Raw genomic sequence first — 55,473 nt, 5'->3', positions numbered from 1 at the left:
AGGAGGAGCTCTACGGCATCGCCCAGGAAGCGATCGACATTGGCGCCAAGGTGCTGTGGGGCCAGATCGGCGTCTATGACGACGACGCCGCCAAGCTCGCCGAGGACGCCGGCCTCAGGGTGGTCATGGACCGATGCCCCAAGATCGAACTCTTCAGACCCTTCTGGAGACCAAGACTCGACCTCACGATTTGATCGATCCGGCGGGCGATGGAGGCCTTATGTGACTGGTAACGCTATGGAATCCCTGAAAGAACGCTGCCGCGGCATCAGCCTCGGCATATTTGCGGGCGATCCCGGCAATCTGCGCGCCGATGCCGAGGCAGCCGCTTCGTGGGGCTGCGACATCCTGCATTTCGACGTCATGGACGGTGTTTTCGTGCCGCAGATCAGCGGCGGACCCGGCTTCGTCAAGGCGTTGACGGGCAACATGATCCGCGACGTTCATCTCATGGTGCAAAGGCCGGCGGACCATGTCGCGGACTTTGTCGCGGCAGGCTCTGACATCGTGACTGTGCAAGCCGAATCCGAAGCGCCGACCGATGCGCTGCGCGCGATCCGCGCGGCCTCGGAAAGCGCGCGCCGTCCCGTCCTGGCCGGTCTGTGCCTGATGCCCGATACGACGCTCGACGATGCCGGTGAACTGCTTGCGATGGATCCCGACCTGGTGCTTGTCGCCGCGCTCGATCCGCGCCGCAAGCAGCCGGCCGACATAGACCGGGCCTGCGGTCGCGTCGCCGAGCTGCGCCGGCGCTACGGGCCGGACGGGCCGCTCATCCAGCTCGACGGCGGCGTCACCGCCGACACGATCGGCGAGATTGCAGGCGTGGCCCCAGACCTCGTCGTCAGCGGCAGTGCCGTGATGCGGACCGCGGATCCGGCCGCGGCGTTCCGCGGCATGAAAGACGCGCTTGATTAGGAGTTTCTCCGGCCCTTCACGAGGCGTGACGGGCACCTGGAGACACGTTTACAGACAGTTCAAAGGAAGGACGCGACATGGCTGACATGGACGGCATCAAGGACGGCAAGGATTTCGGGCTCGACCGGCCGCAGGATAAGGAAGGCTTCATCATCAAGGGCAATGCCCATTATGACTGGGGCCTGAAGAACAGGCTCAGCCGGTTGTTCAATCCCAAGACAGGCCGCACGGTCATGCTCGCTTTCGACCATGGCTACCTGCAGGGGCCGACAAGCGGCTTGGAGCGCATCGACCTGTCGATCGTTCCGCTGATCGAATATGCCGACGTGCTGATGTGCACGCGCGGCATACTGCGCTCGGTCATTCCGCCGACGATGAACGTGCCGGTGGCCCTGCGCGCGACGGCCGGCAGTTCGGTGCTGACCGAGCTTTCCAACGAGGCCGTCTCCGTCGATATCGACGACGCGATCCGCCTTGGCGCCTGTGCCATGGCTTCGCAGATCTATATCGGCGCCGAGTATGAGCACAAATCCATCATGAACGTGTCCAGGCTGATCAACGAGGGGCAGCGCTACGGCATTCCGACACTGGCCGTGACGGGCGTCGGCAAGGACATGGCACGGGACGAGCGCTACTTCAGCCTGGCGACCCGCATCGCCGCCGAAATCGGGGCGCATTACGTCAAGAGCTATTTCGTCGAGGAGGGTTTCGAGCGGATCTGCGCCGGGTGCTCGGTCCCGATCGTGATTGCCGGCGGCAAGAAACTGCCGGAGCTCGATGCGCTGGAGATGGCCTACCGGGCGATCGACCAGGGCGCCGCAGGCGTCGATATGGGCCGCAACATCTTCCAGGCGGACGATCCGGTGGCCATGATCCAGGCCGTTTCCCGCGTCGTTCACGAGCTTGAAAAGCCGGAACAGGCGTTGCAGATGTATAACGATCTGAAAAGTCGAAACGGGTAGTCGGGATTGCGGCACCGGTCGCCCCCGCGCGGCCGCCGATGCGACGGGAGACAGCATTTGCCGATGCGTTATACCGCGGCCCACTGGGGCACCTATCGGGCGGTGGGTGAGGGCGAGACGCTCCGCCTGGAGGGGATTGAACAGGATCCCGCACCTTCAAGGATTGCCGATGGCTGGATCGACGCCGTCAGGGATGCCGGTCTGCGGGTGAAAAAACCCGCCATTCGCAGGGGCTGGCTGGAAAACCGGAGCACGTCAGACCGCTGCAATGACAGCTACGTCGAAACCGACTGGGATACAGCGCTCGACCTGGTTGCGGCCGAACTTGACAGGATTCGGATGACCCATGGCAACGAGGCGATCTTCGCGGGCTCCTATGGATGGTCGAGCGCCGGGCGGTTTCATCACGCGCAATCGCAACTGCGCCGTTTCCTCAATACGATCGGTGGCTTCACCTATTCCCGAAACACCTATTCGCACGCCGCGGCCGAGGTGTTGCTGCCCTATATCGTCGGCATGCCTCAACGGGCCTTTCAGGACAATATGACCAGCCTGGCGCTGGTGGCCGAGCATTGCGAACTGCTGGTGGCCTTTGGCGGCATATCGGCCAACACCGCCCAGGTGACATCGAGCGGCACCTCCACCCATGAGGTGGAGTACTGGATGGACCGGGCGGGCAAGAACGGCATGGCCGCCGTCAATATCTCGCCGCGGCGGCCGGATTTTTGCGGCACAGGTCCGACCGAGTGGCTGCCGATCCGGCCCAACACCGACACCGCGCTGATGCTGGGTCTGGCGCACGAGCTTTACCGTAACAACCGGCACGACAGGGCGTTTCTGACCCGATATTGCCACGGGTGGGAGACGTTCGAGTCCTACCTGACCGGGGCCAGCGACGGCATTGAAAAGACTGCGGAATGGGCATCCGGGATCTGTGACATTGAGGCCGAAACCATCGCAGGGCTGGCTGCCCGGATGGCCCAAAGCAAGACCATGGTTTCGGTGGCCTGGAGCCTGCAGCGCGGCGATCATGGCGAACAGCCGATCTGGATGGGATTGACCCTGGCGGCCATGCTCGGCCAGATCGGCCGGCCCGGTACGGGCTTCGGCTTTGGCTACGCTTCGACAACGCCCGTAGGCCGGCCGAAGAAACTGATGAACTGGCCATCCTTTCCGCAGGGGCAAAACCCTGTTTCGCAAGCCATTCCCGTCGCCCGCATCAGCGACATGCTGCTTCACCCCGCTGCCGAGTACCGCTATGACGGCGAGCATCAGACCTATCCGGATATCCGGCTGGTTTACTGGGTGGGCGGCAATCCGTTCCATCATCATCAGGATCTCTACAGGCTGGAGAAGGCCTGGACCCGCCCCGAGACGGTGATCGTCAACGAGCAATGGTGGACGGCAACCGCCCGCAGGGCCGACATCGTCCTGCCTGCCACGTCGCCGCTCGAGCGCACCGATATCATGATGAACAGGCGCGATCCGTGTCTCGTGTGGATGGACAAGCTCGTGGAGCCGCTCGGCGAGGCCCGCGACGATCACGATATTTTCCGCGCGCTGGCTGAAAGGCTCGGCACGCTCGCGGAATTTTCCCAAGGCAAGTCCAAAGACGACTGGATCCGTCAGTTGTGGCAGGAAGCCGGCGACGTGGCGCGCCAAAACGGCTTTGAACTGCCGGATTTCGATGCGTTTCGCGAGACCGGCATTTTTGAGTGCCCGGATACTGACGAGGACAGGATCCAGCTCGAGTCTTTCATCAAGGACCCGGCCGGCGCGCCGCTTCAGACGGAGAGCGGCAAGATCGAGATTGTCTCCGACCGGATCGGCAGTTTCGGCCTGCCGGACTGTCCCGCACATCCGCAATGGATAGAACCGGTGGAATGGTTGGGCCACAGCGCGGCCGCGAAAGACGACCTGCACCTCATTTCCGGCCAACCGGCGACACGCCTCCATGGTCAGCTGGACAATGGAAGTTTTTCCCGGAGCAAGAAGGTGAGGGGCTGCGAGGCGCTCTACATCCATCCCGAGGCGGCAAAGGCGCGGGGGATCGCGGACAGCGATCTTGTCTGTCTTTTCAATGCGCGTGGGCGTTGCCTGGCCGGAGCCGTCCTGACGGACGGAATAAGGCCCGACACGGTGGCGCTCGCGGCCGGCGCCTGGTTCGATCCGCAAACGATCGATGGAGAACCGGTGGAGGTCAGCGGCAATCCGAATGTTCTGACAATCGACAAGGGCTGTTCCGAACTGAGCCAGGGCAATATAGCCCACACATCGCTCGTCAAAGTGATGAGGTGGGACGGACCGAAACCGCCGGCGGGGGGCGTGCCGCGAAAACGCTGACGCTCCCGCCCGGAGCGGCGGCACGGCGCCGGTAGATCGGTTCGTGGGCCTCCTTCTGTACCGGCCGGATCAGTCAAGATCCGCGTGCCGGGCGAGGAAATCGACGCCCTGCTGCTTCCAGAAATGCAAAAGGTCGATGAACACCCAGTTTTCCGCCAGCTTCTCGCCTGCCCGGCGGTAGATGTCGATGACACGGAATTCGCCCGGTTTTCCGGTCGCCGGCATGCCCATGAAGCCGCCGACCGGCTCGGCGGTGAAGTTCGGCCAGCCGAAGAACCCGCCATAGTGGCCCTCGGCCAGGCGTGCGATGTGCCTGGTCTCCGAACGGTTCGCGAACGAGGCGCGGAACGGGCCGGCATGTTGGCGGGCATAGCGATCGATCGTGAAGGCCGAGCCGATGCCTGCGGGTCCCCACCAGGCCATGTCGTCGTGCCAATCCAGCGCAAGTTCTTCCCGTAGCGGCAAGCCGGATTGCCACCGGCCGAGATTGCGGATCATGGAATTGATGACGGCCAGCGTAGCCGTGCTTTCCGCCTCGGGCTGCGGTGAAAACAACAGCCCGTCCTGGGTCGCTGGCCCCGGTTGGTTTAGGGCCGCCCCGGTCTGCGGTGGGAACGGGTTCTGCCCCGACTGCGCCATGAGATCCGGGATGTCCACATGCATGACGGATTCGGCGATACTGCCTTGCTCGACCCGGTGAAAGGCGCAGTAACGCACCAGCGCGGTTTTTCGGGTCGGACGGATGCCGAGCCAGTGCGCGTCGAACAGTCCCACAAGGTGGCCCATGGACACCACCCAGACGGTCCCGCCGTGATCGATCTCATTGGCGCCGGCAAAGAAGACCACGTCCCTGATCTTCAGGTGAGGCATGGCCGCTTTGAGTGGCATCCAGAACGTTTCGGCGATGGGCTGAACGCCCTCGAGTTCTCCGAACGGATGGACGCCGCGCCAGATGCAGTTTTGTGAAACATGTGCGGAAAGGACATCGGAAATTTGGTTCGAATCGGCGGATTCGAGCTCGGAATGGAACTGGCGAACCACTTTCTTTGCGGTCTGTAGGGCATTCATTTTGTTTGATTTTCTCTCGCAGAAATTTGGTAATTCACATCATCCTGAAAAAACAGCTTGCCTAAACCGGAGTGCTGAGTCTACATTTTTTGCATGCGTATGCAAAAATAAGAACTGCAACCGTTGGGAGGCGGGTGCATGGCAGAAATCCAGATCCGCAATGTCACCAAGAGGTGGGGGAACTTTATCGGGGTCGATAATTTCGACCTGACGATTCCCGACCGTGAATTCCTGGTACTGCTCGGGCCATCCGGCTGCGGCAAGACCACAACCATGCGGATGATCGCGGGGTTGGAAGACCCCACCGACGGCGAGATCCTCATCGGCGGCAAGGTGGTGAACAACCTGGAGCCGAAGGACCGCGACGTCGCCATGGTGTTCCAGAGCTACGCGCTCTACCCGAACATGAATGTCTACGAGAACATCCGCTTTCCCTTGAAGGTGCGGGGTGTGGACCCGTCGACGCATGACGAGAAGGTGCGCCGCGCCTCGGCGATGGTCGAACTCGACGAGTTCATGCAGCGCAAGCCGGCTGAGCTTTCCGGCGGCCAGCGGCAGCGGGTGGCGCTGGCCCGCGCCATCGTGCGCGAACCGAACGTGTTCCTGATGGACGAGCCGCTGTCGAACCTCGACGCGAAGCTGCGCGTGTCGACCCGGGCGCAGATCAAGAATCTCAGCCATGAGCTGTCGGTGACAACCATTTATGTGACGCACGACCAGATCGAGGCCATGACCCTGGCCGATCGCGTCGTCGTCATGGAGCGCGGTATCGTTCAGCAGGTGGGCACGCCGACGGAGATATACGACAAGCCGGCCAATTCCTTCGTCGCCAGCTTCATCGGCAACCCGGCGATGAACCTGATTGATGGCGAGATGAAGGGTGGCACATTTACCGCACCGAACACCGAGATATCGGGTCTGAAGGCGCCGGACGGGCCGATCACGCTGGGCTTTCGCGCCGAGGATGCCGTGGTCGGCGATGCGCAGGGCCAGATCAATGCCCCGATATACACGCTGGAACTGCTCGGCGAAGCGACAATGGTCAGCGTCCGCATCGGTGGTGTCCTGATCAGCGGCAAGGCCGACAAGGCGTTCCGTGCGGAAATCGACGACCCGATTGCGATCCGTGTGCCATCCGAACACTGCCATCTGTTCGATGCGCAAAGCGGCGCGCGGATCGGAGAATAAAACTGAGGGATACCAGGCGAACAATCGCCCGGTTGGATGATGCGGCCCTGCAGGACGCATCGCAAACAAAGAACTGGGAGCGAAACATGTTTCTGAAGAAGATAACCCTGGCCGCGGCAATCACCGCATTGACGTCGACCACGGCGCTGGCCTGCGAAATCAACGGACGTGTCTCGATCGTCGGCAACGAATTTCCGGCGATCCAGACGGTCGGTGCAGGCGCGAAGGAATGCCAGGGCGGCGAGGTCAATACCAACCTGACTGCCGACCATCAGAAGATCAACCTGGCCGGCATGCAGGGCGATCCGGCGGAGTACACTTCCGCGATCATCGCCAACTCCTCCATCGTCGCATTGATGAACGATGACGTCATCCGCCCGCTCGACGACCTTGTCGCTAAACACGGCGGAAACCTGAAAAAGAACCAGCTGATCACCATCGACGGCAAGATCATGGCTGTCGCCTTCATGGCCAATGCCCAGCACCTCGTCTACCGCAAGGATATCCTTGAAGAGATCGGCGTGGAGCCGCCGAAGACCTACGAGGAGATGCTCGAAGCAGCCAAGATGATCCGCGACAAGGGCATACTGGAAAACCCGGTTGGAGGAGCCTACAAATCCGGCTGGAACCTGGCACAGGAATTCAACAACATGTTCCTCGGCTTCGGCGGCCAGCATTTCAAGCCGGGCACGGCGGAGCCGAACATCAACAGTGAAGCCGGTATCAAGGCGCTGGAAATGATGAAGGCGCTCTCGGAGTACATGAATCCGGATTTCCTGACCCATGATTCAAACGCCACAAACGCCGAATACCGGGCCGGCAATGTCGCGCTGATGAACATGTGGGGCAGCCGCGCCGCCACGCTGACCACCGCTGAGGGCGTGCCGCAGGAAGTTATCGACGGCTTCGCGATCGCCGGTCCGATGACGGTCGGCGGCGGCGAAACGCCGGCTTCAACGCTGTGGTGGGACGGCTGGACCGTCGCGAAGAACATTCCCGACGAAGAAGCCGAAGCGACCTTCATCGCCATGAACCACGCGATCCGCCCGGACATTCTTTCCGATGACAATGTGGCGATACAGGCGGTCTGGCTGATCGACGGCTATGAGCCGACGGAAAAGGCAATCGGTGTGTTCGAGGCTGCGAATGCCGGCACGATTCCCTATCCGATGCTTCCCTATATGGGCCTGATGCACACGGCGCTCGGCAATGAGCTTGCCGACTTCATGCAGGGCAAGGAAAGCGCTGAACAGGCGCTTGCCGATGTCGAGGCTGCCTATACCGCAGCGGCCAAGGAGAAAGGCTTCCTGCAATAGAACTGAGCGGGGAGGGGGCAACCCCTCTCCATCAGCCTGCGAGCCGACAGCCATGAAACACCGTACCTTCTTCTGGTTCTTCCTGCCGACAGGCCTTGCGATGCTGCTGTTCATCGCCGCGCCGATCGTGTCGGTGGTCATCCAGTCCTTCTACACGCCGCACGAAGCCGTGCTGGTCACCGTGGAAAACTGCGGCCCCTTCGGCTGCAAGGAAGAGACGACGATCGACCAGGAAGCAACCCGGGAACTACGTGAAGCCGAGCCACTCGGCCGATTTGCGGGTTTCAGTATCTATCTCGACCGCGGACACCTGGCCGTCACGGAGGTCGGACAGGCCTGGCAGTCTTCACAGTCTGTCGGTGAATTCTTCGGCAAGCTGGGCAATCTGCCCTTCTACCGGGCATTGGCCTTTACACTGACCTACACCTTTGCTGTCACGCCGACACTGATCGTCCTCGGCCTGATGATTGCCCTGGCGGTCAATTCGCTTCACCGGCATCTCAAGGGCCTGATTATCTTCTTTTCGCTGCTGCCCATGATTGTGCCGCCGCTACTCGGATCGCTGGTGCTGTTTTGGATGCTCGACAGCCGCGGTATTCTCGGGTCCGCCATCCAGTGGCTCGCCAATGATCCGGGCCTGTCGCTGAAAGCCTCGACACCGCTGACATGGATCATGCTGATTGTTTACGGTGTCTGGTCTTCAGCGCCCTTTGCCTTCGTTGTCTTTTATGCCGGGCTGCAGACGCTGCCGAGCGACCAGATCGAGGCGTCGCAAATCGACGGCGCCACGCGCTGGCAGCAGGTCCGCTTTGTGGTGGTGCCGCATCTCATGCCGCTGGTTACCTTTGTGGCGCTGATCCAGCTGATGGATAACTTCAAGGTCCTCGAACCGATTGTCGGCTTCAATGCAGAGGCCCATGCCCAGTCGCTGAGCTTTTTCATCCTCAATGATCTGAGCGGTGAAACCTGGTTACTGTCGTCGGCTTCGGCAACGTCGGTGATGACCCTTGTTGGCGTTGCGATCCTTCTTTCGCCGGTCCTGTTGCGCACCTGGCGCGATTTCAAAGGAAAGCAGTGATGGCCTCACGCGCACGAAGAACACCGGCATCGGTCTTACTCTTTTCGAACGGGTTTATCATCCTGTGGCTGATCATCGCCGCCTTTCCTTTCTTCTGGATCCTGTGGGGCTCCTTCAAGGTGGAACTGGACTTCTTTTCCATCGCCGACTGGACGAACGCACTGACGGGCAAGAACACCGAGACCACATATGGCCGACCGTTCACCGGCGCCGGCTACTACGGGGCTTTCGTTACGGAGGATTTCTGGCGCAACGGCCTTAATACGCTCATTGTCTGCTTTTTCGTCGTGTGCACCTCGCTGACCATCGGCACCCTCGGCGGTTACGCCCTGTCCCGGTCCGGATTCCGTTACACGTTCTGGCTGCTGATCATTGCACTGATATTCCGCGCCATGCCGCCGGCCACCCTGGTTGCCGGTTACTTGCTGCCGTTTTTTGAATGGAACCTGTGGGGCATCCTGCCGACCACCATTGTCGTGCTCGTTGCGATCAACCAGCCCTTTACCCTGTGGATGCTGCATTCCTTTTTCCAGAGCATTCCCAAGGAATTGGACGAAAGCGCCAAGGTCGACGGTTGCACACAGTTCCAGGCCTTCCGGCATGTCATCATTCCCGTCATGTGGCCCGGCGTGATTACCACGGGCCTGTTCAGCTTCCTGCTTGCCTACAACGACTACGTCGTCACGACGGTGCTTTTGTCGGAAAACAACCGCACCATGGTGCCGCAAATCGCGGCCTTCCTGGGCACGACCTATACAGAGGGCAATGTCATGTTTGCCGTGGCCGCAGTGGTCTCGGCAACAGCGCCGCTCTTTATCCTGGTCCTGTTCTTCCAGCGCCAGATCGTCTCGGGCCTGACGGCGGGGGCCGTGAAGGGATGAGCAATGCCGCTCAGATTTCCGCTGCCAAGGCCGCCTTCCGGGCCTATCTGGGCACCGCCAGGCATCCGGCGGCGACGAATCTCGGCTTTTTCGCCGGGGACGCACGCGTCAACGTCGTCCATCCCTTCAACGAGATGACGCGGGAGGGTTTCGCAGAGACCTTTCTCGGCGGGCTCGGGACATCGTTCAAGCACCTGACACGCACAGACTACATCGCTTTCGGCGGAACCTACGAAGGGCACACCTGGGTGACGTCGACCGGCTACTATTCCGGGCATTTCGACAGGCCCTGGCTAGGCCTGCGCCCGACCGGCACGCTTGCGCATCTGCGCTTCGGCGAGATTCACCGGGTCGAAGGCAACGAAGCGGTCGAGAGCTACATCTATCTCGACATTCCCGAACTGATGATCGCCGCCGGACAGTGGCCGATCAGCGACAGCCCCGGGCGCGAGCGCGGCTTTACAGGCTATCTGCCGGGCCCGATCACCCAGGACGGCCTGCAGTGGCACGACAATGACCCGCAACGCAGCGCATCGTCCTACGAGATGGTGACCGCGATGCTGCGCAGCCTGGCCACGGAGGACGAGGCCTGGCGGCCCTATTGGCACGCGGACATGCTGTGGTACGGGCCGGCGGCCTTCGGCAGCTTTGCCGGCATTGACAATTTCGCCGGCTTCCAGGTGCCCTTCGAACAGGCCTTCAGCGAGTGGGTCGGCGGTGCTGCGCCGGGCAGCCGGACGCGCCATTTCACCCGCTTCGCCGATGGGGACTATGTCTGTTCAGGCGGCTGGCCGTCGCTCAACGCGGTTCAGGCCAAGCCGTTCCTCGGCCAGCCATCGGAGGGCAAACGCCTTTACATGCGGGTCTGCGACTGGTGGCGGCGCGAGGGAGATCTGCTCGCCGAGAACTGGGTCTTTGTCGACATACCCCATGTGCTGCTGCAGATGGGTTTTGACGTTTTTGCCACGCTGGAAGAAGCGGCGTAACGGTATTTGTAAGGAATTTGGTATGGCAATCGAACACCTCAAGAAAAGCAAGCCGGAGGCGGAAAGGGCCGAGGAGGACGCCCGGGTCCGCGCGACGGTCGAGGCAACGCTCGCCGATATCGAAACCCGCGGCGATGCCGCGATACGCGGGCTTTCCGAGAAATTCGACAATTACAGCCCCCGGACATTTCGCCTTTCGGCGTCAGAGATCGAGGCGGCGATGCAAGAGGTATCGACCCGTGCCATGGAGGACATCCGCTTCGCCCAGGCACAGATCCGCCGCTTTGCGGAGGCGCAGCGTGCCTCCATGACCGATGTCGAGACGGAGACCTTGCCCGGCGTGATCCTCGGGCACAAGAACATTCCCGTGCAGTCGGTCGGCTGCTACGTGCCGGGCGGCAAGTTTCCGATGGTCGCCTCGGCGCACATGTCTGTCCTGACCGCCTCGGTGGCGGGCGTGCCGCGCATCATCGCCTCGGCACCCCCGGTTGACGGCAAGCCGCATCCAGCGATCGTCGCGGCCATGCATATGGGCGGTGCGCACGAAATCTATGTGCTCGGCGGCATCCAGGCGGTCGGCGCCATGGCGATCGGCACGGAAACCATCGAGCCCGTGCATATGCTGGTCGGGCCGGGCAACGCCTTCGTCGCGGAGGCAAAGCGCCAGCTCTTCGGCCGTGTCGGCATCGATCTCTTCGCCGGGCCGACCGAGACCATGGTGATTGCCGACCACACGGTCGACGCTGAACTGTGCGCGACCGACCTGCTCGGACAGGCCGAGCACGGCTTCAATTCGCCGGCCTGCCTGATCACCAATTCCCGTCGGCTCGCCGAAGACACCATGGCCGAGATCGACCGGCTGCTTGCCATCCTGCCGACCCGGGAGACGGCGTCAGCAAGCTGGCGCGACTATGGCGACGTCATCATTTGCGAATCATACGAGGAGATGCTCGATGTCGCCAACGACATGGCCTATGAACATGTGCAGGTCATGACGGACCGTGACGACTGGTTCCTCGAAAACATGAACGCCTACGGCGCGCTGTTCCTCGGTGCGCGCACGAACGTCGCCAATGGCGACAAGGTGATCGGCACCAACCACACGCTTCCGACCAAGAAGGCCGGCCGCTATACGGGCGGGCTCTGGGTGGGCAAGTTCCTGAAAACCCACTCCTACCAAAAGGTGGTTACGGACGAGGCCGCCGCGATGGTCGGCGAATACGGATCGCGCCTTTGCATGCTGGAGGGTTTTGTCGGCCATGCCGAACAGTGCAATATACGCGTGCGGCGATACGGCGGCCGCAATGTCCCTTACGGCAGCGCCGCCGAACCCCTGCACGCGGCCGAGTGACACCTGTTGATGCGTTCCGATCCGTTAAAATCACTGTTGCTTTCATTCAGGTCGGCGGCGGCGACCTTCACGGAGGCCGGCGTGCGCGCCGCCCTCGCGGATCTGCTGGCGCCTGACGCGGCCATTCACATGGCGCATCCGTTCGGGGATTTGACCGGCCCGGACGCATTCTATCGGCATTGCTGCGCTCCGTTGCTCGGTGCCATGCCGGATCTCGAGCGCCGTGACATGATCGTGCTGGCCGGACAAACGCCGGAAGGACGTGACTGGATCGCCTGCATGGGCAACTACATGGGCACCTTCGTCGCGCCGTTTCTCGACATCCCGCCGACCGGGCACCTGGCCCATATGCGCTATCACGAGTTCTTCGAGGTCGAAGACGGGCGGGTCTCGCAGATCCAGGCGATCTGGGACCTGCCTGAACTGATGATGCAGGCAAAAGCCTGGCCCATGGCGCCGCAGCTCGGCGCCTATCTGTGCACGCCGGGCCCGATGCCGTCGGACGGGCTCGCCGTTTCCGGCGACGGGCGCGAGGCGCTGGCGCATGTGACCGCCATGTTGAGCGACCTTTGCCGGCATCCGGCCGAGGGCGGCCCGGAAGTGATGCGGCTCGAGGAATACTGGCATCAGCGGTTCAACTGGTACGGTCCGGCAGGCATCGGTACCGGGCGCGGGATCGCAGGATTTCGCAACTGGCACCAGGCGCCTTTCCTGCGCGCCATGCCGGACCGCAAGCTGGACGCGATGGGCGACCTGATGTCCCATTGGTTCGCCGAGGGCCGGTATGTGTGCGAGACTGGCTGGCCCAACATGCGCCTGACGCTGACCGGGGACGGCTGGATGGGCATCGCGCCGGCCGGCAGGGAGGTGCTGCTTCGGAGCCTAGATTTCTGGCGCCTGGAGGACGGGCTGATCCGCGAGAACTGGGTGCTGGTGGACCTGCTCGACCTCTACAGCCAGATCGGCGTTGACGTTCTTGCCCGGCTGCGCGAATTCAACCGGGCCAGGGTGACGGGGCAGGTTTCATTCCCGATGGAGACGGCATGATGGAATTTCCGCGAACGCCAACCTTCCGGCTGGACGGAAAACGCGCGCTCGTTGCCGGTGCATCGTCGGGCATCGGGCTTGCCTGTGCCGCAGCATTGGCCGAACACGGCGCGCATGTCACGCTTAGCGCACGCCGGCAGGACGTTCTTGAAGAAATTTCCGAGGAAATGACGGCAAAGGGTTGGCAGGTATCAACAATGCCGCTCGACATAGCCGATATCGAGGCCACGGCGACGGCAATCTCGGCTGCGGAGCCTTTCGACATTCTGCTCAATGCCGCGGGTCTTGCGCGGCATACGCCGGCCAGGAAGACCAGCGCGGCGGATTTCGACGCGGTCATGGGCGTCAACCTGCGCGGGGCCTACTTCCTCGCCCAGGCGGTTGCAGGCCGGATGATCGAAGCGGGCCGCAACGGCTCGATCATCACCATCTCGTCACAGATGGGCCATGTCGGCGGCCAGGATCGCGCCGTCTATTGCGCCTCCAAGCACGCGGTGGAAGGTTTCACCAAGGCGATGGCGATCGAGTGGGGGCCGCACGGTGTCCGCGTCAACACGATCTGCCCGACCTTCATACTCACCGATCTGACACGGCCCACATTCGAGAACCCGGAACGGCGGGCGTGGATCGAGGACAAGATCAAGCTCGGCCGGGCAGGCGAGGTTGAGGATATCATGGGCGCGGCGGTCTATCTCGCCTCCGACGCTGCCAGCCTTGTAACCGGAACGGCACTGATGATCGACGGAGGCTGGACGGCGGACTGATGGCGGTTTCCAAGGTGACATCGATCGAGGTTGCCAAACGGGCTGGCGTCAGCCAGTCGGCGGTCAGCCGCGTATTCACGCCGGGCGCTTCGGCATCGGCCAAGACGGTTGAGAAGGTGCGCAGGGCCGCGGAGGAACTCGGTTACCGGCCGAACGTGCTGGCACGGGCGATGGTGTCCGGCAAAAGCCGTATCATCGGTCTCGTCGTCGCCTATCTGGAAAACCAGTTTTATCCGGTCGCATTGGAACTCCTGTCGAACGCCCTGCAGGCACGCGGCTATCATATACTGATCTTCACCGCGCCAAACTCGGAAGACGGCGTGGAAGGCGTCATGCAGGACCTGATGGACTACCAGGTCGACGGCATCATCGCCGCATCCGTCTCGCTCAGTTCCGATCTCGCCCGCCGCGCCCAGAACTCGGGTATTCCGGTCGTTCTTTTCAACCGCGGACAGGACGGCGCCGATTTCACCATCGTGACCTCGGACAACCTCAGGGGCGGTGCCAAGGTGGCCGAGTTTCTCGTTGCCGGCGGCCACCGCAGGATCGCGCACATTGCCGGCTGGCAGGGAAGCACGACCGGCCGCGACCGCAAGGACGGGTTTCTGTCCGTGTTGGACAGTGCCGGGATCGAACCGCTGGCGGTTGTCGACGGCATGTACAATCGCGAAACCGCTTCCCTGCGCACCCGGCAATTGCTCGAAGCCGGCGAACGCCCGGACGCGATCTTCGTCGGCAACGATCACATGGCATTCGCCGTCATCGATGAGCTGCGCGCTTTCGGCATCCGGCCGGGGTCGGACATCTCGGTCGTCGGTTATGACGATGTGCCGCTTGCGGGATGGGGCGCCTACGACCTGACGACCGTCCGCCAGCCCGTGAACCGGATGGTTCAGGAAACCGTCGACAGGCTTCTTGCACGCGTCGAGCGACCTGAGACCCCCACCGGAACGGTGCTGATCGACGGCGACCTTATCCTGCGCGGCTCCGCCCGCATACCGGAGAACTGGACTCATGAAGGGGTTTGATCCCAGGTTCGCGGACTTTCCAGATTACATCCTGGGCATCACCAGGGAAATCTGGGAAGACCGCGGCATTGCCACCCTGCACGATTATTATGCGCCGGACATCATCGTCCGCTCGCCGGGGTCGGTTGTCGCCGGCAATGAGGGCGTCATCGCCGCCACCATGGCGACGCTCGCCGAATTCCCGGACCGGCAACTGCTCGGTGAAGACGTCATCTGGTCCGGCACGCCGGAAGAGGGGATGTTGTCGTCGCACCGCATCCTGTCGACGGCCACCCACGCCGGTGACGGGGTCTACGGCAAGGCGAGCGGGACGAAGCTTACCTACCGGATCCTTGCCGACTGTCATGCCATCGAAAACAGGATCGACGATGAATGGCTGATCCGCGACCAGGGCGCAATCGTGCGCCAACTGGGGTGGAAGCCGGAGGACTACGCTCGCGACCTGATCGTGCGCGAAGGCGGTCCCGAGGCCTGCGTGAAGCCTTGCACACCGCAGACCGACCGGCCCGGCCCGTACAAGGGACGCGGCAACGACAATGAATGGGGCGAGCGGCTTGCCGATTTGCTGAACCGCGTGATGAACGCCGACATGGCGGCGATTTCCGGCGCGTATGACCGAGCGGTGTCTCTCGCCTATCCGGGCCACGTCACGGCCCATGGCCTGGCGGCCGCGGACGGTTTCTGGATGGGTCTGCGCGCGGCGTTCCCGTCGGCCGCCTTCGAGATACATCACCGGATCGGGCGCGATGATCCGCTCATGCCGCCGCGGGCCGCCATCCGCTGGAGCCTGACCGGCAGGCATGACGGCTGGGGCGCCTTCGGTAAACCGTCGGGTGCCGATGTCCATGTCATGGGCATCACCCATGCCGAGTTCGGCGCGCTTGGGGCCGCCACGCCGGCCCTTCGCCGGGAATACACGCTTTTCGATGAAACAGCGATCTGGAAGCAGATCCTAATGCACACAGGAGAAGGCCTATGACCCCGCAGGATATGGAAACCCGCATCGTGCGATATGGCGACCTGCGGCCCTGCAGGACGGCGTTTATCGACGCCCATACGCCGGGGTCCGACCAGAAGGAGAACTTCACCATCATCGGCGGGGGTGTATCGGAGAGTGCTGACCAGCATGTCCACATCACGACGCCGCACGGCTTCAACATCGGCGCGGCCGGTCAGCCGCCCATGTGCCGCAATTCGTTGCATTTGCACCGTACTGCCGAGGTGTTCTTCGTGCTGAAGGGACGCTGGCGGTTCTTCTGGGGTCGCTGGGGCGATGCCGGCGAAGCGGTGCTTGAAGAGGGCGACATATTCAATATCCCGACCGGCATTTTCCGGGGCTTCGAGAATATCGGCAACGACTATGGGATGATCATGGCGATCCTTGGCGGCGATGATGCCGGCGGCGGTGTGATCTGGGCGCCCCAGGTCATTGAAGACGCAAAGGATCACGGCCTGGTGCTCTCCGAAAAGGGACGGTTGTACGATACGAAGAAGGGCGAGGCGCTTCCCGACGGCGAGAGTCCCATGCCGCAGCTGACCGATGAGGAACTGAAGCAGTTTCCAGAACCAACATCGATGCAGGTGGTGGGCGGACATATCCGCCGATATTGGGACATGATGGCGATTTCGGACAAGGAGCCGGCGATCGTGATTGGCGAAAACGGAATCATCCGCGACAAGCCGGGTTTCCAGGTCAATTTCGTCAGCAGGAAAAGTGCTTCCGAACGACCGCAAAGTCACGACCGGGTCTCTGTCCTGATGCCGGTCAAGGGACACTGGCGCGTAGACTGGGATGGTGGTTCGGCAACGCTTGCGCCAGGCGACACGATGAGTGTGCCCAAAGAGCTGCAGCATTCCTTCGTTCCTTCCATGACGGGAGAGGCATCCATTTATCAGGTGATCGGCACGGATGATCCGGCCGGCGCCACCTGGAAACCGAACTGAGGAGGCGGCCATGGCGCATATCAATGTCACCCATGTCGGGTCGCTTCCCCGCACGCAGAAAGTCGTCGATTTCATTTTCGCGCGCGAGCGCGAGGAGCCCTATGACGAGGCGGCGTTCGACGCGGCGATGGCCGCGGCCGTTGACGAAACCGTGCGCAGGCAGGCCGAGGCGGGAGTCGATATCGTCTCCGACGGCGAGACGTCGAAAATCTCCTACGCCACCTATGTAAAGGACCGTTATACGGGCTTTTCCGGCGACAGCCCGCGCAACGCGCCGGCCGACCTGAAGCTGTTCCCGAGCTTTCTCGAGCGCCTCGCAAACGAGGGCGGAACGCCCCAATACGCCCGCCCCATGTGCACCGGCGAGGTGAAGTCGAAGGGCCAGGGGGAACTGCAGAAGGACATCGCCAACCTGAAGGCGGCGATGGAAAAGAACGGCGTTGCACGGGGCTTCATGAACGCCGCATCGCCGGGCGTCATTTCCCTGTTCCTGCAGAACGCGCACTACCCGACGCGGGAGGCCTATCTGGCGGCATTGGCCGACGCGATGCGTGATGAATACGAAACCATCGTTGCCGCAGGGCTGGACCTGCAGCTCGATTGTCCCGATCTCGCCCTGTCGCGCCACATGCTGTTTACCGATCTGTCGGACGAGGAGTTCGTGAAGGTCGCGGCGGGCCATGTCGAGGCCTTCAATCATGCCGTCGCCAACATTCCCGAGGAACGGATCCGTATTCATATCTGCTGGGGCAACTACGAGGGTCCGCATGTCTGCGACATTGCCATGACGACGATGTTCGACACGCTGATGAGCGCCCGGGCGGGCTATGTCCTGTTCGAGACGTCCAATCCGCGCCACGGCCACGAATGGACTGTCTTCAGGGACCGGAAAGCCGATATCCCCGACCACAAGACCCTCGTGCCCGGTGTCGTCGACACGACGACCAATTTCGTCGAACATCCGGAACTCGTTGCGGAACGCATCGGCCGTTTCGTGGATATCGTCGGAGCCGACCGCGTGATCGCCGGTTCCGATTGCGGTTTCGGCACCTTTGCCGGCTTTGGCGCGGTCGATCCGGACATTGCCTTCGCCAAGCTGAAGGCCTTGCGCGAAGGCGCCGATATCGCCGCCGGCCGGGTATGAACCGTGGCCCGCGAGACGTTGATATTGCTGCCGGGCATGATGTGCGACGCGCGCTTGTTCGCGCCGCAGATCAACGCTTTCGAAGCGGCGATTGATGTCGTCGTGCCAGAGCTGGATGAACCGTCGATCGAAGGGATGGCGCGGGCCGTGCTGGCCGGCGCGCCGAGCGGGCGTTTCAACGTCGCCGGCCTGTCCATGGGCGGCATCGTTGCCATGGCAATGGCCAAGTTGGCTCCGGACAGGATTGCGCGGCTTGCCCTCTTGGACACCAACCATCACGCCGATTTGCCGGAGCGGTACGACATCCGCAACCGCCAGATCGAGGATGTGCGGGCGGGCAAATTGCGCAGCGTCATCATCGACGAGATGAAGCCGGTCTATCTGGCCGAGGCGAACCGCGGCGACCGGGAACTGCTCGACCTGCTGGTCGACATGGCCATGGATGTCGGTGCCGACACATTCGTTGCGCAATCGCTTGCCCTGCGCGACCGTCCGGACCACGGCGAGGCCCTGCGCGCCTTTGCCGGTCCGGCGCTCGTCCTTTGCGGCGAAGAGGACAATCTGTGTCTGCCCGACCGCCATCGCGAAATGGCCGGACTGCTGCCGGACCCGGAACTGGTGTTCGTTCCCGACGCCGGCCATATCTCGACGCTGGAAAATTCTGCCGCGGTGAATGCCGCCATCGGCCGCTGGCTGTCACGGAGTCCTGCCCATGCCGCATGAAATCACACCGGATATCTCGAACCTACTGCGCAGCGTCGACACGCCGACCGTGTGCAACGCGATCGAGGTCGCCCAGGGAATGCGTGGGTTCGACCGTTTTACCCGAAGGACGGTGCTGGCCGCCGATCCCGGACTGCCGGCCATGTTCGGCTATGCCAGGACCGCGCGCATTCGCGCCTCGCATCCGTCGGACGACCCGCCGGAGGCTGTCCGCGCCAGGCGCATGGCCTATTACCGCTACATGGCGGAGCCGCCCATGCCGCGCATTGCCGTGATCGAAGACCTGGACGGCGCGGACGCGGTCGGCGCCTATTGGGGCGAGGTCAACACGACGGTGCACAAGGGTCTTGGTGTCGCCGGTGCGCTGACCAACGGCCTGATGCGAGACCTGGCGGACCTCGCGCCGGATTTCCAGGTCCTGGCCGGCGGCGTGGGACCGAGCCACGCCTTCGTTCACGTCGTCGAATTCGACACAAAGGTCACCGTCTTCGGCTTGACCGTGGAACCCGGCGATTTCATCCACGCCGACCGGCACGGCGCCGTTGTGGTTCCGCCGGAGATCATTCCTCTATTGCCCGCCGCGATCGCCAAGATGCAGGCAAGCGAGCGGCTGATCCTCGACCCCGCCCGCAAGCCCGGGTTCGATTTTGCGGCCTTCGAGGAGGCATGGGCGGCATTTGAGAAAGCGCGCGTCTAGCTGTTCAGTCCCAGGGAGCGAACATTGTCCTAGGTCATGCGTAAGAGCAGCTCATTCCAAGACCTGACGAACGGTGGTTGCATGCTCGTTTGACCCGCAATACCGTATTTGCGTGCAACCGTGAGTGACGTTCGGGAATAACCCATGCAGAGAATGATCTGGCTTTTTTCTTCGTTCTTCTTGGCGCTTGCAGTTTGCAGCGCTTCCGCGGACGAAGCCTGGAAAGTCGAGCTTCTCTCCCAGCCCGAAGGGCTGTATCCGGGCGAAGAGTTGCTCGCGACGAACGGTATTGAAACGCTCACTTACTTCAAGGCCGGAGATCCTGAGAAGCCCCTTGTCATTTTTGTGCCCGGCGGATTTCACCTTGCGCGCGTGGCTTATGGTTATCCCGGCGGCGATGAGAAGGACTTTCTGGCGTATTGGCTTGGCCAAGAGGATTACTCCTTCCTGGGCGCCTCATATCCCACCGGCAATAAAGTCTATTCAAAAGCATACCCTGCCTATTCAATCCGCGATTGGGGCAAACAGGTTGCGGCGACAGCAAAATTCTACATCGACGAAAACGGACTTTCCCGGGAAATTATTGTCCTCGGTTGGAGCGCTGGCGGACAAATCGCCCAGTCTGTCTACGAGGCATCACAAAAGGCCGGTCTTGACATGAGCCTTTTCGTATCGCTCGCGGCAACCCCGCCAGCGCCGCTTTTGGCCGAGGAGCCCGGCTCAATCACCATGGCACCCGACGGATTGTCTTCGGCACCGCAATTCTACGAGATTTTCAAGGCCTACGTGGCTGCTCAGAACGAACTCAACGGCCACGTCATTATGCCGTGGGACAAATTTGAAACCGACATTCTTGGTGACATTCCGGTCGCACTAAATGGCATCATCACAGCCTCGCGCTATGAAAACGGTAAATTTGTGAAAGACTTCGATTGGGCCGTTGCAGATACCGGAGCGCTGAAGAAGGCGGATTTTCCTTATATCGTTACCATCTCCGGGGATAAGGTCCTGGACAACGATCATGCGCTGACAGATCGCGGCAATTGGGGCATGTTTCAGATCCAGCATCTCTATCGCGGGATCATTCTTCCTGCGCTGTCAAAATCCGAAAAGATCGCGCCGGCCGATTGGCAGCACCTAATGGATCTTATGACTTATGCGACGTCGGGCGTGCTCAATGCGAGAGTGACCGGAAATCACTTCTTTTGGTATGGCCAGGTCGGCGCGCGCGAGACCGTCCAGAACATCCGTATGCTGCGGTTGCGGGCCGCGAACCTCAAAGCGACGATCGCAGCCGCCGTGGCAACGATCGGCACCGATTAGAGGCTTGGTCCAGTAGCTGAAATTCCGTCAAGCGGCGGATTGCGGTTCGGTGAATGAGCGAATGGTCTGCAACGCGCCGTCCAGCGCCTTGCCCTGCTCATCCTGCAGCGCGGCTTCGCGCAGGCGCCGGACCCAGTCGGCGGCATCGGGTCTGCCGGCGACGATCGATGCGCCGTCCATCACCTTGTCGAATTTCGACAGGCCGCGGGCATGGGTATCGGAATAGCCCTTGATCAGCCGCCGGTTGCGGATGACCTCGACGGCCAGATCGTAATCGGCCGCGACATATCCTAGCGCGGTATCGAGCCATGTCTCGAGGTGGTCGCGCTCGATCGCATGGCGGTATGTGCCGCGCCGCCAGCGGCGAAGGCCGCCCACCACATAAAGCTGCAGGAAAGGCAGAACCCTGTCGGACCGCAGCCGGCGACCGCGGTTGAACAGCCTGTCGATCACTTTCATCGTTCCCGGGCGCCCGCTCAGACTGCGGCCCAGCCTTGCCGGCAGCATGCCGACGATCTCCTCGGCGCGCGGGTGCATGAATTCCGTGAGCTTCATGCGGGTTCCGTCCTGCGGATTCATTTCCTGTCTGATCCGCTCGAAACGGCTGAGCCTGGTCTTCAGGTCGGCGACGCGGATGACGTCGTCATAGGCCATCGCGCGCGCGATATATTTGGCGGCCTCGCGGGAAAGCGCGTGTTCCCCTTTGGCATTGTCGAGCGCCAGCACCCGCTCCAGGCGGTCGAGATATTCCCGGCCGTAATCGAAATCCTGAAAGTCGATCACCGACCGCAGGCCGCGCACGGCCATTTCGGCGACCGGGCCGGGGAGGCTCTCCGCCCGGCTCTCCAACGCGCGATATCGAGCCAGCAGGCTTTCGGAGCCGGATGGCTGGGCGGCGCGATCGGCGCCGGGCTCATCCTGTTTTTCGTCCGTCGGTTCGGCTCCGACCGCCTCATACGCCGCGTTGAAGGCCGCGAGACTGTTTTCAACGCCGCGCCCGGAAGCCCTGATCGCCGTTTCGAACGCCTCGCGTGAAAACGGCAATGTCTCCGATCCCGCCAGCGCGCCGAGCAGGCTCGCCGATATGACGGTGCCGTTGTCGACGGCGATTTTGTTCATGTCGAACAGGACCAGCCTTTGCGCGGCGATTTTCGCCGCCGCCACCACTTCGTCGGCATTGGCCATGCCGTCTCCGGGAACCGTTTTTTCGGAAACCGCGAGCGCCCGGTGCGAGGAGGCGACAAGCGTCGTTCGGTCCGGCGTGACGAACCCGCGCAAGATGGCGCGGCCGGCCTCCATCATTTCGGCCGCGATCAGGATATCGACGTCGCCCGCGGCAGGCATCAGCGAGAACACCGGCTGCTTCTTGGCGGCCGGCGCCATCTCTATGTAATAGATCGTCGCGCCGGTTCGCTGCGCGACGCCCGCGACCGAAGTGGCCTGCACCGCATAGCCGCTGGCACGCGCGCAATCTTCAATCCAGTTGGTCAGGACGCTGCCGCCCTGGCCGCCGACGGCCATGATCGCCAGCTTGATGATGCTGCCAAGGCGCGGGTCGGCGGTTTTCCTGGCCAGCTCGTTCATGAAAACTCCAGCCTCTTTTGCGAGCGCCTTGCCTGCAGCCAGCCGATAACCGCCTGCGAAACGTCCGACATCAGCCGCTCGAAGCGTCCCGGATTATGGACGATATCGGCCCGGTAGAACGACGGGCACAGCACCGCCGCATCCGCAACCTCACCGCAATTGCCGCAGCCGACGCAGCTCTCGTCGATGCTGGCGACCGGATCGTCGCGCAGCGGGTCGTCCAGCTTTTTCAGTGAAAGGGAAGGGCAGCCCGACAGGCGGATGCAGGCGTGGTCGCCCGTGCACACGTCCTCGTCGACGCCGAAGCGGGGTTTTTCGACCCGCCGCCCGTCCTTGATGGCCTTCGCGGCCAGCGGCCGCTCGCGACGCTGGCGGTTGAGCATGCACTCCGACGATGCGACGATCACCTTGGGGCCGACGTGGTCGGTGCTCAGTGCATCGTCGAGGATCTTGCGCATCTTGGGCACATCGTAGGTCCGGTCGATCTGGCGCACCCATTTGACGCCGACGCCCTTGACGGCCTCGGCAATCGGGTGGCCGGTCGATTTTGTCGCGCTGTCAGCGCGCGACGACAGGATGTCCTGACCGCCGGTTGCGGCGCTGTAGTAATTGTCGACCACGACGATGATGCCGTCGGACTTGTTGTAGACCGCATTGCCGATCGACGACGACAGGCCGTTGTGCCAGAAACCGCCGTCGCCGATGATCGAGATCGGCCGGCGCTCGCCGCCGCCGTCGAAAGCGGCGTTGGATGCCGGACCCAGCCCGTAGCCCATCGTCGAGCCGCCGATTTCGAAGGGCGGCAGGCAGGCAAACAGGTGGCAGCCGATATCGCCGGTGATCTGGTGCTTGCCGTGCTGCTTTTCGGTCAGTTTCAGCGCCGCGAAGATCGGCCGTTCCGGGCAGCCGGTGCAAAATCCGGGCGGCCGGATCGGCACCGTCTTCGACAGGTCCGGAATGTCGGTCTCGGCGTCGCGGTTGGGTGCCCGCCGCTGTGCCGGCAGGAGATCGGGCGCTTCCGCCCGCAGGAACGATTCCACACCGTCGAGCATGACCTGGCCGGTATATTCTCCGGCCATTGGCAGCATGTCCTTGCCGTGCAGCGTGAGGTCGGAGCCGGCCTTGTAAAGCGCCGCGCCAAGTGCCTGCTCGATAAACTCTGGCTGTCCTTCCTCGACCACCAGGACGGACGATTTTCCCGCGCAGAAAGCCTGAAATTCCTCCGGGACAATGGGATAGGTGACGTTCAGGACGTAAAGCGGCACGTCGGTCGCGCCGTAGATGTCGGCCAGCCCCAGGCGCTGCAGCGCGCGGATGACGCTGTTGTACATGCCGCCCTGCAAGACGATGCCGATCTTGCCGTCCGCAGGGCCGAAGGTTTCGTTGAGCTTGTTGTCGACGATGTATTTTTGCGCCGCGGGCCAGCGGTTGTCGATCTTGTCCTGTTCCTGGACAAACGACATCGGCGGCAACACGACCCGCGAATAGTTGCTCTGCGGGTTCGACAGTGCCTCTCGGACGCTCAACGCCGGCCGCCTGTTGTCCCGGGCGACGAAACTGCCGGTCACGTGGCAGGAACGGATCCTGACCATCAGCATGACCGGGGTGTTCGACGCCTCGGACAGTTCGAAGCCCTGCTCAACGGCCTTGACGATGGATGGAAGGTTGGGGCGGGGGTCGAGCAGCCAGACCTGCGACTTCATCGCAAAGGCGTGGCTGCGCTCCTGCATGATGGACGAGCCCTCGCCATAGTCCTCGCCGACGATGATGAGGGCGCCGCCGGTGACGCCGCCCGAGGCGAGGTTCGCCAGCGCATCGGAGGCGACATTGACCCCGACCGCGCCCTTGAACGTGACCGCGCCGCGGATCGGGTAGTGCACCGATGCGGCCAGCATGGCCGTGGCGGCCGCCTCCGAGGCGTTGGCCTCGAAACGGACGCCCAGTTCGCCCAGGATTTCCTGCGCATCGGACAGGACGTCCATCAGGTGGCTGATCGGTGCGCCCTGGTAGCCGCCGACGTAGCCGACGCCGTTTTCAAGCAGTGCCTTGGTGATCGCCAGAATGCCCTCACTGGTGAAGGTTTCGCCTTCTCCCAGCTTCAGTTTCTGGACCTCTTTAGCAAATGACCGTTCCGCCATTGGAATATTCCGTTCCTGGCCCGTTCGCCTCGTCGATGCGACAGGTCCGCTCCGCGCGTAAGACCGGTTTCACCGGTCAGAGATTGTGCTTTCTCACATTGTTCAGCATCTTTTGCAGCGTTCCGACGAATTGCGCGTGTTCCTCGTCGGAGATGTTGTCGAACATCCGGGAATAGATGGCCGACATCGAGGGCCACAGCCTTTCGAACGAGGCCCTTCCGGCCTCGGTGATGAAGATGCGCGTCGCCCGGCTGTCATCGGCATCGGGTGTCTTGCGAATGAGCCCGTCCGCCAAGAGCTGGTCGAGCGCGCGGCTGAGCGTCGACTGTTCGACGACCGCGTAGACCGCCAGGTCCCGGATCAGCAGGCCGTCGATCACCGAGAGCACGGCCAGCGAGCGCATTTTCGGAGTCGTCAGGCCCATCGATGCCAGTTCGTCGCGCAGGTCCGCATTATAGCGGCCCATGATGCGATTCATCAGATAGGGCGCAAAATTCGCAAGTCCGATTTCCCCCAGCCTCAAAAGGGCCGCGCTGTCGGACCCCGGCGATTTCGGCATCATCTGGTTCATGCACCAAGTTCCTTTGCAACGAGATAGCCCGATCCGCCACCCAGCCCGGGCCCGGGATGTGTCGAGGCGCCGATGTGGTACAGGTTCTTGATTCCGGTGCCGTGATTGACGGAGCCCGCAAACGGTCGCCAGATGAAAAACTGATCCACCGCGCAGGATCCGCCATAGGGATCGCCGCCGACCAGATTGACATTGAGTTCCTCAAGGTCCGCGGGCGAAAAGGCCCGCCGTGCGACGACCGATTCCCGGAACCCGGTGATGTGTTCGGCGACGATGGCCTCGATACGGTCGGCAAAGGCTTCGCGCGTCGCCTCGTCCCATGAACCCGATGTGGGGATGTTTCCGGCCGCGTCGCCCTTCACGACGCGCGGGGCATCGGGAATCTGGATCCACAGGACGGCCTTGCCGTCGGGGCAGCGGCCCGGATCGAACCGGTGCGGCTGCCCCACGCAAATGGTCGGCGTCTCGGGCAGCATGCCGCGTTCGGCTTCGTTGGACGATTTGGAGACCGAGTCGATGCCGTCGGCAAAATGGATGAGCGCCACATCGTCCAGCCCTTCCGATTTCCAGCGGACCGGCCCATCCAGCGCATAGTGAAGCTGGAAATTGCCGCGGCCGTGGCGGAACGTCCGCAGGCTCTCCCGTTCGGGCGTCGCCCCACCGGCCAGCAGTCTTTCGTACAATTGCTGCGGTGCGACGGAGCAGATCACGCTGTCAGCGGTGATCTTTTCGTCGCCGGCGGTCATCACGCCGCTCGCCCGCCCGTTCTCGATCAGGATGCGGTCCACGTCGACACCGGTGCGCACCACACCGCCGCGTTCCTCGATCAGGCGGGCAAAGGCTGCCGCCGCCTGGCCCGCGCCGCCCTTGATCACGGGCGCGCCAGCCGCTTCCAGCGCGAAGGCGATCACCTTGCCCATCTGCCCGCCATAGGCGGCTTCCGTCGTCAGGCCGGTGTGGAGCACCCAGGGCGCCCAAAGGGCCTGCACGTCCGGCGATGCATAACTGGCCTCGAGCCAGGCGCGCGCCGGCGTCAGCGCGTCGCCGAACCAGGCGGCGAGCCCGCGCGCGCCCCGCTGCCATGACTGCCGCAGGAGCAGCCGTGCCGTCGTCCAGCTCCACAATTTGCCGCCCAAAAGCGCGAACAGGAACGGCGCATCGGCCTCGATGGCGCCGACGTCCTTGGCATGCCGGTCGCCGTCGCCGGCTGCGCGCGCATTGAACGCGGCGACATTGGCGGCACGGTCCGTGGTCAGCACCAACGCCGATCCATCCGGGCGCAGCACGGCCGTCGGGTGAGCCGTGTGGCAGAACTCAAGCCCGTGGCGGGCGAGATCCGCCCCGAGCTCCTCGTGGGCGGGCGAGGTCAGGAACAGCACGAAGGTTGCCGCCATCACGTCGTGATGGAAGCCCGGTGCGGTGATTTCGTCTGTGCGCATGCACCCGCCGGGGCGGTCGGACCGTTCAAGCACGGCGACACGCTTGCCCTTGCCGGCCAGCATGGCCGCGCAGACGAGACCGTTGATACCGCTACCGACGACGATGTGGTCGAAATCGGCCATTCAGCTGCACCGGCCGGTCAGCGTGCGACCAGCGCCATGGCCCGTATCGGGCTCCCGGTACCGTTGACCAGCTTAAGTGGTGCGGCAATGAGTATGGCGCCCTTCGGCGGCAGCTTGTCGAGATTGGCCAGCGATGCCAGCCCGTACTTGTTGGCGGCATGAAGCAGGTTGTGTGCCGGGAACGGGGGTTCCATCCCGCCGGCCTGTCCCGCATCGGTGCCGATGCACTGGGTGCCCCAGCCGACGGCGCCCTTCGAGAGTATGTACTTGATGCAGTCGACGGTCGGACCGGGCGAATGGGGGCCGGTCTCGTCGGCATTAAGATACAGCGCCTCGCTGTGCGCCCGGCTGTCCCAGTCGCTGCGCATCAGGACCCATTCGCCTTCGCCGATTTCGCCGTGCTCGGCTTCCCAGGCCTTGACGCCCGCCTCATCGAGCAGGAAGTCGGGATTTTCCGCAACCTGGGCCGAGCAATCGATCACGTTCACCGGCGCGACAAAATTCTGCGGTGCAATGGTGTCCGTATAGCCATCGGCGTAGTCCTTGCCCGTGATCCAGTGATGCGGCGCGTCGAAATGCGTGCCCGAATGCTCGCCGATCTTCAGCCAGTTCCAGGCCCAGAACGGGCCGTCGTCATCATATTCCGAGATCTTGTGCACTTCGATCTTCGGCGTGTCCTTGGCCAGTTCCGGCGGCAATTTCAACAGCGGCGTATCCGGACCGAGAGGCCCCGAAAGGTCGACCACTTCAACTTTGCCGGAGAGCAGAAGCTGGGCGACGTCTCCCAATGTTTCGGCGGCATTCATCATTCGTCCTCCCTTGGTATCGCCTGGGGTTCGGATCACCCCGGTCAAATTCATGCTAGACAATTAAATATGCATTTGCAATTATCTTTGCGGTAGAAGGACGCAAATATTGCTCGAAGAGTTTGACGCCGCCATCATTGGTTCCGGGCACAACAGTCTGGTATGCGCCGCACACCTGCAGCAAAAGGGCTGGCGCACAATCGTTCTCGAGCAGGCCTCCGAGCCAGGCGGCGCGGTCAAGACCCTCGAACTCACCGAACCCGGCTTTCGCCATGACTGGGCGGCAATGAACCTCAGCTTGTTTGCCGGCTCGGCATTCAACCGTGAATATGCAGAAAAACTGGGGGCTTGCGGGCTGGAATTCGTCCCCGCTGACAAGTGCTTTGCGAGTGTGTTTCCCGATGGCAAGTGGCTGGGCGTCGGCACCGACCTTGCGGCCACTCGGGAACGCATCGCCGCGTTCTCAGAGGCCGATGCCGAGACCTGGGGCGAATTGGTCGAGGAGTTCCCCGGAAAGGCTGAGTACATTTTCGCGCTTCTGGGCAGTCCTATGAAAACGCATATACAGGGGCGGCTCCTGGCGAAGGCACTGTGGAAGAAGGGCGGGGCGTGGACAACAGCGCTCGCCCGGCTTCTCATCGCCTCGCCGCGCACCTGGCTCAGCGAGACATTTGAATCCGATCACGTGCGCGCGACCTTGGCGGCATGGGGGATGCACCTCGACTTCGCCCCCGATATCGCCGGCGGAGCCATCTTTCCCTATCTGGAATCGATGGCCAATCAGAGCTTCGGCATGGTGATCGGCAAGGGAGGCGCCGACACGCTGACCCGGGCACTGCTCGCACTCGTCGAGGAGGGCGGCGGAACGGTCCGTTGCGGATCGGCGGTGACCCGCATCGTCACCGACGGGCCGCGGGCGACCGGGGTCGAACTCGGCGACGGAACGCGGATCGCGGCCAAACGGGCGGTCGTTGCCAATATTTCACCGAGGAACCTGGCGGAACTGACCGGCGGCGGAACCGGCGATGCCGATTTCGACCGCGCGATGGCGGGCTATGCGCACGCGCCCGGAACGATGATGATGCATCTCGCGCTGTCGGAACTGCCGGACTGGAAGGCCTCGCCGAAACTGCGGGAATTCGCCTATGTGCACATCGCACCGTCGCTCGATCAGATGGCGCGAACCTACCAGCAGGCGGTCGCCGGCCTTTTGCCCGACGAGCCGGTGATCGTTGTCGGCCAGCCGACGGCGATCGATCCGTCACGTGCGCCCGAGGGCAAGCACGTGCTGTGGGTGCAGGTCCGCATGGTGCCGGCCGAGATCGCCGGCGATGCCAAGGGCGAAATCGGGGGCGGCGACTGGGATCAGGTCAAGGAGGCCTATGCGGAACGGGTCATGGACCTCATCGAGGCCCATGCGCCGGGCCTGCGCAAAAACATCATTGCGCGCCACATCGTCTCGCCGCTCGACCTGCAGGCGGACAATCCGAACCTCGTCGGCGGCGACCAGATCTGCGGCAGCCACCATCTGACGCAGCATTTCCTGTTCCGCCCGCGGCGCGGATTCGCCTCGGGCAACACGCCGGTCAAGGACCTGCACCTGACGGGTGCCGCCGTTTGGCCGGGAGCCGGGACAGGAGCAGGGCCGGGCTATCTTCTGGCCCGCAAGCTGGCCGGAACTTGAGTTCATGCAAGAGACTGCAAAAGAGAAAATGTCATCACAGGGAGGAAAACATGAGTGAACTTTCCAGACGCACGGTATTGAAGGGATCAACGGCGCTGGCCGTGGCCGGCATGATCGGCACCAGGGCCTACGCGCAGGACATTGACGAGCTTGTCATCGCCTATAACGTCAACCTGCCTTCGTGGGACCCGACGGTGGGCCTCTCGGCGGTCAACCCGACACTGCAGGCCATCTACCAGTCGGTGTTCGATCAGTTCATCCTGCAGCAGCCGGATCTGTCGCCGGCGCCCGGCCTTGTCACGGAGTGGGGCTGGAACGATGACAAGAGCCAGATCTGGATGAAGGTCCGCGAAGGCGTGACCTGGCATGACGGATCGCCTTTCACCGCTGAAGACGTCGCCTGGTCCCTGACCCGGGCGGGTGATGAAGCGACCGGAAATCCGATCCAGTTCATCTGGTCGACAATTGGCAACGTCAAGGCGGAAGGCAACATGGTCACCGCCGATGTGGTGCGGTTCGAGCCGACCATATTCAAATGGATGTACTTCCTGACCGGCTACGTCTTGCCGAAGGCCTACTACGAGAAGGTCGGGCCGGAAGGATTCGAGGCCGCGCCCATCGGTACGGGCCCCTACATGGTCGACAAGTTCGAGCGCAATGCGTTCGTCCGGCTGAAGGCGAACCCGAATTACTGGGGCGGCAAGCCCGAGTTCGAAACCGTCACCATCAAGTTCGTGACCGACGCGGCCTCGCGGGTCGCGGAGATCGAATCCGGCAATGCCCATGTCACCATCGAGATGCCCTACGAGGAGTATGACCGCCTCAAGGGCAATGCCAACATTGAGGGAACGTCCGCGCCGATCTCGGATATCGGCATGATCTTCCTGAACGATGTCGAGCCGATGCTGGACGAGAATGTCCGTAAGGCGGCCGCCCTGGCGATCGACAAGAAGCTGATCATCGATCGGCTGTTGTCCGGCTACGGCGTTGCCATCGACACGCTCCAGACGCCCGATTACATCGCCTACGATCCGTCGATAACGGTCGGCTACGATCCGGAAAAGGCCAAGGAACTCCTGGCCGCCTCCGGCTTCTCGCCGGACAACCCGGTCAAGTTCAAGATCCAGACCACCCGGGGCTTCAAGCCGAAGGACTACGAGATCATCCAGGCGATCGTCGGCCTGTGGCGCAAGGTCGGCATCGAGGCGGAAATCGAGGTCTACGAGATCGCCAAGCACTTCGAGCTCCGGGCCGCCGATACGCTGGCTCCGGCGGCCTTCTACAACTGGGGCAACTCGGTTGGCGATCCGACGACGTCCACCGGCTTTGCCATGTTCGGACCTTCGCCGCACTCCGTGTGGGACGGCGAGGACCTTGTCGACATGATCGGACCCCTTTGGGGCGAAGCGGATGAGGAAAAGCGTATCCAGGGCTGGAAGGACGTGGATCGTTACATTGCGGAGAACGCGCTCGTCATCCCCTTGCTGCAATATGTTCAGCCGATCCTGCATTCGTCCGCGGTCAAGGTGACGCCGCATGCGTCCGGCGCGTTGCTGCCGCACTTGATGAAACGCTCGTAACGGACGAGACTTGCACCGGAGCCGCCGCCTGCGCGGCGGCTCTCGCGCGCCGGGGGGTCGAATTTGAGGCTGCTGCAATTACTGTTGATGCGACTGGCCATGATGGCGATCACCCTGTTCGGCGCGGCGGTGATCGTGTTCGTGGTCATACGCATCGTGCCCGGCAACCCGATCGCGATGATGCTGCCGCCGGGAGCGACGGACGAGGACATCGCCCGGCTGACCGCCCATTACGGGCTCGACAAATCGATACCCGAACAATTCGTCGTCTGGCTCACCGGCGTGCTGCAGGGCGATTTCGGCACGTCCATCTCGCTGCGGCAGCCGGTCATGCCGCTTGTCCTCGGACGCCTGCCGGCAACCCTGGAACTGTCGATATTCGCGCTGGTTCTGGCGGTCATCATCGGCGGCGCCATGGCGTTGACGGGCACCCGCTTTCGCGGCGGGCGGACCGAAGCCGTCATCGATGTCGCCAACGGTGCGGGCCTTTCCATCCCGGATTTCCTGTGGGCGCTGGTGCTGATCCTGACGCTCGGCGTGCTTTATCCCGTATTTCACATCTCGGGCCGCATTTCGCCGTCGCTGGATCTGCCGTTCACCACCCAGTTCTACGCCTTTGAAAGCATCCTGCGACTGCGCTTCGACCTGTGGTGGGACCTCTTGAAGCACATGTTCATGCCGGCGCTGGCGCTGGCGATCCCGCTCGCCGCCATCATCGGGCAATTGCTGAAACAGTCGCTGAAGGAAACCATGCATCTCGACTATGTCGTGCTCGCCCGGACCAAGGGCTACGGCGAGAACCACGTCATCCTGTTCGAGGCGCTGCGGAACGCCGTATTGCCGACGCTGACGCTGATCGGCGTGCAGTTCACCTTTCTCATCGGCGGAACGGTGATCATCGAGCGGCTGTTTTCCTATGAGGGGCTGGGGAACATGGCGATCGACGCGGTGATCAACCGGGATCTGCCGCTGATCCAGGGCATTGTCCTCGTCTTCGCCTTGCTCTTCACGGTGGTCAATCTCGTCGTCGACCTGACCTATGCCCTCCTCAATCCGAGATTGCGCCATGCGTGACGGGCGCGGCACGGTGAAGCGGAAAGCAGGACTGAGGCTGTGGCTCTCCGGGGGGTGGCTGGCGATCGTCGCCCTTTTGACACTGCTTGCCGGATGGATCAGCCCGCACGACCCGCTGGCCCAGGATCTCTTTGCCGCGCGGCTGCCGCCGTTCTGGGTCGATGGCGCGGAACCCGGTTTCCTGCTCGGCACCGACAGCCTGGGGCGGGACGTTCTTTCGCGCATTATCTATGGCGGGCGGATCGCGCTCACCGTCGCCGTGATCGCGGGTCTGGCGACGGCGGTGATCGGTTCGGTGCTGGGCCTGATCGCTGGCTACTACCGAGGCTGGGCCGATGCGGTGATATCGCGGCTGGTCGACATCTGGATGGCATTTCCGCCGGTGCTGTTCGCCATCTTGCTGATTGCGGTGCTGGGCACCGGTCTCTGGTCGATCGTCATTGCCATCATCGTCATCGACTGGACCCGCTTCTGCCGGGTGGTGCGAGCCGAGGCGATGAACCAGTCGCAGATGGACTACGTCTCCAGCGCCGTCGTCGCCGGTCATGTGCGAGCGGCCATCCTGTGGCGGGAAATCGGCCCCAACGTGCTGCCGACAATCGTTGCCCTGTTGACCCTGGAGATGGGGATCGCGGTGATCGTCGAGGCGATCCTTTCGTTCGTCAATCTGTCGATTTCCACCGATGCGCCGACCTGGGGCGGGATGATCGCCGAAGGCCGCATTTCAATTCATCAGGCCTGGTGGGTGCTGGTCTGCCCTCTGATCGTGCTGTTCCTGACTGTCCTCGCCTTCAGCCAGTTCGGCGAAGGCTTGAAAGACCGTTTCGATCCGGTGCTGCGATGACCCCGTTTCTGCAGATCGAAAATCTCAGCGCCGTGATCAGGGGCACATCCGACAGGCTCCTGCGCTCGGTCTCGCTCGAGGTGAACAGCGGCGAGGTCTGCGGTCTGGTCGGGGAAAGCGGCGCCGGCAAGAGCATGATCGGCAAGGCCGTTCTGGGCATTCTTCCGGCGGCCGTGGAGATTGCCGAGGGGCAGGTACAGCTCGACGACGAGGACTTGCTGGCGATGCCGCAGGCCGACCGCCGCCGGCTGATCGGCGCCAAGGCGGCCCTCATCCCGCAGGATCCGCTGACCGCGCTCAACCCCTCGCGCCGGATCGGCCCGCAGATCACCGACCGGCTGATCGATATACTGGGCTGGACCCGGCGCGATGCGGCCAACCGCGCCGCGGAGCTCCTGGACGAGGTCCATATCGACAACCCGCAGCGCGTGCTGGCCAGCTACCCGCACGAACTGTCGGGCGGAATGCGGCAGCGTGTCCTGATCGCCTCCGCCTTTGCCGCCAATCCGAAGCTGGTCATCGCCGATGAGCCGACGACGGCGCTCGATGTGACGGTGCAGAAGCAGATCCTGCGCCTGATCCGGGAGATGCAGGAGCGCCACGGGACGGCCATGCTGTTTGTCACCCACGATCTGGGCGTGGTCTCGAAGGTCTGCCAGCGCCTGACCGTGCTGTTTGCCGGCAAGGTCATCGAGCAGGCCGATGTCGCCGACTTCTACGCCGGGCCGCGCCACGGCTATTCGAAGGCGCTTTTGGCGGCGACACCCAAATTCACCGAACCCTTTACCTCGCTCATGCCGGTGGATCGTGCCGTGATCACTGCGGTGACGGCGGAGATCGAGGCGGCCGACGGAGCCTGGCACCATGGGTAGCGGCACGCCGATGTTCCGGGTTCGCGGACTTGAATTGTCGCTTCCCGATTTCGCTAACAAGCCGCCCCTCGGCCGCGCGCCGATGGTCGACATACTAAAGGGGCTGGACTTCGATATCGAAGCCGGATCCGTGCTCGGCATCGTCGGCGGTTCGGGATCCGGCAAGTCGACCCTCGGGCGAACGCTCATCCGCCTGCTGGAACCGACGGCCGGATCCATCGCGTTCGAGGGCAGGGACATCGGCCATCTCGACGAGGCAACCCTGCGGCCGCTGCGGCGGCGGCTGCAGATGATCTTCCAGGACCCGATGTCCTCGCTCAACCCGCGGCGCCGCGTCGGCGCGATCATCGCGGACCCGCTGCGCATCCACGGCCTTGACCGGATCAACGCCCGCGTCGACGAGGCGCTGGACCACGTCGGACTGCCGGGATCGTTCCGGGCCCGCTATCCGCACGAACTTTCGGGCGGCCAGCGCCAGCGCGTCGGAATTGCCCGCGCAATTGCCATGCGTCCGGATTTCATCCTCGCCGACGAGATCGTCTCCGGGCTTGATGTGTCGTCGCAGGCGCAGGTTCTCAATCTGCTGGAAAACCTGGTGCGCGAGCTCGGTCTCACGGTGGCCTTCATCAGCCACGACCTGTCGGTCATACGGCGGCTGTGTTCGCAGGTTCTGGTCCTGAACCGTGGAACAATCGTCGAATACGCGCCAGTGGAGCGGATTTTCGATGCGCCCGAGGCGCAATACACCCGCGAATTGCTGGATGCCATCCCGTTGCCGGATCCCGATCAGCCTGGCTGGTAGCAAGCCCGGAAGACAGGATTGCTCATCCTGAAATAGCGTTCTCCCAGCGCCGGACGAGATAGTTGTGCTCTTCGATGACCGCATCCCAGACAACGATCTTGTCGATGCGCTGCTGGTAGCTGCCGCCGCCGCGGCTTTCGCCGACGTCATAGACGGTGTAGCCGTCCCAGTCCGTAATCGGGCCGCCCGCCGGTTTGCCCTCGTACCAGAAATCCCATTCTGCCTTTGTCAGATGTTGTCGGACGGCTTCCGGATTGGACATGTAGGATCCCTGGCGCGCCATCGCCGCGCCCGCATACCCGTCGAGCCACCAGTTGAGATAGTCGTATGCGGCGTCGAGTTCGCGGCCGCGCAGATGCGTCGACAGGGCCATGCCGCCGAACCAGCCGCGAAAGCCTTCGACCGGGGTGACCATGGAAACCGGAACCCCCAACCGCCGCAGTTTCACGGCCCCTGACCACCACAGGCTGCCGATCAGGTCGATGCCGCCGCGCAGCGCGGCGATGGCTTCGGCTTCGTCGGCCCAGATCCGGCGAAACTGCCCCATCGAGCAATAGCCGGCGAGTTTCTCGGTGACGGCGTCGATCTCCTCGAGCGTGAGGTCTCCCATGTCGCCGACATGCAGTTCGTCGCGGGCCTTCAGCGCGAGCAGCATGTCGAGGCAGCCGATCGCGGCATCGCGCTGGAGGATGACATTGCCGGACCATTTCGGATCAAGCAGGCTGCCCCAGCTGTTGATCTTGCCGGCCTGGTCCCCGACCACGGCGAAACTGTCGGCATTGTGCACGGTCGGCACCATGCTGATGCGGTCCGATGGCGTTCCGCCGAGCGATCCGTCAAGCTGGACGAAGAGCCTCTTGCTCGGGTCGCCGCCCGACGCGGACGTCGAGGACGGCGACAGTCTTCCCGTCTTCGGCAGGTCGTTGATCTGGTCCCAGCGCGTGATCCTGCCGATGTCTATGCCGCGGATCGAACCGGTCGGCCAGATAAGGTCGAGATCGTGGAACCACTGGTCGTACACGTCGAAACTGTGCGGCGCCAGCGCGCCGCGGCGCTGCGCTTCGGTGCCGTCCAGGGTTATGAATTCGAGGGTAAGGCCAAGGTCGCGCTCGGCGGCGTGCTTGAGCGGCGGAATCTGCGTGACCGACGTGCCAAGGACCCGTAGCGTCAGCTTCCCGCGTCCCACCGCCGGTGCCGGATGGCTGGCAGTCTCACCGGGCGCCCTGGACGGATTGTCCCTACTGTCCGCCTGCCTGTCCGCTTTCGTTGCCACATCAGTCTCCGATCGAAAACGTTCGTCGTTCTAGTTGATCCGCTCGACGCGGTCCACACGCGTCAGGATGCGCGCTTGACCAGGTATCTCGGAAATTCCGGCTCGGGAAAGACCGAAAGGGTCATCAGCCTCTGGCGTGTGCGGCGAGCGGCCAGGTTCAGGTGCTCTTCCAGGGCCTGGGCCGCCATCTCATAGGCGCCGCGCATGATGAACTCGAAGACGATGGCATGCTCGCGCAGCGAGTTTTTGAACGGTCCGGTCCCGATAAACGATGCGAACACCCGGTTCACGACGAGCGCCAGCTGGCTCTGGTGGACCATGCGCAGCAAATGGCTGTTGTTGGACCCGGCAAGCAAACGCACATGCATGTCCGATTCAAGTTCCTCGAGCGTATCGCTCGACAGGTCGTCGCCCTGGTCGAGGGCAGTCTGCAACCGCCCCCACATGTCCTTGATGTCCCTGGCCGGCAGGCGCGGCGCACTATCTTCCAGCGCCAGCGGCTCCAGCTTGCTGCGAATGGCGAAATACTGGGCGACCTCCCGCGCCGTGAGCGGCCCGATGACCCAGTGGGAGCGGCGGTTCTTGTTGATCAGGCCGCGATCCTGCAGCCGCGAAAGGAGCTCGCGGACGACCGTGCGGCTGACATTGTAGTGGTCGGCCATGGCCTGTTCGTTGACGCCGAACCTGCCGAACGGGAGCGCGTGAACCAGGACGGTCTCGAAATCCCTGGCGATGCGCTGCGACGTGACGGGCGCGGGGTCGGGCGAGACATCCTCGGGCAATCCCAGCATCGGCCCGGTCAGCGGCGCGCGCACCGGGTCTCCGTCCCCCGGAACGACAAACCCGCGCCCCTCGAACCGAAGTAGCAGGCCGCGGTCGCACAGGCTGTTCAGCGCTACGCGCACCGGCGTGCGGCTGGTTCCGAAGAGCTTGGCGATCGGTCCTTCCATGAGGACCGTCCTTGCCGGCAGTGTCCCGCGCTCGATCGCGGCCTCCACCAGCTTCTCGATGACCGCGTATCGCGGTGCGGACGGATCGATCGGAATGGCCTCGCTGCTGCTCATCTGCTTCCCATCAAAGAATGAATTTTGTGTACTTTGTACACGATACGGCGATGATTATCCAGAAAAATATGCCGAGAAATCAACGATATCCCTAAAATCTAGTAATAATCGCCAGATCAATAATTGACTTTTGAACACAAAAAGCATTATTACATCGATCAATAAGAGCGGGCTTAGAGGAAAGCCGGGGGCGGAGATGATGGAAATCCGAGGGCTGAACAAGTCGTTTGGCGGCAATATCGCCGTCCGGGACTTCAGCCTTGAAATAGAAGATGACGAGTATCTGACCCTGTTGGGACCGTCCGGCTCGGGAAAATCGACGCTTCTGCGTCTGATCGCCGGCCTGGAGCGCCCCGATACGGGCGCCATCGTCCTCGACGGAAAAACCGTGACGGGAACGCCGCCGCATCTGCGGGGCCTCGGTTTCGTCCAGCAGAAATACGGTCTTTTTCCGCATATGTCCGTTTTCGACAACGTGGCCTTCGGCCTGCGCTACCGGCAGATCGATCCCGTATCGGATCAGCGGACAGTGAACGACCGGGTCGAGCGGATGCTGGAACTGGTCGGGCTGGAGGAATTCGGCGATCGCATGGTCGGCGAGATTTCCGGCGGTCAGCGTCAGCGCGTCTCGCTTGCGCGGACGCTGATTTGCGAGCCGCGCATCTGTCTGCTCGATGAACCGCTGGGCGCACTCGATGCCAATCTGCGTGAGCGCATGACGGTCGAACTGCGCAGGATCCGTTCGGCGCTCGGTGTGACGTTCATGCATGTCACAGGCAACGAGGCCGAGGCGCTTGCCATGGGCGACCGGATGATCGTGCTCGATGCGGGCAGGGCCATTCAGGTCGACACCCCGCACGACATCTTCAGCCGGCCGGCGAACGTGCAGGTCGCGCGGTTCCTCAACGCCTACAACATCCTGTCCGGGTCCGGGCAGGGCGGCGCGTTCGAGACCGCCGGCGCGCGCCTTGCCATGCCGCCGGGCGTCTCCGGAGCTGTCCATTACGTTTTCCGTTTCGACAATGTCGCGATCTGCGATCCGGATTCGCGCGGCCAGTCCGGCTCGGCGCAGATGGAGGCGGAATTCATAGCCAGCGAGTTTCTCGGCTCCCGCGTCGTCTATTTTTTCCGGCGTCCGGACGGCGGCGTGATTGAAGCCGAAAAACATTTGAGCGCAGTCGATCCGAGAGGCATGCGGCAGGGTGAGAAGCGGATTTTGCGCTGGCCCGTCGAGAACGTCCTGCTGTACGGCAAGGGCGGCGGCATGCTCCGGCACGAGCCCGTTCTGGAGGTTGCCCAATGAGTGCCGTGACACATGACATCCCGGAGGAAGCGGGCAGGGAAAGCTTCTGGCGCCGGAATCTGCACTTCTTCCTCCTGGCTCCGGGCGTTGCCTGGATGGTGCTGTTCCTCATCGTGCCGCTGGTCATGATGGTCTATGTGAGCTTCTGGACGCAGACGACCTTTGCGATCAACTCGACCCTGACCACGAAGTCGTGGGCGGCCTTCTTTGGCTCCGAAACCTACTACGGCGCGCTGATACGCACCCTGCGGCTGTGGCTGACGGTCCTGGTCCTGACATTCCTGGCCGGCTACCCGACGGCGCTCTTCATCGGCCGGTTCGTGCGCAACAAGACCCTGCAGACGGTGCTTCTCGTTACCTGCGTGATCCCGTTCTGGACCTCGTTCCTCATCCGGGTTTTGGCCTGGCGGCCGATGCTCGGCAAGGAAGGGGCGATCAACATCGTGCTCGAAAAGCTCGGTTTGATCTCCGGACCGATCGAGGTTCTGCTATTCACCGAGCTCTCCGTGATCATCGGCATGGTGCAGATCTACGTGGTCTTCATGGTCGGCCCGATCGCCTTCATGCTGGCGCGGATCGACGACAGCCTCATCGAGGCGGCGCGCGACCTTGGCGCCACGCCGCTCACGATCTTCCGCAAGATCATCTTTCCGCTCAGCCTGCCGGGCGTGGTTGTCGGGGCCATCTTCGTGTCGGTGATGGTTCTCGGTGAATTTGCAACCGCCTCAGCGCTTTCCGGGCGAAAGGTCAATCTTCTTGGAAACATCATCGTCACCCAGGTCGGTTCGCTGAAATGGGCATTCGCCGCCGTTGCCGGCGTCGTGCTGACCGCCGTGATGGCCGTGGTGATCACCGGCCTGCTCCGGCTGGTCAATCTGCAGCGGGAGCTTTGAGACCATGCATCATCTCGTCGGACTTCGCTGGCTTCTCGGTCTCTACACGGCGCTTTTCATCGCCTTCCTTTACGGGCCGTTCGCCGTCATGGCCATCCTCAGCTTCCAGCAGGGACCGGAGGGCGGGCCGCAATTCCCGATCCGTGAGTGGTCGACATTCTGGTACCAGCACGTGATGGGCCTGGCGCCGCCGTCCCGCATCGCGCCGCTGCCCATCGCCGAGGCGCTCACACGATCGCTCAGTCTCGCCTTCGCGACGATGGTCGTCTCGACCGTACTCGGAACGCTGACGGCCCAGGCTTTCCGCACCAGGTTCAAGGGCTCCGGCGTGGTGTTTTATCTGGTCGTGCTCGGCATGATGGTGCCGGGCGTCCTTCTCGGCCTCGGCATGGCGCTGGTCGCCGACCAACTCGGCATAGACCGGTCCTGGTGGGGCACGGCGTTCGTGCTGCACGTGGTCTACACCTACCCGTTCGCCTTCCTGGTCATGCTCGCCATTTTCAACCGCTTCGACAGGTCGGTCGAGGAGGCTGCCTGGTCGCTGGGCGTGCCGCCGGCAAGGACCTTCCGCAAGGTGACGTTCCCGATGATCTTTCCGGGCGTTCTTTCCGCCATGCTGTTTGCCCTGACGCTGAGCTATGACGAGTTTCCGAGAACGCTCTTTACCGCCGGCTCCGACGTCACCATGCCGATCGCGATCTACGGCACCTTTGCCGTCGAGATCCATCCGAACCTTTTCGCATTCGGCATCCTGACCACGCTGTTTTCCTTCGCAGTGCTGACGGTCTACGGCATCCTGATGGGCCTTTCGACCCGCCGGGCGCGTGCGCGGTTCTCCGACATGCAGGAGGACATCGCGTGAGCCGGCTCTCGAACCGCAATGCCATCGTCACCGGCGCCGGTGCGGGAATCGGCCGGGCGATTGCTGTCCGGCTGGCCGCCGAGGGCGCAAGGGTTGTCGTCAACGACCTGTCGCCGAAGGCCGCGGATGAAACGGCGTCGCAGATCAGCGCCGCCGGCGGCACGGCGCTGGCCATCGAGGGCGACGTCTCGTCATCGCAGGGCATCGAGCGGGCCTTCGCCCTGTGCGAGGAAAGCTGGGGCCATTGCGGCCTGCTCGTCAACAATGCCGGCATCGTCCAGCAGGTGCCGTTCCGGGAAATGAATGCCGGGGACTGGGACCGGATGATCGCCGTGCACCTTCGCGGCTGTTTCCTGGGCTGCCGGCGCGCAATCGCATCGATGCTTGCCGCCGGCGAGGGCGTGATCGTCAACATCGCCTCGCAACTCGGCCAGATCGGTGGCGTCGAGCTGGTTCATTACTCGGCGGCAAAGGCCGGCATCATCGGCCTTACCAAGGCTCTGGCCCGCGAGGTCAGCGGCGCCGGCGTGCGGGTCAATGCTGTCGCCCCGGGGCCCGTGAACACGGAACTCGTCAGGGCGCTTTCGCCTGACTGGCGCGAGGCCAAGGCAGCCGACCTGCCGCTCGGGCGATTCGGCGAGCCGCAGGACGTCGCCGCGACCGTGGCGTTTCTGGCATCGGACGATGCGCGGACCTATGTCGGCCAGACCCTCGGCCCCAACTGCGGCGACGTAATGTTGTGAGGAGCGCGGATATGACTTCCAGGACAGTTCTGATCACAGGCGCCGGCATCGGCATCGGAAGGGCCACGGCAACGGCTTTCGGGCGCGCCGGATACCGGGTCATGGTCACCGACATTCTTGAGGACGAAGGCCGATCCGTCGCCGAGGCGATCTGTGCCTCGGGCGGAACAGCCGAGTTCCGCCACCTCGACGTGACATCGAGTGCCGCGTGCGACGCCGCGGTTCGCGACATCGAACACCGGTTCGGCGGCATCGACTGCATCGTCAACAATGCCGGCATCGCCCACAAGGTGCCGCTCGGTGAACTGAGCGACGAGAAGTGGGACCGCACGTTCGATATCGATCTGAAGGGCATGATGCGGCTCGTTCGCGCCGCCGCGCCGGGCATGAAAGCAGCACGCTCCGGATCCATCGTCTGCCTCTCGTCGATCATGGGTGTCGCCTATGGCTGGGACGAGCACGTGCACTATTCCGCAGCCAAGTCTGGTGTCGTCGGGCTGGTCCGCGGTCTTGCCGTGGAACTCGCCTCCAGCGGCATCAGGGTCAACGGCGTCGCGCCCGGCTATATCCGCACCGCCCAGGCGCTCTCCGAGGAGCACTCTCTGGGCCCCGCCGGCCTGGAGGCGGCGGCATCCTTCATTCCGATGGGCCGCGTCGGCGAACCCGAAGATATCGCCGATGTCATCGTGTTCCTGGCGTCGGACGCCGCGCGATACCTCACCGGACAGACAATCACGGTCGACGGGGGCCTGCTGGTCGGCCGCTACTGAATAACAACAAGAACAATCCGCCCGCTAACCAACTCAATAGGGACGAACACAATGAGCAACTTCACAATGAACCGCCGCAAGTTTCTGGCAACGACCGGAGCGCTCGGATCAGCCGCCTTGCTGAATCCGGGCCTGGCCCGTGCGGCCGGCAGCCTGAACGGCCTGCAGCTGCGGACCGTGGGCCTGTCGGTCACCGTCCAGGAACGCATTCTCAATGACTTCAAGTCGAAGTCGGGTGTCAGCGCCGTATCCGGCAAGGCCGACATCTTTCCGAACACCCAGACCGAGTTGCTGTCGGGCTCAAGCGCCTACGATTGCTGGGAGACCATCGGCGAACGCCTGCCGGCGATGACGGCGACCAACACGATCAAGCCGATCGCGACGTCGGACCTGTCGAACTGGGGCAATATCCGTGCGACGTTCACCGACACCGATCCGCGCATCGCGCCGGGTGCACAGATCTCCGGACAGATCTGGGCCGATGAAGGCAAGACAGAGCTCTGGATGGTTCCGACGGTCTACAATTTCGACTCGATCGGTTACCGCCCGGATCTTGTCAGTGCCGAGGAAGCGAACACCTGGACCGCGCTGTTCGATCCGAAGTTCAAGGGCAAGACCGGTCTCAACGTCGATCCGCTGATCGCTTTCGGCCAGGCCATTCTGGCGATGAATTCGCTCGGTCTCCTGGAGGTTCCCAATCCCGGCAACCCGAACGCCGAGGAAATCGACGAGGCCGCGAAATTCCTGATTTCCAAGAAGAAGGACGGACAGTTCCGGGCGCTGTGGGGTGATTTCGGCGAACTGGTCAATCTGCTGGCCTCCGGCGAGATGATCCTCGCGGACGCCTGGCAGCCGGCGGTCATGGCAGTCAAGGCCCAGGGGATCGAATGCTCCTATGCGGTCCCCAAGGAAGGCTACCGCGGGTGGGCAATCGGCATTTCACTCATTGGCAACTCCCCCAATGCCGATGCCGTCAAGGCCTATGCGGACTATTGGCTGTCAGGACCGCCGGCAATCACCGTGTCGGAGCAGGGCTACTATTCGCCGACGACGACCATCAAGGATGTCATGTCGCCGGAGAAATACGGCTTCTGGTACGAGGGCAAACCCTGGGTCGGCGCCGGCGAGAGAGGCATCAAGGAAGGCGATGTCCGCGACGGCGGCTCGCTCGAGCAGCGTGCCAGCCACGTGTCCTACTGGCACCAGTGGCCGGACCGCTACGACCACCTGATCGCGCGCTGGGACGAATTCCTGAGCGCCTGACCGGCAAACCGGGGAGGGGCATAGGCCCCTCCCTTCCAGCCCCGCAAGCAGAAGATGCCGACAATGAAGCAATACGATCTCGAACTGCTGAAAATCGGAAAGGTCTATCCGGGCGGCAACGTTGCGGTCGAAGCCTTCGACCTGCAGGTCGAGCCGGGCGAGTTCATCTCCTTTGTCGGCCCCTCCGGATGCGGCAAGACGACGACGCTGAGGATGATCGCCGGGCTTGAGGACATCACCTCCGGCAAGCTGCTGATCCGCGGCAAGGATTACACGCACGTTCCGGCCGAGCGCCGGCCGACCGCGACGATCTTTCAGAACTACGCGATTTTTCCGCACATGACCGTGCGCGAGAACATCGGCTTCGGCCTCGATGTCCGCGGCATCGGCACCGAGGAAAAGCGCCGCCGCGTGGGCGCGATCATAGACAAGCTGCACCTCGGCGACGTTGCCGATGCCAAGGAGACCTCGCTGTCCGGCGGCCAGAAGCAGCGCCTGGCGCTGGCGCGCGGCCTTGTGACGGAACCGGACATGCTGCTGCTCGACGAGCCGCTCGGCGCGCTTGACGCGAATTTGCGCAAGTCGATCCAGGAGGAGCTCAAGCTCCTGCAGCGTTCGCTCAACATCACCTTCGTGTTCGTCACGCACGCCCAGTCGGAGGCGCTTTCGATGGGCGACCGGGTCGTGGTCATGAATGCCGGGCGCGTCGAGCAGATCTCGGCGCCGTTCGAACTCTACACCCGTCCGAAATCGCCGTTTGTCGCGCGGTTCATCGGACGCAACAGCCTGTTTTCGGGAACGCTGGCAGGCGCCGGCAATGACCGCGCAGTCGTCGAGACACCGTTCGGCCCGCTACAGGGAACGCCGGCATTCCAGGCAAGCGAGGCGAAATCGGGCAGCGACGCGATGGTCGTCGTGCCTTCCGAATATGTGGAAATCGACGGCGCCGGCAGCCGGGCGGCCGACACGTCGTTCGACACGATTGACGGTGTCGTCGGCAGCATCGACCGGGTCGGTCAGCTCGCCTATCCGACTGTCGCCCTGGACGACGGCCGCAGCCTGCGGCTTGAGACCTATGCCGACAAGATCGCCGGGCGCGGCGTTGAACCGGGCGGCAGAGTGACGCTGCGGTGGAGACCGGCGCGGGCAACCGTGGTGCTCGACCAGCAGCCTTCCGCGTAATCCGAAACCCAAGCAAAGGGCCTTCCCCGGGTCCGCAAACTGGAGGAATTTACTATGGCCAAGGAGATTTTTTGCGCCTTTGGAGTGGATGTCGACGCCGTCGGCGGTTGGCTCGGATCCTATGGCGGCGAGGACAGCCCGTGCGACATCTCGAGGGGACTGTTTTCCGGAGAAGTCGGCTCCATGCGCCTTCTGAAGCTTTTCGACCGCTGGGGAATCAAGACGACCTGGTTCATTCCCGGCCATTCCATTGAGACATTTCCCGAGCAGATGCGGGCGGTGGTCGAAGCCGGTCACGAGATCGGCATGCACGGCTACAGCCATGAGAACCCGATCGCCATGACACCGGAGCAGGAAGAAGCGGTGATGGACAAGTCCATACACCTCATCGAGAAGCTCTGCGGGCGCCGGCCGACCGGCTATGTCGCACCGTGGTGGGAGTTCTCGCCGGTCTCGAACGAACTGCTTCTGAAGAAGGGCATCAAGTACGACCATTCGCTGATGCACCGGGATTTCGAGCCCTATTACATCCGCGTCGGCGACAGCTGGACGAAGATCGACTACACCAAGCATCCCGAGGAATGGATGAAACCGCTGGTGCGCGGCCGGGAAACCGATCTCGTCGAGATTCCCGCGTCCTGGTACCTGGACGATCTCCCGCCGATGATGTTCATGAAGGCGGCGCCCAACAGCCACGGTTTCGTCAATCCGCGCCATCTTGAGGAAATGTGGCGCGACCAGTTCGACTGGGTCTATCGCGAGATGGACTACGGCGTCGTCACCTTCACGCTGCATCCGGACGTTTCCGGCAAGCCGCAGGTGCTGTTGATGCTGGAGCGGCTCTACAACCACATCATCAGCCATCCCGGGGTCAAGTTCACCACCTTCGACGAGATTGCCGACGACTTCGTCCGGCGCTCGCCGCGGGCGGGCTAGGGACAGACGGAGTTTTCCAATGTGCGGCCTTTGCGGATTGCTTGGCATTGTTCACTGGGCGGAAATCTCGGCGCACCGGCAGGCGTTCGGCGGCGACGGAACGCCGACGCCGCGCTCCGAGCGCATCGAGCGAACCAGGCTCGTCAACGCGGCGCTGCGGCCGCGCCGCATGAAGGTCGGCGATTTCCAGGCGACGAGCTACGTCGTCTCGTCGCCGACCGGCCGGCAGGAGGTGGTCGACGACCTTCAGGCGGTCTGGTCGGCAGTCGAGCGTCTTTCCGGCAGGCCGATCGACCCGCTGGACGAAGGCTATCTTCGGGATCTTGCAAGGGTGCCGGCATGATTCCGGTCAACGTGATCACCGGCTTCCTCGGATCCGGAAAGACAACGCTTCTGAACGAAGTGTTGCGGCGTCCCGAGTTTTCCGACGCGGCGGTGATCGTCAACGAATTCGGGGAGATCGGGCTCGATCACATCCTGCTCGAGGAGGTGGACGAGGGCGTTCTGCTGCTTGAGAACGGATGTGTGTGCTGCACCATCCGCTCCGACCTTCAGGAAACGATCCGCGGCCTGCAGGCAAAGGTTTCGTCCGGCGCCATCGAACCGTTTTCCAGGGTTTTTGTTGAAACCACGGGACTGGCCGATCCGGCGCCGATCGTCTCGACGGTCCTTGCCGAGCCGGTCATCCGCAACCACTTTCGCATCGGAAACGTCGTTTGCACCATCGATGCGGTTGCCGGCCTCAACACCTTGCGCAACCAGCCCGAAGCGCTCAAGCAGGTCGCCGTGGCGGATCGCCTTTTGCTGACCAAGTCAGACCTGGCCGACAGGCGTCGGATGGCTGCGCTGGAAGCCGAGGTCAGGCGGTGCAATCCGTTCGCGCCGCTGCGCAGGAGCGGCGGCCGCGCTTTTGACGCGTCTTTTCTGTTCGAGCGCAGCGTTGCCGAGGAAGACACCCGTGAACAGGAGGTCGCGGGCTGGTTCGCAGACGAGGCGCACGGCGCGACGCACCAGCACGACCACGGCCATCACTCGGGCACGGCCCATGCTTTTACGATCGATTTGTCGGAAAGTATCAACTGGACGGCCTTCGGGATCTGGCTGACCGCCGTCCTGCACGCCCACGGCGAGAAGATCCTCAGGGTCAAGGGCATATTGAACGTGCGCGAAAGCGAGACGCCTGTGGTCATACACGGCGTGCAGCACGTTGTGCATCCGCCGCTCCATCTGAAGAGCTGGCCCGACGGCAGCCGGAGATCGCGGCTGGTCTTCATTACGCGGGGCGTCGAGGAAAGCCGCATCCGCCGTTCGCTGGACACTTTTCTCAATATCGCGGAGCCGGTCGCTTTCGACCGCGAGCATCCGGTCATGCACGGAGCCGAATGCCATGGTTGATCTCGACGAACTGTCATCCCGTTCCGCATCGGCCGTCGGCCGGGCGCTGGCGGCTGGTGAGGCGAGCCCCGTGGACCTGACCCGGCATCTTCTCGCGAAGGCCGAAGCCGATAAATCGGGCAACGTGTTCATCCTGATCACCCATGAGCGCGCCCTCGCCGAGGCGAGGGCATCGGAAAAAAGACTGTCGGCGGGCCAGCCGCTTTCGCCGCTGGATGGCGTGCCCATCGCGTGGAAGGATCTCGTCGACCTTGCCGGGCACAGGACCACCGCGGCATCGAACATCTTCAGGGGAAGCGATCCGGCCCACATGGATGCGCCGGTTGCCGCCAATGCCACGTCGGCGGGCATGGTCACGCTCGGCAAGGTCAACCTGACCGAGTTCGCCTATTCCGGGCTCGGGCTCAATCCCCATTACGGAACGCCCCACAATCCGCACAGCAACGGAACGCCCCGTGTTCCGGGCGGTTCCTCGTCCGGCTCGGCCGTCGCGGTCGCTGCCGGTTACGTTCCCTGCTCGATCGGCACCGACACCGGCGGCTCCATCCGCATCCCGGCCGCGTTCAACGGCATTGTCGGTTTCAAGCCGAGTGAGCGACGCATCAGCAAGAAAGGTGTCTTTCCGCTTTCCCGAACGCTCGACACCGTCGGGCCGCTCGCCCGCTCGGTGGAGGACTGCGTGCTGCTGGATGCGGTGCTTCTGGGTGCCGTTACCACGGGGGTGCGGCGCAGATCGGTCTCCGGGCTCAGGATCTGCGTGCCAGAGGCCGTCATCCTCGACGATCTTGATCCCGACGTGGAGGCCAATTTCCGTGAGAGCATCGGACGGCTGGAGGCGGCGGGAGCGCGCATTGTCCGCGGGCCCTCCGAGATTTTCGCCAGGGCCGCGGAACTGGCTCTCGAGCACGGGACCATCACGGCTGCGGACGCCTACGCGGAGCACCGCCATCTCGTGGACGGCAATTCGGTCAGCCGGATCGACGCCCGTGTCGTGTCCCGCATAATGGGCGGCAAGGCGATGTCCGCGGCCGATGTCATCACGCTTTCGCGGGCGCGCGAGAGCCTCGCCGAAGAGCTGGCCGAATTCGTCGATGGCGGGTTGGTCGCCATGCCGACCACGGCAATGACGGCGCCCGAAATCGAGCCGCTGGAGGCCGACGATGAACTGTTTCACAAGACCAATCTGAAGGTCCTGCGCAACACCTCGATCGGCAATTTCCTGAACATGCCGGGACTGGCGCTGCCCAACGGAACGGACAAGGCGCTGATGCCGACGAGCCTGCTTCTGTGCGCCGTTGGCGGCGCGGACGAACGCCTGCTCAGCCACGGGCTTGAGGTGGAGCGCCTGCTGGGCCGCGCCTGACAACACCGCACGGGCGCTGCGGCATGCGCAGTGTCCGATGGACGAATTTTCTTTGATATCAATTAGATACGAGACCTTTCTGCTATCGTTTGGAGCGCCGCGTTCCGTCCATGCAAAGCGTCGGTGCCGAAAAGTGGGATTCAACTTGACTAGTCAACTGGACATATTAGTCTGTGTCCATGCAGAGACATCTTGCCCAGCCGCGCTACCTCATGCTCGCCGACGATCTGCGAAGCAGGATCGCGCACGGCGCCTTCAAGCCCGGCGACCGCCTGCCGAGTGAAGCCCAGCTCTGTGCCGATCACGGCGTCAGCCGGGGCACGGTCGTGCGCGCCATCGAACAACTCGTCAGCGACGGTATCGTGCACCGTCGTCAGGGTGCCGGCAGTTTCGTTGCACGTCCGTCGCTGCACCGCCGTGCCGGAAACCTGCTGAGCTTCACGGAATCAGCGGCGGGCGAGGGCAAGCAGTCCCAGCAAATGCTGATCGCCCTGGAGGCGGCGTCCGAGGAACAGGTCAGGGAATTCGATTGCGACGGTCCTGCACTTTATCTGTGCCGGCTGCGTTCGCTGGACGGATTGCCTTGCGCCATACACCGGTCGATCGTGCCGGCCCACGTCGCGCGCCGCGTCGGCGCGCTCAACGGCCGAAACGAAGAGGCGTTGAACGACAGCGGGTTCTCCCTTTACCACGCGCTTGACGAGGCCGGTTTCAAGGTCCGCGAGGCCCGCGAACGTGTGACGACCCGGATCGCGAATGCGGAGGAAACGCTGCTTCTCGGCCTCGACGATCCGGCGGCGGTCATGGTCGTTTTCCGCCGCAGCTACGACGGATCGGGGCGGCTGGTCGAGGCCGTGGAGGCCGTCTATCACGGGGAGTACTACACCTACGACATGCGTCTGGTATCGGCACCGAGCGAGGTTGCGGACCATGATGGGCCGAACATCCTCAGCCTCGGCGGACGCGTGTCCAATCCAGTTAACAGGAGGAAATGAGATGTTGAAAGCAACAGCGATCGCCTGCGGATTGGCCGCAATGGGAGTGGGCCTGTCGGTATCGGCGCAGGCCGCCGACGTGGCGCCGGCCGCCCTGATCATAGCCCAGGGCGGTCTCGGCGACGGCTCGTGGAACGACACCGCCAATGCCGGCTTCCAGGCGGGATTGAAAAACACCGGCATCGAGGGACGCCCGATCGAATCGAAGGATGTCGCGGCCCAGGGCGAGGAGATCATGCGCCGCGCCGCCGACGGCGGTTTCGGGCTGGTGATCAGCCTTGAATGGATCCACGGCGAGCCGATGGAAAAACTCGCCGTCGACTATCCGGAGGCCAACTGGGTCATCATGAACCAGACCCGCAAGGGCGACAATGTCGCATCGGTGGTCTTCGGCGAGCATGAGGGCTCGTATCTGGCCGGCGCCTTGGCCGCCCAGGTCACGACCGACGAATCCATCAAGGGGATCAACGGCAAGCCAATCATCGGCGTCATCGGCGGCGTAAAGGCGCCGGGGATCGACAAGTTCATCGTCGGCTATATCCAGGGTGCCAAGGCCATCAATCCCGATATCGAGGTCAAGGTCGCCTATTCCGATTCCTTCGGCGACCCGGCCAAGGGCCAGCAGATGGCCAAGGCCATGTTCGATGAAGGCGCGGACATCGTCTATCAGGTCGCGGGCGGCACCGGTATCGGCATCATCGAGGCCGCCAAGGCCGCCGGCGCCTATGCCATCGGCGTCGACACCGACCAGGACGGCATGGCGCCCGGCAATGTGCTGACCAGCATGATCAAGCGGGTGGATGTCGCCGTGGAAGACATCATCAACAACTACGCCGATGGCAAGTTCCCTGGCGGTGAAGTGATGGATTTCGGACTCGCGCAAAACGGCGTCGCGCTGTCCGACATGAAGCATACCAAGGACATGATCCCGGCCGCCTATGTCGAAAAGGTCGAGGCCATGAAGGCCGAAATCATCGACGGCAAGATCGAAGTCTGGGATGTTTCGACCCAGGGCTATCCGGACTTCTTCCAGTAAGCCTCCCAAGCGCGGTTCGGGGCGGCCTCGGCCGCCCCGTCCGTGTCCGAAAGATGTTCGATGAACGTTGAGAACGCGCTGCCAGAAGATCCGAAAAAGGTCTCCGTGCGGCTTGGCGCCGAAGGGATTTGCAAGCGCTACGGCAGTGTCGAGGCCAACCGCGATGTATCGATCGCCGTCGCGCCCGGCGAAATCCACGCCATTGTCGGTGAGAACGGCGCCGGAAAGTCGACGCTCATGCGCATCCTGCAGGGCATCGAGCAGCCCGACAGCGGCCGCATCGTCGTTGACGACAGGCCGGTCGAACTGACCGGCCCGCAAAGGGCGTTCGCGCTCGGCATCGGCATGGTGCACCAGGAATTCATGCTGGCGCCCGATCTCACGCTGCTTGAAAACCTGGTGCTTGGAGACGAGCCCGTCACACGCACCCTCGGTCCGGCGTCGCCGATCGACTGGCGCGCAGCGCTCGAATCCGGCGAGCGGCTGGCGCGGGAAACAGCGGCCCATGTCGACTGGAGCCGCACGGCCCGCAACACGCCCGTCCATATCCAGCAATTTGTTGAGATCATCCGGCTTTTGAGACGCGGCACGCGCATTCTCATCCTTGATGAGCCGACCGCCGTCCTGGCGCCGCAACAGGTCGATGACCTGTTCGAACTCTTAAAAAGCCTGCGCGACAACGGCACCACCATCCTGTTCATCAGCCACAAGCTGAGAGAAGTGATGGCGCTGGCCGACCGGGTCACCGTCATCCGGCGCGGCGAGGTGCAGTATTGCAGCTTGGTTGCCGACACCGACGCCGGCACGATCGCCGGCCACATGGTCGGCGGGCAGGGCGCCCTTCCGGTAGCCGCCGCGACGCCGGAAACCCGGCACGGTGTTTCGGGAGACGTCGTGATGGAGGTCAGGGGCCTGACCACGCCGGTCGTCGAAAAATCCCATCCGCTGCACGGTGTCGACTTTAACGTCCGCGCCGGCGAGATCGTCGGCCTCGCTGGCGTCAGCGGCAACGGGCAGAACGAACTGGTCGAGTGCCTTGTCGGACTGCGCGCGGTTGACGGCGGCACGGTTTCGTTCGCCGGACAGGACATCACGCATCTGTCCAACCGGCAAAGGCGCACCCTCGGCATGGGCTATGTGAGCGCCGACCGGCGGCACGAGGGCCTGGCGCTGGAAGCATCGGTGGAAGCCAATGTGATCGCCGGCAGCCAGCGCAAGCCGCCGGTGCGCAAGGGCAGCTTCTTCGACCGGGGCGCCATGCGTCGCGTTGCCGAGGAGCGCCTCGCCTTCATCGGCGTGCGCTACGGCGGGCTCGGCGACGCCGCCGGCGACCTTTCCGGCGGCAATCAGCAGCGGCTGGTCTTTGCGCGGGAAATCGCTTCCAAGCCCGGCCTTCTGATTGTCTCGCAGCCGACCCGGGGCGTCGATCTTGTGGGCATTGCCGCCATCCACGGCATTCTGTCCGAGTTTCGCGCCTCCGGCGGATCGGTGCTGCTGGTTTCGGAAGAACTCGATGAAATCCTGTCCCTGTCGGATCGCATTCTTGTGATGGCGGACGGGGCGATCGTCGGCGAGACAAGTGCCGCGGATGCCGATATCGGCCGGATCGGAAGGCTGATGGTGATGCAGGGAGCGGGCGATGGCTGAAGAGGCAAGCATCCGGCGACCGCTTTTCGAGGGCTGGCTCGACAGGGGCGTCGGCCTCGCCTTTCCCTTCCTCGTGGCCCTTGTGGTGGCCGCGTTCGTGCTGTTGCTCATCGGTGAGAACCCGATCGACGTCTTCGCGCTGATGTTCGCCGAATCCTTCGGCACGCAGCGGCGCATCGCGGCGACGCTGTCCGCCGCCACGCCGCTGCTCTTCACCGGGGTCGCCACCGCGATCTGTTTCCGTTCCGGCGTCTTCAATGTGGGTGTTGAGGGCGCATTCGTCGTTGGCGGACTTTGCGCCGCGTTCATCGGCTTCACCCTTCCGGCTGCGCTGGGCCCCACGCTCATACCGCTCGCATTCGGCTTTGCCGCCATCGTCTCGGCGATCTGGCTCTATGTTCCGGGCTTCCTGCTGGCGCGCTACGAGGTCGACGAGGTCGTCTCGACGCTGATGCTGAACTTCGTCGCCTTCGGCATCACGGGATACCTCGTTAACGGTCCGCTGCTTTCCGAGATCTCCGGAAACAACGTCACGCCGCTGGTCCACGAGGCGGCGCAGCTGCCGCGGCTGCTGCCGCCATCGACCCTGCACGCGGGCTTTCTGGTCGGCATTTTGGTCGTTGTCCTTTACGGCATATGGGCACGCCGGACGCCTTCGGGTTTCGAGGCCGCGCTGGTCGGCCAGAGCAAGCGTTTTTCGAGTGCCGTCGGCATTTCAATACCGGCGACCATCATCTTGGTGATGGTACTTTCGGGCGTCATTTCCGGCCTCGGTGGCGGATCCCACGCGCTTGGCCAGCTGCACCGGTTTGCCGACGGCTTTTCGCCCGGTTACGGCTTCACCGGGATGGCGGTCGCGCTGCTCGGCCGCAACAACGCCGTCGGGATCTTCCTCGGCGCGGTGCTGTTCGGCGCGCTGGCCTCTGCCGGCACCACCGTCCAGCTCTTCTCCGATATCCCCCTTGATATCGTCAACATCATCGAAGGCACAGTGATGATCTTCGCGGTTGTCGAACTCGGCCGGATCAGCCTCTCGCGGTGGAGGGCGCGCCGATGATCATCGACCAGGTCATTGCCGCGTCGCTGACGCTGACGACACCCATCCTGCTCGCGGCGATGGGCGGCCTGGTCAATCGCCAGGGCGGCATCGTCAATATCGCGCTCGATGCCAAGATGCTCGCCGGCGCCTTCGTCGCGGTCATCGTCTCTTCGATGACCGGCGGCTGGTTCTTTGCCGTCGTCGCGGCCGCTGTCGCGGGCGCCGTCATCGGCTATCTGTTCTCCCTGGTGATCACCCGGGCCAACGCCAACATGATCGTCGCCGGGCTCGGCCTGAATGTTCTGGTCGCCGGCCTGATCGGTTTCGTGCTCAACTGGGTCTACGATTCCAGCGGCACGCTGCGGCTTCCCGACGTGCAGCTGCTGCCGAAATTCCTGCCTGATTCCGTGTCGTCGATTCCGCTGTTCGGACTTGCGCTGTCGGAGCTGGAGCCGCTGACCGTTTTTGCCTGGCTGACCGTCTTCGCGCTGCCGTTTTTGCTGGCGAACACGCGCATCGGCCTTTGGGTGCGCGCCACCGGCAACGCGCCGCAAGTGGCCCGTGCGATGGGCATATCGGGCCGCAATGTGCAGGATTTTTCAACCGCGTTCGCCGGTTTCTTCTCCGGACTCGGCGGCGCCCACCTGGCGTTGGCCTCCATCGGCCTGTTCAATGAGGGGCTGACGGCGGGCCGCGGCTTTATCGCGCTGGCAGCATTCTATTTCGGCCGCGACCGGCCGATCGCGACCGCCTTGGTGTGCCTGCTGTTCGGTTTCCTCGACGCCACCCAGATCCGCATGCAGACGGCGGGTCTGCCGCCGAAGCTCATCGGCACGATACCCTATCTCATGGTACTCGTCGCACTGTGTATCGCAGGATGGCGCAATCATCGCAGAAAGGCTGTGGCCCCATGAAGTCGGCACTCATCGTAATCGACATGCAGAACTCCTTCCTGCACCCGGACGGCGAGAATTATTATCCGGCGGCCGCCGATGTGACAGGCAACGTCAAGCGTCTCATCGCCGCTGCCGGAGCCTCGCGCACACCGGTCGTGCATGTTGCCGACCGGCACCGCGACGGTTTTGAGGATTTCGAGCAGAAGCGGCTGCCGCGCCACTGCGTGAGCGGCGGTTTCAACGCCGCGTATTTCGACGGATTCGGCCCGACCGGAAAGCGCCATGAAATCGAGATCGTCAAACGGCGCTTCAGTGCCTTCTTCGCAACCGAGCTGGCGCTGTTTCTCAATGAGCAGGCGGTGGAGCAGGTGGTGCTGTGCGGGGTGAAGACCAATGTCTGCGTCCGGGCGACCGCGCAGGATGCCTTTGCCAACGGTTTTGAGGTCTGCGTCGTCAAGGACGCGACAAATTCGAACCGGGACCACCTTGCGAAAGCGTCGTTGGAGGACATGGAGCGCTATATGGGCCGTCTGGTCTCAACGGACGAGGCGGTGGAGATGCTGTCATGACCATGCTGGCGGTCACCGGCTATGCCAGCCTCGACTACCCGGTCGGCCTTGCCGGACAGATCGGCGGCGATCAGACGACGCTGATCGACCACCGCGACCCGGCTGCCTGGCCGCGCATCGGCGGATGTCCCGCCTATATGGCGCTGGCGGTGGCCGGAAGAAGCGGGCCCGTTTTGCCCGTCACCTGGGTCGGCACCGGTGCCGAGAGCGAGCATTATGTCGAGACGCTGGACAATGCCGGCGCGGACACACGCGGGATCGCCCGACTGCCGTCGCCACGTGCGCCGACGGCGATCCTTGCCTATCAGGATGACGGCACCTGCGCCTGCCTGTTCGATCCGGTGTTTGCCGGCGACGAGGAACTGACCGAGGCCCAGCGCGGTCTCATCGGGTCGGCGACCCATCTGTGCATCTCGGTCGGGCCGCCGCACCTGACGCGGGAGATACTCGCGTGCCGGAACAGGGATGCCCGGCTTTACTGGGTGGTCAAGAACGATGCGCGCTGCTTCACCCCCGATATCTGCGCGCAGATCTCGGACATCGCCGACGTCATATTCTGCAACAGTTCGGAGCGCGGCCTCGTCTGGGACGTAGGGCGCGACACACTCATCGTCGAGACGCGCGGGCCGGACGGGATTACCGTCGAACGCAACGGCCAGGTGCAATCGCTGAAGGTGGTGCCGCTGCCCGTCCGCGACACGACCGGCGCGGGCGACACGCTGGCCGGCGGGTTCGTGGCCGCCGAAATGGCGGGGACAACGGATCCGCGCGCAGCGGTGCAGATCGGCCTCGATATGGCGCGAAAGATGCTGAAACGGCGGCTGGAAAGGCAAATCCCATGAAGAAGGCCTGGTACCTCGGATATTCGGCCGATGATGTAGGCGACCGCGCCGTGCTGATCGGCGACCCGGACCGGGTGGACCGCATCGCGAAACTGCTGGAGGCGCCGCGGTTCCTGCCCGTGTCGCGCGGGCTCAAATCCGTCACCGGAAGTTTCCGGGGCAGGGCCCTGACGGTTGCCGCCTTCGGCATGGGCGCACCGATCGCCACGATCGTGCTGCACGAACTTGCCGATCTCGGTATCAGGCGGTTCCTGAGGATCGGAACGGCCATGTATTTTCCGCCGGCGCGTGGCGGCGATTTCGTCATCAGCAGCGCCGCCCTCGGCTTCGACGGCACATCCCCGTCCTATCTTGCAGGCGATGCACCCTATCCGGCGGACGCCGGCCTGATCGATGCCCTTCACGGGGCCGCGAAGGCAGCCGGGCAAAATGTGCGGGACGGCATTTATGCCACCTACGACGCGTTTTACCGCGACATGTTCGGCATAGACGCGGCCGGCCGTGAACGCGCCGCCGCCAACAAGGAACTGCTCAAGAAAAGGGGTGTCCTGGCGGTCGACATGGAAACGTCGGGACTGCTGGCCGCCGCCGCCGCGCTCGATGTCGCCTGCGCCACGCTGTGCCTCGGAACGGTGGACGCGCTGACGCAGGAAAAACTGGATCCCGAGGCGCTCGCACGCGGCGAAGGGCAATTGTTTGAAATCGCGCTGAACGGGCTGTGCGCGCTTGAATAAATGTGTGCCGGCTTGGCATGGAGGACGATGATGGGCAGCATTTCATCTGACTATTTCGGCACCGTGATTGAACGGCTGCAGAAGGTCGCGGATACGCAAGGCCCGGCCATCGAGGCCGCTGCCGAAATCTGCGCCGAGGCGATCATGAACGACAAGCTGGTCTTTACCTTCGGCACCGGCCACGGCTCCTTTGCGGCGATGGAGATGTTCCCGCGCACCGGAACGGTCACCGGTTTCCGGCCGATCGTCGAAAGCACGATGATCTCGTTCCACCGCGTGCTGGGCGATGGCGGGGCACGGCAGTACAGGTTCATCCACGGGCGCGAGGGCTATGGCGATGCGATCCTGTCCTCGCATCAGCTCGATCCCGGCGATGCCATGCTGATCTTC

53 protein-coding genes (1 of these 53 running past the window's edge) are annotated in these 55,473 nt (G+C 63.3%); 45 read left to right on the top strand and 8 right to left on the bottom strand.

Annotated elements, in window-relative coordinates; genetic code table 11:
- The 4 genes from E4M07_RS22140 to E4M07_RS22125 all read left to right on the top strand — a co-directional run.
- The coding region (locus E4M07_RS22140) for a CoA-binding protein (protein ID WP_206057350.1) at positions 1-194 on the top strand (194 nt) is incomplete at its 5' end.
- Between the two features lie 28 nt (positions 195-222).
- Entirely contained in the window at positions 223-918 is a 696-nt protein-coding gene (locus tag E4M07_RS22135; RefSeq protein ID WP_169054342.1) for a ribulose phosphate epimerase, read from the top strand.
- 77 nt (positions 919-995) lie between these two features.
- Positions 996-1,880: a 3-hydroxy-5-phosphonooxypentane-2,4-dione thiolase gene (gene lsrF, locus E4M07_RS22130; RefSeq protein ID WP_136660567.1), complete on the top strand. Its 885-nt coding sequence runs from the start codon at positions 996-998 to the stop codon at positions 1,878-1,880.
- Positions 1,881-1,943: 63 nt separating this feature from the next.
- On the top strand, positions 1,944-4,223 hold the full coding sequence (locus E4M07_RS22125; RefSeq protein WP_136660566.1) for a molybdopterin-dependent oxidoreductase: 2,280 nt from the start codon (positions 1,944-1,946) through the stop codon (positions 4,221-4,223).
- 69 nt (positions 4,224-4,292) lie between these two features.
- Here E4M07_RS22125 and E4M07_RS22120 read toward each other — a convergent pair whose 3' ends face one another.
- Positions 4,293-5,291 carry an ester cyclase gene (locus E4M07_RS22120; protein ID WP_136660565.1) on the bottom strand — a complete coding sequence of 333 codons (999 nt, stop codon included), beginning with the start codon at positions 5,289-5,291 and terminating at the stop codon, positions 4,293-4,295.
- 138 nt (positions 5,292-5,429) lie between these two features.
- On the opposite strand from E4M07_RS22120, the gene E4M07_RS22115 reads away from it, so the two are divergent.
- From E4M07_RS22115 to E4M07_RS22045, 15 genes are all read left to right on the top strand, one after another.
- Positions 5,430-6,479: an ABC transporter ATP-binding protein gene (locus tag E4M07_RS22115; protein ID WP_136660564.1), complete on the top strand. Its 1,050-nt coding sequence runs from the start codon at positions 5,430-5,432 to the stop codon at positions 6,477-6,479.
- Positions 6,480-6,565: 86 nt separating this feature from the next.
- The gene (locus E4M07_RS22110; RefSeq protein ID WP_136660563.1) at positions 6,566-7,795 is read left to right on the top strand and encodes an extracellular solute-binding protein; all 1,230 of its coding nucleotides are present in this window, start codon (positions 6,566-6,568) and stop codon (positions 7,793-7,795) included.
- A 52-nt stretch (positions 7,796-7,847) separates the two neighbouring features.
- The gene (locus tag E4M07_RS22105) at positions 7,848-8,873 is read left to right on the top strand and encodes a sugar ABC transporter permease (protein ID WP_136660562.1); all 1,026 of its coding nucleotides are present in this window, start codon (positions 7,848-7,850) and stop codon (positions 8,871-8,873) included.
- The gene (locus E4M07_RS22100) at positions 8,873-9,754 is read left to right on the top strand and encodes a carbohydrate ABC transporter permease (protein WP_136660561.1); all 882 of its coding nucleotides are present in this window, start codon (positions 8,873-8,875) and stop codon (positions 9,752-9,754) included. The genes E4M07_RS22105 and E4M07_RS22100 overlap by 1 nt, the downstream gene beginning before the upstream one ends.
- Positions 9,751-10,740 carry a nuclear transport factor 2 family protein gene (locus tag E4M07_RS22095; RefSeq protein WP_136660560.1) on the top strand — a complete coding sequence of 330 codons (990 nt, stop codon included), beginning with the start codon at positions 9,751-9,753 and terminating at the stop codon, positions 10,738-10,740. Before E4M07_RS22100 ends, E4M07_RS22095 begins: the two co-directional genes overlap by 4 nt.
- 22 nt (positions 10,741-10,762) lie before the next feature.
- On the top strand, positions 10,763-12,091 hold the full coding sequence (gene hisD, locus E4M07_RS22090) for a histidinol dehydrogenase (protein ID WP_136660559.1): 1,329 nt from the start codon (positions 10,763-10,765) through the stop codon (positions 12,089-12,091).
- A gap of 9 nt (positions 12,092-12,100) precedes the next feature.
- Positions 12,101-13,138, top strand: a complete 1,038-nt coding sequence (locus tag E4M07_RS22085; RefSeq protein WP_136660558.1) for an ester cyclase — start codon at positions 12,101-12,103, stop codon at positions 13,136-13,138.
- Positions 13,135-13,902 (top strand): SDR family oxidoreductase, encoded by a 768-nt coding sequence (locus E4M07_RS22080; RefSeq protein ID WP_169054341.1) that lies wholly within the window; start codon positions 13,135-13,137, stop codon positions 13,900-13,902. The genes E4M07_RS22085 and E4M07_RS22080 overlap by 4 nt, the downstream gene beginning before the upstream one ends.
- Positions 13,902-14,930, top strand: coding sequence for a LacI family DNA-binding transcriptional regulator (locus E4M07_RS22075; RefSeq protein ID WP_136660557.1), 1,029 nt, complete (start codon positions 13,902-13,904; stop codon positions 14,928-14,930). Before E4M07_RS22080 ends, E4M07_RS22075 begins: the two co-directional genes overlap by 1 nt.
- Positions 14,917-15,909 (top strand): nuclear transport factor 2 family protein, encoded by a 993-nt coding sequence (locus E4M07_RS22070; protein WP_136660556.1) that lies wholly within the window; start codon positions 14,917-14,919, stop codon positions 15,907-15,909. The genes E4M07_RS22075 and E4M07_RS22070 overlap by 14 nt, the downstream gene beginning before the upstream one ends.
- Positions 15,906-16,874, top strand: a complete 969-nt coding sequence (locus tag E4M07_RS22065) for a cupin domain-containing protein (RefSeq protein ID WP_136660555.1) — start codon at positions 15,906-15,908, stop codon at positions 16,872-16,874. The genes E4M07_RS22070 and E4M07_RS22065 overlap by 4 nt, the downstream gene beginning before the upstream one ends.
- 10 nt (positions 16,875-16,884) lie before the next feature.
- Complete coding sequence (locus tag E4M07_RS22060; protein WP_136660554.1) at positions 16,885-18,018, top strand: cobalamin-independent methionine synthase II family protein; 1,134 nt, start codon at positions 16,885-16,887, stop codon at positions 18,016-18,018.
- 3 nt (positions 18,019-18,021) lie between these two features.
- Positions 18,022-18,741, top strand: coding sequence for an alpha/beta hydrolase (locus E4M07_RS22055; protein WP_206057348.1), 720 nt, complete (start codon positions 18,022-18,024; stop codon positions 18,739-18,741).
- The gene (locus tag E4M07_RS22050) at positions 18,731-19,438 is read left to right on the top strand and encodes an RraA family protein (protein WP_246660550.1); all 708 of its coding nucleotides are present in this window, start codon (positions 18,731-18,733) and stop codon (positions 19,436-19,438) included. The genes E4M07_RS22055 and E4M07_RS22050 overlap by 11 nt, the downstream gene beginning before the upstream one ends.
- 144 nt (positions 19,439-19,582) lie before the next feature.
- Positions 19,583-20,761 carry a hypothetical protein gene (locus E4M07_RS22045; protein ID WP_206057347.1) on the top strand — a complete coding sequence of 393 codons (1,179 nt, stop codon included), beginning with the start codon at positions 19,583-19,585 and terminating at the stop codon, positions 20,759-20,761.
- 27 nt (positions 20,762-20,788) lie between these two features.
- Here the strand turns inward: E4M07_RS22045 and E4M07_RS22040 are convergent, their stop codons facing one another.
- The 5 genes from E4M07_RS22040 to E4M07_RS22020 all read right to left on the bottom strand — a co-directional run bounded on the left by E4M07_RS22040 (position 20,789) and on the right by E4M07_RS22020 (position 27,422).
- A complete protein-coding gene (locus tag E4M07_RS22040; RefSeq protein WP_136660553.1) occupies positions 20,789-22,345 on the bottom strand; it encodes an indolepyruvate oxidoreductase subunit beta family protein in 1,557 nt (518 codons plus the stop codon).
- The gene (locus tag E4M07_RS22035) at positions 22,342-24,483 is read right to left on the bottom strand and encodes an indolepyruvate ferredoxin oxidoreductase subunit alpha (protein WP_136660552.1); all 2,142 of its coding nucleotides are present in this window, start codon (positions 24,481-24,483) and stop codon (positions 22,342-22,344) included. The genes E4M07_RS22040 and E4M07_RS22035 overlap by 4 nt, the downstream gene beginning before the upstream one ends.
- A 76-nt stretch (positions 24,484-24,559) precedes the next feature.
- Positions 24,560-25,054, bottom strand: a complete 495-nt coding sequence (locus E4M07_RS22030) for a MarR family transcriptional regulator (RefSeq protein ID WP_136660551.1) — start codon at positions 25,052-25,054, stop codon at positions 24,560-24,562.
- The gene (locus E4M07_RS22025) at positions 25,051-26,616 is read right to left on the bottom strand and encodes an NAD(P)/FAD-dependent oxidoreductase (protein WP_136660550.1); all 1,566 of its coding nucleotides are present in this window, start codon (positions 26,614-26,616) and stop codon (positions 25,051-25,053) included. The genes E4M07_RS22030 and E4M07_RS22025 overlap by 4 nt, the downstream gene beginning before the upstream one ends.
- Positions 26,617-26,633: 17 nt before the next feature.
- The gene (locus E4M07_RS22020) at positions 26,634-27,422 is read right to left on the bottom strand and encodes a cyclase family protein (RefSeq protein ID WP_136660593.1); all 789 of its coding nucleotides are present in this window, start codon (positions 27,420-27,422) and stop codon (positions 26,634-26,636) included.
- Between the two features lie 109 nt (positions 27,423-27,531).
- On the opposite strand from E4M07_RS22020, the gene E4M07_RS22015 reads away from it, so the two are divergent.
- The 6 genes from E4M07_RS22015 to E4M07_RS21990 all read left to right on the top strand — a co-directional run bounded on the left by E4M07_RS22015 (position 27,532) and on the right by E4M07_RS21990 (position 34,278).
- On the top strand, positions 27,532-29,106 hold the full coding sequence (locus tag E4M07_RS22015; protein WP_206057346.1) for an NAD(P)/FAD-dependent oxidoreductase: 1,575 nt from the start codon (positions 27,532-27,534) through the stop codon (positions 29,104-29,106).
- A 110-nt stretch (positions 29,107-29,216) separates the two neighbouring features.
- Positions 29,217-30,686, top strand: coding sequence for an ABC transporter substrate-binding protein (locus E4M07_RS22010; protein WP_246660555.1), 1,470 nt, complete (start codon positions 29,217-29,219; stop codon positions 30,684-30,686).
- Positions 30,687-30,749: 63 nt separating this feature from the next.
- Complete coding sequence (locus E4M07_RS22005; RefSeq protein WP_281404995.1) at positions 30,750-31,760, top strand: ABC transporter permease; 1,011 nt, start codon at positions 30,750-30,752, stop codon at positions 31,758-31,760.
- A complete protein-coding gene (locus E4M07_RS22000) occupies positions 31,753-32,604 on the top strand; it encodes an ABC transporter permease (RefSeq protein ID WP_136660546.1) in 852 nt (283 codons plus the stop codon). The genes E4M07_RS22005 and E4M07_RS22000 overlap by 8 nt, the downstream gene beginning before the upstream one ends.
- Entirely contained in the window at positions 32,601-33,476 is an 876-nt protein-coding gene (locus tag E4M07_RS21995) for an ABC transporter ATP-binding protein (RefSeq protein WP_136660545.1), read from the top strand. The genes E4M07_RS22000 and E4M07_RS21995 overlap by 4 nt, the downstream gene beginning before the upstream one ends.
- Positions 33,469-34,278: an ATP-binding cassette domain-containing protein gene (locus E4M07_RS21990; protein WP_206057345.1), complete on the top strand. Its 810-nt coding sequence runs from the start codon at positions 33,469-33,471 to the stop codon at positions 34,276-34,278. Before E4M07_RS21995 ends, E4M07_RS21990 begins: the two co-directional genes overlap by 8 nt.
- Positions 34,279-34,300: 22 nt before the next feature.
- Here E4M07_RS21990 and E4M07_RS21985 read toward each other — a convergent pair whose 3' ends face one another.
- Complete coding sequence (locus E4M07_RS21985; RefSeq protein ID WP_206057344.1) at positions 34,301-35,551, bottom strand: extracellular solute-binding protein; 1,251 nt, start codon at positions 35,549-35,551, stop codon at positions 34,301-34,303.
- Between the two features lie 62 nt (positions 35,552-35,613).
- Positions 35,614-36,615: a GntR family transcriptional regulator gene (locus tag E4M07_RS21980; protein WP_136660544.1), complete on the bottom strand. Its 1,002-nt coding sequence runs from the start codon at positions 36,613-36,615 to the stop codon at positions 35,614-35,616.
- Between the two features lie 196 nt (positions 36,616-36,811).
- Between E4M07_RS21980 and E4M07_RS21975 the strand changes: the two genes are divergently transcribed.
- From E4M07_RS21975 to E4M07_RS21880, 20 genes are all read left to right on the top strand, one after another.
- The gene (locus E4M07_RS21975; RefSeq protein ID WP_136660543.1) at positions 36,812-37,918 is read left to right on the top strand and encodes an ABC transporter ATP-binding protein; all 1,107 of its coding nucleotides are present in this window, start codon (positions 36,812-36,814) and stop codon (positions 37,916-37,918) included.
- Entirely contained in the window at positions 37,915-38,811 is an 897-nt protein-coding gene (locus E4M07_RS21970; RefSeq protein ID WP_136660542.1) for an ABC transporter permease, read from the top strand. Before E4M07_RS21975 ends, E4M07_RS21970 begins: the two co-directional genes overlap by 4 nt.
- Positions 38,812-38,815: 4 nt before the next feature.
- Positions 38,816-39,673, top strand: a complete 858-nt coding sequence (locus E4M07_RS21965; protein WP_136660541.1) for an ABC transporter permease — start codon at positions 38,816-38,818, stop codon at positions 39,671-39,673.
- Positions 39,670-40,416 (top strand): 3-oxoacyl-ACP reductase family protein, encoded by a 747-nt coding sequence (locus tag E4M07_RS21960; protein ID WP_136660540.1) that lies wholly within the window; start codon positions 39,670-39,672, stop codon positions 40,414-40,416. Before E4M07_RS21965 ends, E4M07_RS21960 begins: the two co-directional genes overlap by 4 nt.
- 11 nt (positions 40,417-40,427) lie before the next feature.
- Complete coding sequence (locus E4M07_RS21955) at positions 40,428-41,186, top strand: SDR family NAD(P)-dependent oxidoreductase (RefSeq protein WP_136660539.1); 759 nt, start codon at positions 40,428-40,430, stop codon at positions 41,184-41,186.
- Positions 41,187-41,237: 51 nt separating this feature from the next.
- A complete protein-coding gene (locus E4M07_RS21950) occupies positions 41,238-42,449 on the top strand; it encodes an extracellular solute-binding protein (protein ID WP_136660538.1) in 1,212 nt (403 codons plus the stop codon).
- 63 nt (positions 42,450-42,512) lie between these two features.
- Positions 42,513-43,631: an ABC transporter ATP-binding protein gene (locus E4M07_RS21945; protein WP_136660537.1), complete on the top strand. Its 1,119-nt coding sequence runs from the start codon at positions 42,513-42,515 to the stop codon at positions 43,629-43,631.
- Positions 43,632-43,685: 54 nt separating this feature from the next.
- A complete protein-coding gene (locus E4M07_RS21940; protein WP_136660536.1) occupies positions 43,686-44,567 on the top strand; it encodes a polysaccharide deacetylase in 882 nt (293 codons plus the stop codon).
- A 19-nt stretch (positions 44,568-44,586) separates the two neighbouring features.
- Entirely contained in the window at positions 44,587-44,910 is a 324-nt protein-coding gene (locus E4M07_RS21935) for a hypothetical protein (RefSeq protein ID WP_136660535.1), read from the top strand.
- The gene (locus E4M07_RS21930; RefSeq protein WP_136660534.1) at positions 44,907-45,962 is read left to right on the top strand and encodes a GTP-binding protein; all 1,056 of its coding nucleotides are present in this window, start codon (positions 44,907-44,909) and stop codon (positions 45,960-45,962) included. Before E4M07_RS21935 ends, E4M07_RS21930 begins: the two co-directional genes overlap by 4 nt.
- Positions 45,955-47,325: an amidase gene (locus E4M07_RS21925; RefSeq protein ID WP_136660533.1), complete on the top strand. Its 1,371-nt coding sequence runs from the start codon at positions 45,955-45,957 to the stop codon at positions 47,323-47,325. Before E4M07_RS21930 ends, E4M07_RS21925 begins: the two co-directional genes overlap by 8 nt.
- Positions 47,326-47,504: 179 nt before the next feature.
- Positions 47,505-48,320, top strand: coding sequence for a GntR family transcriptional regulator (locus tag E4M07_RS21920; RefSeq protein WP_246660554.1), 816 nt, complete (start codon positions 47,505-47,507; stop codon positions 48,318-48,320).
- 1 nt (position 48,321) lies between these two features.
- Positions 48,322-49,356 (top strand): BMP family ABC transporter substrate-binding protein, encoded by a 1,035-nt coding sequence (locus E4M07_RS21915; protein WP_136660531.1) that lies wholly within the window; start codon positions 48,322-48,324, stop codon positions 49,354-49,356.
- Positions 49,357-49,416: 60 nt separating this feature from the next.
- Positions 49,417-51,003, top strand: coding sequence for an ABC transporter ATP-binding protein (locus E4M07_RS21910; RefSeq protein WP_136660530.1), 1,587 nt, complete (start codon positions 49,417-49,419; stop codon positions 51,001-51,003).
- Entirely contained in the window at positions 50,996-52,060 is a 1,065-nt protein-coding gene (locus E4M07_RS21905; RefSeq protein ID WP_136660529.1) for an ABC transporter permease, read from the top strand. The genes E4M07_RS21910 and E4M07_RS21905 overlap by 8 nt, the downstream gene beginning before the upstream one ends.
- Positions 52,057-52,956 (top strand): ABC transporter permease, encoded by a 900-nt coding sequence (locus E4M07_RS21900; protein ID WP_246660549.1) that lies wholly within the window; start codon positions 52,057-52,059, stop codon positions 52,954-52,956. Before E4M07_RS21905 ends, E4M07_RS21900 begins: the two co-directional genes overlap by 4 nt.
- Positions 52,953-53,507, top strand: a complete 555-nt coding sequence (locus E4M07_RS21895) for an isochorismatase family cysteine hydrolase (protein ID WP_136660528.1) — start codon at positions 52,953-52,955, stop codon at positions 53,505-53,507. Before E4M07_RS21900 ends, E4M07_RS21895 begins: the two co-directional genes overlap by 4 nt.
- Positions 53,504-54,349: a PfkB family carbohydrate kinase gene (locus E4M07_RS21890; protein ID WP_136660527.1), complete on the top strand. Its 846-nt coding sequence runs from the start codon at positions 53,504-53,506 to the stop codon at positions 54,347-54,349. Before E4M07_RS21895 ends, E4M07_RS21890 begins: the two co-directional genes overlap by 4 nt.
- Positions 54,346-55,083 carry a nucleoside phosphorylase gene (locus E4M07_RS21885; RefSeq protein ID WP_136660526.1) on the top strand — a complete coding sequence of 246 codons (738 nt, stop codon included), beginning with the start codon at positions 54,346-54,348 and terminating at the stop codon, positions 55,081-55,083. Before E4M07_RS21890 ends, E4M07_RS21885 begins: the two co-directional genes overlap by 4 nt.
- Before the next feature lie 30 nt (positions 55,084-55,113).
- Positions 55,114-55,473 carry the 5' portion of an SIS domain-containing protein gene (locus E4M07_RS21880; RefSeq protein ID WP_136660525.1) on the top strand. Its footprint extends 408 nt past the window's final position, so the window shows 360 of its 768 coding nt (coding positions 1-360); its start codon is at positions 55,114-55,116; the stop codon falls past the right edge of the window.

The organism is Nitratireductor sp. XY-223 (genome assembly GCF_004959855.1).
Classification (GTDB): Bacteria; Pseudomonadota; Alphaproteobacteria; order Rhizobiales; family Rhizobiaceae; genus Hoeflea_A.
The sequence above is the reverse complement of the archived record's forward strand: the minus strand, read 5'-3'. Positions and strand labels throughout refer to the sequence as shown.

Coding starts and splice junctions, on each gene's coding strand:
- lsrF (WP_136660567.1), top strand. CDS start 996: ATGGCTGACATGGACGGCATCAAGGACGGCAAGGATTTCGGGCTCGAC.
- E4M07_RS22125 (WP_136660566.1), top strand. CDS start 1,944: ATGCGTTATACCGCGGCCCACTGGGGCACCTATCGGGCGGTGGGTGAG.
- E4M07_RS22120 (WP_136660565.1), bottom strand. CDS start 5,291: ATGAATGCCCTACAGACCGCAAAGAAAGTGGTTCGCCAGTTCCATTCC.
- E4M07_RS22115 (WP_136660564.1), top strand. CDS start 5,430: ATGGCAGAAATCCAGATCCGCAATGTCACCAAGAGGTGGGGGAACTTT.
- E4M07_RS22110 (WP_136660563.1), top strand. CDS start 6,566: ATGTTTCTGAAGAAGATAACCCTGGCCGCGGCAATCACCGCATTGACG.
- E4M07_RS22105 (WP_136660562.1), top strand. CDS start 7,848: ATGAAACACCGTACCTTCTTCTGGTTCTTCCTGCCGACAGGCCTTGCG.
- E4M07_RS22100 (WP_136660561.1), top strand. CDS start 8,873: ATGGCCTCACGCGCACGAAGAACACCGGCATCGGTCTTACTCTTTTCG.
- E4M07_RS22095 (WP_136660560.1), top strand. CDS start 9,751: ATGAGCAATGCCGCTCAGATTTCCGCTGCCAAGGCCGCCTTCCGGGCC.
- hisD (WP_136660559.1), top strand. CDS start 10,763: ATGGCAATCGAACACCTCAAGAAAAGCAAGCCGGAGGCGGAAAGGGCC.
- E4M07_RS22085 (WP_136660558.1), top strand. CDS start 12,101: ATGCGTTCCGATCCGTTAAAATCACTGTTGCTTTCATTCAGGTCGGCG.
- E4M07_RS22080 (WP_169054341.1), top strand. CDS start 13,135: ATGATGGAATTTCCGCGAACGCCAACCTTCCGGCTGGACGGAAAACGC.
- E4M07_RS22075 (WP_136660557.1), top strand. CDS start 13,902: ATGGCGGTTTCCAAGGTGACATCGATCGAGGTTGCCAAACGGGCTGGC.
- E4M07_RS22070 (WP_136660556.1), top strand. CDS start 14,917: ATGAAGGGGTTTGATCCCAGGTTCGCGGACTTTCCAGATTACATCCTG.
- E4M07_RS22065 (WP_136660555.1), top strand. CDS start 15,906: ATGACCCCGCAGGATATGGAAACCCGCATCGTGCGATATGGCGACCTG.
- E4M07_RS22060 (WP_136660554.1), top strand. CDS start 16,885: ATGGCGCATATCAATGTCACCCATGTCGGGTCGCTTCCCCGCACGCAG.
- E4M07_RS22050 (WP_246660550.1), top strand. CDS start 18,731: ATGCCGCATGAAATCACACCGGATATCTCGAACCTACTGCGCAGCGTC.
- E4M07_RS22045 (WP_206057347.1), top strand. CDS start 19,583: ATGCAGAGAATGATCTGGCTTTTTTCTTCGTTCTTCTTGGCGCTTGCA.
- E4M07_RS22040 (WP_136660553.1), bottom strand. CDS start 22,345: ATGAACGAGCTGGCCAGGAAAACCGCCGACCCGCGCCTTGGCAGCATC.
- E4M07_RS22035 (WP_136660552.1), bottom strand. CDS start 24,483: ATGGCGGAACGGTCATTTGCTAAAGAGGTCCAGAAACTGAAGCTGGGA.
- E4M07_RS22030 (WP_136660551.1), bottom strand. CDS start 25,054: ATGAACCAGATGATGCCGAAATCGCCGGGGTCCGACAGCGCGGCCCTT.
- E4M07_RS22025 (WP_136660550.1), bottom strand. CDS start 26,616: ATGGCCGATTTCGACCACATCGTCGTCGGTAGCGGTATCAACGGTCTC.
- E4M07_RS22020 (WP_136660593.1), bottom strand. CDS start 27,422: ATGAATGCCGCCGAAACATTGGGAGACGTCGCCCAGCTTCTGCTCTCC.
- E4M07_RS22010 (WP_246660555.1), top strand. CDS start 29,217: ATGATCGGCACCAGGGCCTACGCGCAGGACATTGACGAGCTTGTCATC.
- E4M07_RS22000 (WP_136660546.1), top strand. CDS start 31,753: ATGCGTGACGGGCGCGGCACGGTGAAGCGGAAAGCAGGACTGAGGCTG.
- E4M07_RS21995 (WP_136660545.1), top strand. CDS start 32,601: ATGACCCCGTTTCTGCAGATCGAAAATCTCAGCGCCGTGATCAGGGGC.
- E4M07_RS21990 (WP_206057345.1), top strand. CDS start 33,469: ATGGGTAGCGGCACGCCGATGTTCCGGGTTCGCGGACTTGAATTGTCG.
- E4M07_RS21980 (WP_136660544.1), bottom strand. CDS start 36,615: ATGAGCAGCAGCGAGGCCATTCCGATCGATCCGTCCGCACCGCGATAC.
- E4M07_RS21975 (WP_136660543.1), top strand. CDS start 36,812: ATGATGGAAATCCGAGGGCTGAACAAGTCGTTTGGCGGCAATATCGCC.
- E4M07_RS21970 (WP_136660542.1), top strand. CDS start 37,915: ATGAGTGCCGTGACACATGACATCCCGGAGGAAGCGGGCAGGGAAAGC.
- E4M07_RS21965 (WP_136660541.1), top strand. CDS start 38,816: ATGCATCATCTCGTCGGACTTCGCTGGCTTCTCGGTCTCTACACGGCG.
- E4M07_RS21955 (WP_136660539.1), top strand. CDS start 40,428: ATGACTTCCAGGACAGTTCTGATCACAGGCGCCGGCATCGGCATCGGA.
- E4M07_RS21950 (WP_136660538.1), top strand. CDS start 41,238: ATGAGCAACTTCACAATGAACCGCCGCAAGTTTCTGGCAACGACCGGA.
- E4M07_RS21945 (WP_136660537.1), top strand. CDS start 42,513: ATGAAGCAATACGATCTCGAACTGCTGAAAATCGGAAAGGTCTATCCG.
- E4M07_RS21940 (WP_136660536.1), top strand. CDS start 43,686: ATGGCCAAGGAGATTTTTTGCGCCTTTGGAGTGGATGTCGACGCCGTC.
- E4M07_RS21935 (WP_136660535.1), top strand. CDS start 44,587: ATGTGCGGCCTTTGCGGATTGCTTGGCATTGTTCACTGGGCGGAAATC.
- E4M07_RS21930 (WP_136660534.1), top strand. CDS start 44,907: ATGATTCCGGTCAACGTGATCACCGGCTTCCTCGGATCCGGAAAGACA.
- E4M07_RS21925 (WP_136660533.1), top strand. CDS start 45,955: ATGGTTGATCTCGACGAACTGTCATCCCGTTCCGCATCGGCCGTCGGC.
- E4M07_RS21920 (WP_246660554.1), top strand. CDS start 47,505: ATGCAGAGACATCTTGCCCAGCCGCGCTACCTCATGCTCGCCGACGAT.
- E4M07_RS21915 (WP_136660531.1), top strand. CDS start 48,322: ATGTTGAAAGCAACAGCGATCGCCTGCGGATTGGCCGCAATGGGAGTG.
- E4M07_RS21910 (WP_136660530.1), top strand. CDS start 49,417: ATGAACGTTGAGAACGCGCTGCCAGAAGATCCGAAAAAGGTCTCCGTG.
- E4M07_RS21905 (WP_136660529.1), top strand. CDS start 50,996: ATGGCTGAAGAGGCAAGCATCCGGCGACCGCTTTTCGAGGGCTGGCTC.
- E4M07_RS21900 (WP_246660549.1), top strand. CDS start 52,057: ATGATCATCGACCAGGTCATTGCCGCGTCGCTGACGCTGACGACACCC.
- E4M07_RS21895 (WP_136660528.1), top strand. CDS start 52,953: ATGAAGTCGGCACTCATCGTAATCGACATGCAGAACTCCTTCCTGCAC.
- E4M07_RS21890 (WP_136660527.1), top strand. CDS start 53,504: ATGACCATGCTGGCGGTCACCGGCTATGCCAGCCTCGACTACCCGGTC.
- E4M07_RS21885 (WP_136660526.1), top strand. CDS start 54,346: ATGAAGAAGGCCTGGTACCTCGGATATTCGGCCGATGATGTAGGCGAC.